The following is a 45,602-nucleotide window of genomic DNA, read 5'->3' as shown; positions in this document are numbered from 1 at the left end:
GTCCCCGCAACCAAGACAACGAACGAGCCCGCCAGCGAAAGCTAGCGGGCTCGTTCGCGTTCAGGCCGGTGGAAGAGAGGCCTGCCCTTCAGCAAGGCGGAGTCGTTCAGGCTGTGACCCCGTCACGGTCGCGCCGGGGGACAATCGGATGGGGGAGGGGCCTTCACCCCGCAGGGCGATGCCGCCGTGGCTCCCGGATCCCATCCCCTGGCGGCTGACCCAGTCGGGTGGGCGGCGGATCTGAGGCGCCGCCCTCTTGTCGTCAGGCGCTGCGGTCGTTGCGGCGCAGGCTCTCGGGCATCGCGAAGAGCAGGAGCCCTGCCGCGACGAGGCAGAGGACGCCGATGCCGTAGAGCGCCGGGGTGGTCGAGCCGGTGAGGTCCTTGACCCAGCCGACCAGGACCGGGCTGACGATGCCGCCGAACTGGCCGAGCGTGTTGATCAGCGCGATGCCGCCCGCCGCGCCGACGCCGGTGACGAGCTTCGCCGGCAGGGTCCAGAAGGTCGGGATCGACGCGACGATGCCGGAGCCGAGCAGCGCCAGGGCGATCATCAAGGGAACGATCTGCCTGTCGAACAGGCCGGCGAGGAAGAAGCCGATGGCGGCCGCGACCGCGAGGCCGGCGACGAATTTCGGCCGCTCGCCCGAGGCATCCGACAGCCGCCCGATGACGATCATGCTGATGGCGCCGCAGATGTAGGGGATCGCGGTGAGGAAGCCGACCGAGGCCGCACTCCCGCCGGTCGCGGTCTTGATCAGGTCCGGGCCCCAGAAGTTCAGGCCGTAGGAGCCGATCTGCAGCAGGAAGTAGACGAGGGCGATGAGCAGGAAGCCCGGCTGCTTGATCGCGCCCCAGAGCGAGTGGTCGCCGATGTCGCGGTTGTGGTGGGCGATGCGCGAGGACAGGAGATCCTTCTCCCCGGGCGAGAGCCAGCGCGCGTCCGCGATGCGGTCGTCGAGTCGGGTGAGCACCAGGGCGCCGAGGATCAGGCAGGGCAGGCCGCCGGCGAGGAAGAGCCACTGCCAGCCGGCCAGCCCCCCGACGCCGTTGAGCCCGCCGAGGATCAGCCCGGCCACCGGGGCGCCGACGATGCCGGCGAAGGCCGAGGCGACGAACATGAACGAGGTGATGCGGCCGCGGAACGAGGCCGGGAACCACAGGGTGAGATAGTACAGGATGCCCGGGGCGAAGCCGGCCTCCATCGCGCCGATCAGGAAGCGCAGGACGTAGAAGTGCCACTCGGTGCGGATGAAGATCATCAGTGCGGTAGCGATGCCCCACGAGATCATGATGCGGGCGATCCAGCGCCGCGCGCCGACCCGGTAGAGGGCGAGGTTCGACGGCACCTCGAAGATCACGTAGCCGACCACGAACATGCTCGCCCCGAGGCCGTAGGCGACGTTGCTGAAGCCGAGGTCGCTCTGGAGCTGGAACTTGGCGAAGCTGATGTTGATGCGGTCGAAAAACGCGAACAGGTAGCAGATCATGATCAGCGGCATCAGCCGCCACGCGACCTTGCGGACGACGCCCGCCTCGGTGAGGGCGTCGGTGCCGGCGAGCGGGCCGGCGGTGGCGATGGCCATGGGGTTTCCTCCGGGCATGGGGACGCCTTCGCCCGGGATGCCGGGCGTGGCAGGGTTCGTTGCGGTGAGGCGAGGGCGGGGCCGCCTTCCTGGCGGGCGGCGTCCCGCCGGTGTCAGGCCGCCTTGAGCGGCGGGGCCGGGCGCAGGTCGAGCGGTCGTCCGGCCTTGGCGACCTGGCCCGGCACGTCGTGGCCGACGAGGCGGGGCAGGTCGCGGGACAGGGCGATGAGCGCGTCGAGGTCGAGGCCGGTCGTCAGCCCCATCTCCTCGGCCATGCTGACCAGGTCCTCGGTGCAGATGTTGCCGGTGGCCCCCGGCGCGAAGGGGCAGCCGCCGAGACCCCCGAGCGCGGCGTCGAACCGGCGCGTACCGGCATCATAGGCGGCGAGCACGTTGGCGAGGCCGCAGCCGCGGGTGTTGTGGACGTGCAGCGTCAGGCGCTCAGGCCCGACCAGCGGCAGCACCCGGGCGACGAGGCGGGCGACCTGGCGCGGATTGGCCATGCCGGTCGTGTCGGCGAGCGTGACACCGTCGACGCCCAAGGCCAGGTAGCGCTCGACCTGGGCCACCACCTTGTCCTCGGGCTCGACGCCCTCGAACGGGCAGCCGAAGGCGGTCGCCACGGTGGCGTTGACGCTGACCTTGCCCCGCACCGTCTCCATGATGGCGGCGAATCCCCGGATCGAGGCCTCCGGCGTCATGCCCATATTGGCACGGTTGTGGGTCTCGCTCACCGAGGCGACGAGGTTGATCTCGTCGGCGCCGGCCGCGAGCGCCCGCTCGGCGCCTTTCGGGTTCGGAACGAGGGCGACGTAGGTGGTGCCCGGCCGGCGTGCGATCCCCGAAAACACCTCGGCCGCGTCGGCGAGCGCCGGCACCGCCTTCGGCGAGACGAAGGACGAGACCTCGATGCGGGCGAAGCCGGCGGCCGAGAGCGCATCGATCAGCCGGACCTTCTCCGCCGTCGGCACGAAGGCCGGCTCGATCTGGAAGCCGTCGCGGGTCGCGACCTCCTGAATGACGATCCGGCTCACGCGACGGCTCCCTTCTGACGCAGCGACGAGATGGCAGCCTCGTCGAAACCGAGCTCGGACAGCACCGAGTCGGTATGGGCGCCGAGCGCCGGGCCCTGCCAGCGCACGGCGCCGGGAGTCTCGGAGAGCTTCGGCACGATGCCGGGCATCTTCACATGGGTGTCGTCCGGAAGCGCCGCCTGCAGGATCATGTCGCGGGCGAGGTAGTGCGGATCGGTCACGATGTCGGCCACCGAATAGATCCGGCCGGCCGGCACCTCGGCACGGTCGAGCACCTCGAGCGCCTCCGTGACGGTCAGGCTCTTCGTCCAGTCGGTGATGACGGCGTCGAGCATCGCGGCCTGGCGTGAGCGGCCCTCGTTGTTGCGCAACGCCGGGTCCTCGGCGAGGTCGGGCCGGCCGATCGCCGTCATGAAGCGGCGGAAGATCGGGTCGCTGTTGCCGGCGATGACGACGAAGCCGCCATCCTTGCTCGGATAGGTGTTCGACGGCGTGATGCCGGGCAAAGCCCCGCCGGTGCGGGTGCGGACCTCGCCGAGGAGGTCGTATTCCGGCACGAGGCTCTCCATGACGTTGAACACGCTCTCGACGAGCGAGACGTCGATCACCTGGCCGCCGCCCTGGCCGGTCTTGACCCGCAGAAGCGCCATCAGGGCGCCGATGACGCCGTGGAGCGAGGCGAGGGTATCGCCGATGCTGACGCCGACGCGGGCCGGCGGGGTGCTCGGATCGCCGGTGGTGAAGCGGATGCCGCCCATCGACTCGCCGATCGCGCCGAAGCCCGGCCGGTCGCGGTACGGGCCGGTCTGGCCGTAGCCGGAGATGCGGACCATCACGAGGTTCGGGTTCAGGCCTGAGAGCACGTCCCATCCGAGCCCCAGCTTCTCCAGCCCGCCGGGGCGGAAATTCTCCACCAGCACGTCGGCGCTCTGAGCGAGCTGCTTGACGATCGCGAGGCCGTCCGGCGCCTTGAGGTTGACGGCGATCGACTTCTTGTTGCGCGACTGCAGGTACCACCAGAGCGAGGTGCCGTCGTGCATCTTGCGCCACTTGCGCAGGGGATCGCCCTCGCCGGGGGGCTCGACCTTGATCACCTCGGCGCCGAACTCCGCCATCAGGCGGGTGGCGAAGGGCGCGGCGATCAGCTGGCCGAGCTCCAGAACGCGAATGCCCGCGAGCGGTCCGCTCATGGCATGTCCTCCCATTCCGTGTGTTTGCGCCTCCTATAGGTGACGAACGCAGGACCGATCCAACCGTATCTCGCGAGCGACCGTTCGCGAACCGAGAATGCAGGCTTCAGGACGCGGCGTGCGGCGACAGATGCGCGACGAGGAGGCCGGCGGCGGGCGAGAGCGTCCCGGGCCGCGTCACGATGATCAGCGCGCGGGCGGCCCAGGGGTCGGTGAGCGGCACCGCCGCGAGCTGCATCGCCCCGCCGATCAGGCCGAAGACCTGCTCCGGCACCACGCCGAGGCCCATATCGGCCTGGACCATGCGGCAGACGGCATCGAAACCCGGCACGTGCACCCGCAGGCGCAACGGGCGGCCGATCCGCTGCGCCTCGGCGCGGACGCTGTCGTAGATCGAGCTCTGGGCGTGCAGGCCGATGAAGTCGTAGCCGAGCGCGTCCGCGAAGGCGATGGTCGCACACCCGGCGAGCGGGTGCTCCCGCCGCATCACCAGGACGAGCCGGTCGCGCCGGTAGGGCGTGGCGCGCAGGTCGAGCGCCGCGACGGACCCGGAGCAGATGCCGATCTCGGCCGCGCCCTCGGCGACGCCCCGGATCACGCCGCCGCTCGGCCGCTCTTCCAGGTCGATCTTGATCGCGCCGTGCCGGGCCTGGAAGGCCCGCAGGTCCTCGGGCAGGAACTGCACGATGGCCGAGAGGTTGGCGAGCATCCGGACGATGCCGCGCACCCCCTTGGCGTGCTCGGCGAGTTCGAGCGCGATCTGCTCGGCGCTCGCCAGCATGCGGCGGGTGTGGTGGAGCAGCGTCTCCCCCGCCGGGGTCGGGCGCATGCCCCGCGGCTCGCGGGTCAGCAGCAGGCAGCCCAAGGCCTGCTCCATCTCGGCCAGGCGTTTGCTCACGGCAGACGGCGCGATCGCAGCGGCCCGGGCCGCGCCGTTGAGCGTGCCTTCCTCGCAGATCGCCGCGAACAGCCGCAGCGTCTTGAGGTCGAGGCGGTTCAGGAGGCCTGAAGCGGACAGCTCGTCGGAAATGGCCGCCTCTCGTCTCAGGGTATGGCCGTGGCGGACTTGCCTTGGAATTCCCGCCGTGGCGGGCCTGGATCGTAAGCGGATTTGGGCCGGTGCGCCAACACGTCGTCGATTGGCTCCTGGTTGATTGGCTCTCGGTTGATTGGCTCCTGCACGATTGCTCGCGGCGTCGCGCTTCGACGAACGGATGTGAGCCCTGCTCCCCTGCGAGGGCTCACGCGTCTTCACCCACGAGCGTGCCGATCATCGACGATTGTCCGGCACTTCACTGAGGAAGAGGAAAAGATGACCGCTCGTCGGCACCGATACATCGATCGATCTTGACCCCGATCCCTATGATCAGCCGCCGACTGTCGGAAAGGGGGGGCCGTGCAGGATGCCGCATGACAACCTGGGAGATGGGCGGATTCACGAGACCGCGCCGGTTTCGCGCACTGGTGGGATCCGTCGCCTTCCCTTAAGGTGCCTGGGTAGAAACCGGTTCGGATGCGAACGGCGCGAGGGGTAAGTGCGGCCATGCGGTCTGTGCAACCGGCGGAACTCACGGCCTGCGACAGGGAGCCGATCCACATCCTCGGCACGTTGCAGCCGCACGGCTTCCTGCTGGCGCTCGACGGGCCGGAGCTGCGCATCGTCCAGGCCAGCGCGAACCTGCCCGACCTGCCGGGGCGCCCCGCCGCGCGGGCCCATGGCTGCGCCTTGCGCGAGGCCTTGCCGGAGGTCGGAGCGCCGGTCGTCGAGGCCCTGACGACGCATCTCGGCCGCGACGGCGCGGCCTATCTGGGCACGCTCAGCCTCGAGACCGGGGCGGGTCCGCGCGCCTACGACCTCGCGGCGCACCGTTCCGGCCCGCTCACGGTGCTCGAATTCGAGGAGAGCGCCGGCGAGGCCTCGGCGGGCAGCCTCGACATGCTCTATCCGCGGCTGCGCGCCTTCATCGAGGCGCTGCACGGGGCCGGCACGGTGGAGGACCTGTGCGGGCTGCTGGCCGCCGACATCCGCCAGCTCACCGGGTTCGACCGCGCCCTGGTCTACCGCTTCGACCGCGACTGGAACGGCACCGTCGTGGCCGAGGACGGCAACGGCGTGCTGCCGTCCTATCTCGACCTGCGCTTTCCCGCCACCGACATCCCGGCCCAGGCGCGGGAGCTCTATCGCCGCAACCGCCTGCGCATCATTCCGGACGCCGCCTACGCGCCGGTGCCGATCGTGCCGGCCCGGACCCCCTCGACCGGGGCTCCCCTCGATCTCAGCCAGTCCGTCCTGCGCAGCGTCTCGCCGGTCCATGTCGAGTACATGCGCAACATGGGCACCATGGCGTCGATGTCGATCTCGATCCTGGTCGAGGGCGTGCTGTGGGGCCTGATCTCCTGCCACAACAAGACGGCGCGGCGAGTGCCGCTGCAAACCCGCAACGCCTGCGACATCCTCACCCAGACCTTCGCCCTCCAGCTCGCCGCCAAGGAGCGCGGGGCACTGGCCGAGCAGCGCCTCGCCCTCGGGGCGATCCAGGCCCGTCTGCTCGGCTTCATGGCCGAGGAGGAGACCTTCGTCGAAGGCTTCCTCAACCATCCGGAGGACGTGCTGGCGCTGACAAATGCCGGCGGGGCCGCGATCGTCACCGGCCAGCGCTGCCACCTGATGGGCCGGACGCCGACCGAGCGGCAGGTCAGGGGCGTCTACGAGTGGCTCTCGTCCGAGCATGGCGGCGAGGCGGTCCACGTGACCGAGTCCCTGGGCGAGGACTATCCGCCGGCGCGCACCATCGCCGACACCGCGAGCGGGCTCCTCGCGATCTCGATCTCGGAGAAATACGCCAGCTACGTGCTGTGGTTCCGGCCCGAGGTGGTCCAGACCGTGCGCTGGGGCGGCGACCCGACCAAGGCCGCCACCCAGGACCCGGCCGGGGGGCCCGCCCGGCTGCATCCGCGCAAGTCCTTCGAGACCTGGAAGGAGACCGTGCAGGGCCGCTCCCTGCCCTGGTCGGTGCCGGAGGTCGACACCGCCAAGGACCTGCGCGCCGCGGTGCTCGGCATCGTGCTGCGCCGGGCCGAGGAGCTGGCGGCGCTGACCGAGGAATTGCAGCGCTCGAACAAGGAGCTCGAGGCGTTCTCGTACTCGGTCAGCCACGACCTGCGGGCGCCGTTCCGCCACATCGTCGGCTATGCCGAGCTCCTGCGCTCGCGCGAGGGCGAGAAGTTCTCGGAGCGCGGGCGGCGCTACGTCGACACCATCATCGAGGCGGCGTTCTCCGCCGGCACCCTCGTCGACAACCTCCTGACCTTCTCGCAGATGGGCCGCAACGCCCTCAACCGCATTCCCTGCGACATGAACCAGCTCGTCGAGGACGTGCGCCGGACGATGATCCGCGACATTCCCCTGGAACGGGCGATCCGCTGGAAGGTCGGCCCCCTCGGCCGGGCCGAGGCCGACCCGGTGATGATGCGGCTCGTGATCGAGAACCTGCTCTCCAACGCGGTCAAGTACACGCGCGGCCGGCCCGAGGCGGTGATCGAGGTCGCGCGCGAGGCCGACCGCGACGGCGAGGCGGTGTTCTGCGTGCGCGACAACGGCGTCGGCTTCGACATGGCCTACGTCAACAAGCTGTTCGGCGTGTTCCAGCGCCTGCACCGCGTCGAGGAATTCGAGGGAACCGGCATCGGGCTGGCGAATGTCCGCCGAATCGTCGAGCGTCACGGTGGGCAGGTCTGGGCCGAGGGCGTCCTGGGCCAAGGTGCGACCTTCCACTTCACGCTCCCCATCCGCTAGAGACGCGCCATGGCCGACCTGAAGCCGATCCTCCTCGTCGAGGACAACCCCAACGACATCGAGCTCACCCTCGCGGCGCTCGAGAAGAGCCAGCTGGCGAACAAGATCGTCATCTGCCGCGACGGCGCGGAGGCGCTGGAATTCCTGCGCCGCCAGGGCCCGCACGCCGAGCGGCCGGTGCAGGACCCCGCCGTCGTGCTGCTCGACCTCAAGCTGCCGAAGGTCGACGGGCTCGAGGTGCTGGCGGCGGTGAAGGGCGACCCGAAGATGCGGGCGATCCCGATCGTGATGCTGACCTCGTCGCGGGAGGAGAGCGACCTCGTGCGCTCCTACCAGCTCGGCGTGAACGCCTTCGTGGTCAAGCCGGTCGGGTTCAAGGAGTTCTTCGAGGCGATCCAGGATCTCGGCGTGTTCTGGGCCGTGCTCAACGAGCCGCCCCCGCACCGGGCGGATTGGGCCTCCGGTGACTGACGCCACGGCGCCGGAGGACGGCGGAGCCCCCTTGCGCATCCTGCTCCTCGAGGACAGCGACCTCGACACCGAGCTGCTCTGCGCCATCCTGGAAGACGCGCAGCTCTCGATCGCCATCGACCGGGTGATCACCCGCGACGCCTTCACGACCGCGACGGCGCAAGGCCGCCACGACATCATCCTGGCCGATTACGTGCTGCCCGCCTTCGACGGGATGAGCGCGCTCGCCACCGCCCGCCAGAACTGCCCCGAGATCCCGTTCGTCTTCGTCTCCGGCACCCTCGGCGAGGACGTGGCCGTGGAGGCCCTGAAGCACGGCGCCACCGACTACGTGACCAAGCAGCGCCTCGACCGGCTGCCGCGGGTCATCCTGCGCGCCCTCTCGGAGGCCCGCGCCCATCTGCGCCGCCGCGCCGCCGAGCAGGCCCTGCGCGACCTCAACGAATCCCTCGAGCAGCGCGTCGCGGAGCGGACGCGGGAGCTGGCGCAAGCCAATGCGGCGTTGCAGCACCAGATCGCCGAGCGCGAGCGGATCGAGGACGCCCTGCGCCAGGCCCAGCGGCTCGAGGCGGTGGGCCAGCTCACCAGCGGCGTCGCCCACGACTTCAACAACCTCCTGACGGTGATCGCCGGCAACATCGAGTTCCTGGAGCGCGCGGTCTCGGACGAGCGCTCGAAGCGCCGGCTCGACATGATGCGCGGGGCGGCCGAGCGCGGCGCCCGGCTGACGGCGCAGCTCCTCGCCTTCTCGCGCCGGCAGAAGCTCGCGCCGGTGCCGGTGCGGCTCAACGAGACCGTCGCGTCGATGCGCGACCTGCTGCAGAGCTCGATGGGCGGCTCGATCCGCATCGAGATGACGCTGCAGCCCGATCTCTGGCCGGCCCTCGTCGACGCGACCCAGATCGAGCTCATCATCCTCAACCTCGCGATCAACGCCCGCGACGCGATGGCGGTCGGCGGCTGCCTGACCATCGAGACCGCCAACGTTCAGCTCGATGCCGAGCCGAGCCGGCCCGAGGAGCCGAGCCCAGGCGACTACGCCATGGTGGCGGTGAGCGACACCGGCACCGGCATCCCGCCCGAGGTGCTCGCCCGGGTGTTCGAGCCGTTCTTCACCACCAAGGAGGTCGGCAAGGGCTCCGGCCTCGGCCTCGCCCAGGTCTACGGCTTCGCCAAGCAATCGGGCGGCGGCGTGCGCATCGACACCACGCCCGGCGAGGGGACCTCGGTACGGGTCTACCTGCCGCGGGTGGCGGCGGAGGCGGCCGCGCACGAGGTGCGCCCGGCCGAGATCGACTGCGCCGAGTCGCGCGATCCGGGCGACAAGCGGGTGGTGCTGGTCGTGGACGACGACAGCGCCGTGCGCGACATCACCACGACGCGCCTCGGCGAGGCGGGCTACGCGATCCGCGAGGCGGGCTCGGGCCTCGCGGCGATCCAGGCGCTGGAGAGCGACGCTTGCGTCGACCTCGCGGTGCTCGACTTCGCGATGCCGGGCATGAACGGCGTCGAGGTCGCGACCGTGATCCGGAGCCGCTGGCCGCAGATCCAGATCCTGTTCGTCACGGGCTATGCCGACCACACCGCCCTGTCGCGGATCGAGGGAGGCGGCGAGGACCGGGTGGTGCAGAAGCCGTTCCGCGGCGAGGACCTGGAGCGCAAGGTCGCGTCGATCCTGGAGCCGCGCCCGCGGCTGACCCTGGTGAGCGGCGGGGCTGAGGCGCCCGCGCGAGCCGCCGGCACGGGCCGGGGGTGAGCGCCAGGGCGGTCCGACGCGCCTTCGAGAAAGAGTGGCGCAGATTCTCTCCTCTCCCCGCCTGCGGGGAGAGGAGAGAATCTGCGCCACTTCTTTTTGCCGAACGGCTCTCGGCCAACGGCAAGCCGCGTCAGAAGCGCCGCAGACGCCTACGATCCGACGTGCTACGGTTCTCGCCGATAAGGACCTGAGTCGCACGTTCGGCCGGTCCATCGGAGGATGAACGCTGCATGGCAGGATCCATGGTGACACCCATGGCCGGAGCGCGACCGCTCCAGATCGGTCCATCTCGCCGCAAACCCGCGCAGGCGGGACCGGCCCCCATCCGCCATCGCATCTCCTCGTTCACGCGACACCGCGCGCCCCGGGCCAGGCCCGCCTTCCGCGCCGCGCACCCCGCTCCGCATCGCATCGCGAGGTTTCCATGACAGTGACCAAGTTCGGTCTCGGCCAGCCGCTGCGCCGGGTCGAGGATCGTCGGCTGATCACCGGCGAGGGCCATTACGGCGACGACCACGCCCCCGAGGGCTGCCTGCACGCGGCCCTGCTGCGCAGCCCGCACGCCCATGCGACGTTCACCATCACCGACCTCGACGCCGCCCGGGCGATGCCCGGCGTGCACCTCGTGCTCACCGCCGAGGACGTGGCCGGCCTCACCGACATCAAATGCCAGGCCCCGCTGCCGAACAGCGACGGCAGCCAGAACCACGTCGCCAACATCCCGCTGCTGGCGAAGGGCGTCGTCAAGCATATCGGCGACGCCGTCGCCTTCGTGGTCGCCGATACGGCGTCCCAGGCCCGCGACGCCGTCGAGGCGATCGGCATCGAGTACGAGGTGCGGCCGGCCGTGGTCGGCATCCGCGGCGCCATCGCGGGCGGCGGCACCGCCGTGTGGGACGAGCAGCCCGACAACGTCTCGTTCGACGCGACCATGGGTGACAAGGCGCCGGTCGACGCCGCCTTCGCCAAGGCTGCCAAGGTGGTGAAGGTCGAGGTCGAGAACCAGCGCCTCGTCACCAACTACATGGAGACCCGCAGCGTCGTCGCCGAGTACGATGCCGGCACGGAGCGCTTCACCCTCACCATCCCGAGCCAGGGCGTGCATGGCCTGCGCAAGACCCTCGCGGGCGTGCTCGGAGTCGAGAAGGACAAGTTGCGGGTCGTCACCGGCGATGTCGGCGGCGGCTTCGGCACCAAGACCTTCACCTACCGCGAGTACCCGCTGGCGGCCGAGGCCGCGCGCCGGCTGAATAAGCCGGTGAAGTGGGTCTCGGAGCGCGGCGAGCACTTCGTCGCCTGCACGCAAGGGCGCGACAACCTCTCGGTCGGCGAGGTGGCGCTCGACGCCGACGGCACCTTCCTCGCCATGCGCTTCGACGTGATCGGCGATCTCGGCGCCTACCTGTCGCAATACGGGCCCTACATCCCGTATCTCGGCGCCACGATGCTGACCGGCGTGTACAAGACTCCGGCGGTGCACGTGCGGGTGCGCGGGGTCTACACCAACACCGTGCCGGTCGACGCCTATCGGGGCGCCGGGCGGCCGGAGGCGGCCTACCTGATCGAGCGCCTGGTCGACCGGGCGGCGCGGGAGACCGGGCTGTCGCCGGCCGAGATCCGCCGGCGCAACTTCATCCCGCCGAGCGCGATGCCCTACACCACGCCCATCGGCGACCGCACCTACGACACCGGCGACTTCGCCGCCCATATGGGCCGCGCCATCGAGGCGGCCGACTGGAACGGCTTCGAGGCCCGCGCCGAGGAGTCCCGCCGCAACGGCCTTGTCCGCGGCATCGGGCTCGCCACCTACATCGAGTGCACCGCCTGGGGCGATGGTGAGGACGTCAAGATCACCCTCGACACGGATGGCGGCGCGACCGTCTATGTCGGCACCCAGTCGAACGGCCAGGGCCACGCCACGGCCTACGCGCAGTTCGCGGCCGAGCATCTCGACCTGCCGCTCGAGCGGATCCGGGTGGTGCAGGGCGACACCGACCGTGTCGCCACGGGAGCCGGCACCGGCGGCTCGCGCTCGATTCCCGTCGGCGGCATCTCGGTCGGCGCGGCTTCGAAAAACCTCGCCGGCAAGCTCAAGGAGCTCGCTTCCGAGGAGCTGGAGGCCGGCGTCCAGGACCTGGAGATCGCCGAGGGCGCGGTGAGGGTTGCCGGCACCGACCGGTCGATCGACTTCGCGGCGCTCGCCAGCCTGCCGAAGGCCACCGAGGCGATGCTGACGGGCCAGGGCGACTTCGTGCCGCCGAGCGCCACCTACCCCAACGGCACCCACGTGGCCGAGGTCGAGATCGATCCCGAGACCGGCATCACCACGATCGTGCGCTACACCGTCTGCGACGATTTCGGCATCGTGGTGAACCCGCTGCTGCTCGCGGGCCAGGTCCATGGCGGGGTGGCGCAGGGCATCGGCCAGGCGTTGCACGAGCGCACGGTCTACGACGACGACGGCCAGCTCCTGACCGCGAGCTTCATGGACTACGCCATGCCGCGGGCCGGCGACGTGCCGTTCTTCCACTTCGAGACGAAGAACGTGCCCTCGACCACCAACCCGATGGGCATCAAGGGCGCGGGCGAGGCGGGCAGCATCGGCTCCTGCCCGGCGGTCATGAACGCGGTCGTCGACGCCCTCGACCGCAGCGTGGGCCTGCGCGACATGGACATGCCGGCGACCCCGGCCCGGATGTTTGCGGCTCTGGAGCCGCTGCGCAAGGCGGCCGCCGCCTGACGGCGACGGCGCGAACCCTCTGATACCGCCGCGCCTTCGAACGGACCCGTTCGAAGGCGCTGGCTAAGCCCGAACGGGCGTCGGCGCTGATGCGCCGGACGCCTTGGCATCGACGTGTCGATGCCAAGGTGCGAGGGTATGATGCGGCGCCCGGCCTTCCGGCCGGGCGCCGTTTCCGTGTTCGGTGAAAGGCGCCGCTCACGGATGGACGCCCGGCGCCGCGGCGGTCGCGAAGGCGCCGTCGGCCGTCCGCACCGCGCAGCCCTCGCCGGCGCCGCATTGCGGGACATGCTCCAGCGGGTCGATGCCGGCCGCCGCCAGGTCGGGATTGGCCGCCAGATCGCCTTTGGTGTCGAAATAAGCGTTGGGGTTGCGCCCCCCGCGCCAGCCGATCAGGTCAGGTCAATCCTCGTAGAATTTGCCAGATTCAAAAATAGCAAGCGCAGGACGGGCACCTTACAGACTGAAGACATGTGAATCGGAGCGGCGCAGACATATGCGCCGCCGTCATGGCCATGCCGGATCAGGCCGCCTTGCCGGATTTGGGCGAACCGGACTTTGACGGTTGGGACCTGGACGTGCCGGAGGCGGATTCGCCGTCCTCCACGCCCTCGGCGTTGAGGCGCTCGGCGAGGCCGGTCAGCAGCTGGTCGGCCTTCTTCTCTTCCTGCAGCGTCTCGTCGAGCAGCCGGGCGGCGTCCTCGTGACCGAGCTGGAGCGCCCAGGTCTTCAGCGTGCCGTAGCGCGCGATCTCGTAGTGTTCGAGGGCCTGGGCCGAGGCGGCCAGCACCGCATCCGCGGCCGGACCGTCGCCGAAATCCTCCAGGTCCTCCTCCATCTCGCTCGTCAGGCCCTGCATCGCCTCGCAGGTCTTGCCGCGGGCCGGCTTGCCGATGATGTCGAAGACTTGCTGGATCCGCTCGACCTGGGTCGCGCTCTCCTCGGCATGGGTCTCGAAGGCCTGCCGCAATTCCTCGTGTTGCGCCGACTTGGCCGCCTTCTTCAGCGCACGGACCGATTGCCGCTCGGCATAGTACACGTCCTTGAGCGTCTCGTAGAACGCGTCGCGCAATGTCTTCTGTTTCGCTACCATACGCGTACCTGCATTGACTTAAGGTCAACTGACCGGGTCAACGGTTCATCGAACCGTGATTGCAGGAAGAACGCGCGGACTCTGTCGGAGGTCCAGGGAGATTCGTGGAAAAGTCAATTCTGCGGTCACGGGTGGGGGATGCCCTGCGGCGCCGGCGGCGGAGGGAGGCGTCGCGCCGCCGGGGCGATCGTCCCCGGCGGCGTTCGTGGTCCGATCGTTCTCAGCAGGACAGCTTGCGGCCCTCGCGGAAGCCGTGGACCTGGAAGTGCTTGTAGCCCGACTCCATCTTGCCGGCGAGCACGGCGCGGGCCACGTCCGGGTTGCAGCGCAGGTATTCGCGCTCGTTGAAGGCGGCGCCACCACGGTTGCGCTCGCCGTAATCCCGGTCGCGGTCACGAGACCCGTAGTCGCGGTCGCGGCCACGGTAGTCGTCCCGCCGGCCGTAATCGTCGCGGCGGTCCCGATAGTCGCGATCGCGATAGTCGCTGTCGCGGCTGCGGTACTCGCGATCGCGGGAGTCGCGGTCGCGATAGCCGTAATCGGGCCCGCCCCAGGACTGGGCCGAGGCGGTGCCCACCGCGCCGATCAGGCCCAACCCGATGACGGCCATGACTCCGAATGTCTTCATCTCGCGTGTTCCCCCTTGTCCGGGCGTGTCGTCGCCGCTGCGGAAGCTAGTGCATGCAGGGGCGGAAGGGGATAGGCGGCCCCGTCATGCCTCGCCGTAGAGGTGGCAGGCGACGCTGCGGCCCGGCGCCGCCTCGCGCAAGACCGGCGCCTCGGCGCGGCAGCGCTCGAAGGCGTGCGGGCAGCGGGGATGGAAGTGGCAGCCCGACGGAGGCTTGAGCGGCGAGGGCGGCTCGCCCTCCTGGAAGCTCATCGCCACCGGCCGCTCCGGGTCCGGCACCGGGGAGGAGGCCTTGAGGAGCTGGGTGTAGGGATGCAGCGGCTCGCCGAAGAGCGGGCCGACGGGGCCGCTCTCCACCACCCGGCCGAGATACATCACGGTCACCCGCTGGCAGAAATGCCGGACCACGCCGAGATCGTGCGAGATGAACACGAAGGCGAGGTTGCGGGCCTGCCGCAGCGAGTCGAGCAGCCGCAGGATCTGCGCCTGGACCGAGACGTCGAGGGCCGAGACCGGCTCGTCGGCGAAGATCAGGTCGGGCCCGAGCGCGAGCGCCCGGGCGATGCCGATGCGCTGGCGCTGGCCGCCGGAGAATTCGTGCGGGAAGCGGGCGGCGGCAATCGCCGGCAGGCCGACCTCGGCGAGCAGCCCGGCGACCCGCTCCGTCAGCTCCGCCCCGCGGGCGAGGCCGTGGACCCGCAGAGGCTCGGCGAGCGCCTCGCCGACGCGCTGGCGCGGATCGAGGGAGGAGGCGGGGTCCTGAAACACGATCTGCATCCGCCGCCGCAGCCGCCGCATCGCGCCGGCGGAGGCGGCGAGCACGTCCTGCCCGTCGAACCGCACCGCGCCGCCGTCGGCCTCGGTGAGGCGAAGGGCCACCCGGGCGGTGGTGGACTTGCCGCAGCCGGATTCGCCGACGATGCCGAGCGCTTCGCCGCGCGCGACCTGGAACGAGACCCGGTCGAGGGCGCGCACCAGGCTGGTCCTGGCGACCGGGAAGCCGCGGCGGATCGTGAAGGTCTTCGAGAGATCCTGGACCTCGAGGAGCGGCGATGTCGTGCTCATGCGGCCCTCACCCAGCAGCGCACCGCGTGGTCGGGCGCGTCTTTGAGCGGCACCAGCGGCGGCCGCTCGCGGCAGCGCTCCTCGCGCAGCGAGCAGCGGCCCTGGAAGCGGCAGCCCTCCGGCATCTCCGGCAGGGTCGGCACCGTGCCGGGGATCGCCGCCAGCTCCTGCACCCGGTCGACCCGCGGCATCGCCTGGAGCAGGCCCTCGGCGTAGGGGTGGGTGGGCCGGGCGAAGAAGGCGCGCACCGGCGCGCTCTCGACCACGTCGCCGCCATACATCACCATCACGCGGTCGGCGACCGAGGCGACGACGCCGAGATTATGGGTGATGAGCAGCACCGCCAGCCCCTCGCGGCGCTGGATGTCGGCCAGCAAAGCCAGCACCTGCGCCTGGATGGTGACGTCGAGCGCCGTGGTCGGCTCGTCGGCGATCAGCACCCGGGGGCCGCAGGCGAGCGCCATCGCGATCATCACCCGCTGGCGCATGCCGCCGGAGAACTGGTGCGGATAGGCGTCGATCCGCTCGGCGGCGGACGGAACCCGCACCCGCTCGAGGAGGGCGATCGCCTTCGCGCGCGCCGCCGCCTTCGACAGGCCGCGATGGCGGCGCAGGGCCTCGGCGATCTGGAAGCCGATCGTCAGGACCGGGTTGAGCGAGGTCATCGGCTCCTGAAAGATCATCGCCAGGCGGTCGCCGCGCATCGCCTCGCGCTCGGCCTCCGAGGCCGCCCGCATGTCGGTGCCGTCGACCACGATGGAGCCGGCTGCGATGCGGCCGACCTTCGGCGCCAGCAGCCCCATCACCGAGAGGGCGGTGAGGCTCTTGCCGCATCCCGATTCGCCGACGAGGGCCAGGGTCTCCCCGCCGGACACCGCGAACGAGACCTCCCGCACCGCGTCGTACCAGGTGCCGCCGGCCCGGATCTGGGTGGTGAGCCCCTCGACCTTCAGGAGGTCCGGCGTCGCGGCGTTCGTCGCGGTGTTCATGGTGCCCCCCGCGGGTCGGTGGCGTCGCGCAGGCCGTCGCCGATCAGGTTGAGGCCGACCATCACGGCCAGGATCGCCAGGCTCGGGAAGATCGACAGCCAGGGCGCGTCGAGCAGGTTGTCGAAGCCCTCGCGCACGATGCTCCCCCAGGTCGCGGTCGGCGGCGGCACGCCGAGGCCGATGAAGGCGAGGGTCGATTCGGTGCGGATCGCTGTGGCGAGCCAGAGCGAGGCCAGCACCACCACCTCGTCGAGGATGTTCGGCAGGATGTGGCCGAACATGATGCGGAGATCGGAATAGCCGAGCGCCCGGCAGGCATCGACGAAGTCGCGCTGGCGCATGGCGAGCGTCGAGCCCCGGGCGATGCGGATGAAGGCCGGCACCGCCGTGACCGCGATGGCGAGGATCAGGTTGCCGAGGCTCGGCCCCAGCACCGCCACCAGCATCAGCCCCATGATGAGCTGCGGGAAGCTCAGGAGCACGTCGGTGGCGGCGGTGATCAGCCGGTCGGTCCAGCCGCCGAAATAGCCGGCCACCACCCCGATCACCGTGCCGACGACGACGCCGATGGCGGTGGCGAGGAAGCCGACCGAGAGCGAGATCCGCGCACCCCAGATCACCCGCGAGAGCACGTCGCGGCCGAAGAAGTCGGTGCCGAACCAGTGCTCGGCGCTGGGTCCCACCAGGGCGGCGACCGGGTCCTGCTCGTTGGGATCGTAAGGGGCGATCCACGGCGCCAGGATCGCCAGGAGGATGACGGAGAGCACCGTGACGGCGCCGATCATCAGGCCCGGCGAGCGGGTGGCCCGGCGCCAGGCGCTCGGGGCGGCGGAGGCGGCAGCGGCGCTCATTGAGCCGAGACCCGCGGATCGACGAGGCCGTAGGCGATGTCGGTGAGCACGTTGGCGACCACGATGGCGAAGGCGGAGACGACCATCAGCCCCTGGAGCAGGCTGTAGTCGCGCTGGGTGAGCGCCGTGACGATCAGCTTGCCGAGGCCGGGGCGGTTGAACACGATCTCGGTCAGCACCGCGTTGCCGATCAGCACCCCGAGATAGAGCCCCACCACGGTGACGACCGGCACCAGCACGTTGCGCAAGGCGTGACGCCAGACCACGATTCGGGCCGGCATCCCCTTGGCCCGCGCGGTACGGACGTAATCTTCGCCGAGCGCCTTCAGCATGCCGGAGCGGGTGACCCGGGTGACGTAGGCGACCATGAGGAGGCCGAGATTGAGCGCCGGCAGCACCAGCGCGCCGAGCCGGTCGAGGATCCCGCCGGTGCGCGGGGTCGAGATCACCGGGAACCAGCGCAATTGCACGGCGAACGCGATCAGCAGCAGGATGCCGGAGACGAAGGCCGGGAAGGAGACGCCGGCGAGCGACACGATGCGGGCGATCCAGTCGGCGAGCCCGTCGCGCCGCCGCGCCGCCACGACGCCGAGCGGCACGCCCACCCCGACGCCGATGGCGACGGCCGCCAGCGTCAGCTCGATCGTGTAGGGCAGGACGTGGGCGACGTCCTCCAGCACCGGCCGGTTGGTGGTGAGCGAGCGGCCGATATCGCCGGTGGCGATCTGCCCCATGAAGGTGAGGTACTGGACGACGATCGGCTGGTCCAACCCGAGCTTCGCCCGCAGGTCGGCCCGGGCGGACGCGCTCGCCTGGTCGCCCAGGATCACGATGGTCGGATCGCCCGGCACCACCCGCACGAGCACGAACACCACGGTCAGCACCGCCACCAGCGTCGGGATCGCCAAGAGGAAGCGCTTGAGGATGAACTGGAGCATGGGCGGACCAGGGGTTGGAGGGAGGTATCGCGACATCACCGAATGACGCGCGGGTCTCTCCTTTCCCCGCGGGCACACGGCTGTCTGGGGAAAGGACTGGCGCGGGTTTTACCCTCCCCCTCTGCGGGGGAGGGTGCCCGGCTGCGGAGTGCGGAGCACTCGTGCGCCGGGCGGGAGAGGGGCAGCGCGACGCTGTTCCAGTAGAGCCCTTCACGACGGCTCCGCCATATCCGGAAGCGGCGTCCCCTCTCCCGGCTCGCTCTGCTCGCCACCCTCCCCCGCAGAGGGGCGAGGGGGAAACCCGCGCCATTTTTTCCCGGACAGCTCTGCGCCCGTAGCGAGAGAGGATGCGCACGACCCGCCGTGAGGAGCGGGCCGGTCGCGCGCCGAGAAAGGCTTACTTCTTGTCCGTCGCCTCGGTGATGACCGGCCCCAGATGGATCGCGCCCTTGAAGTCGTAGCCGTAATCGACCGTCTTCTTGTGCGCCCAGACCTGCAACCCTTCCGAGAGCGGCACGGCGCAGACCTGCTCGATGATCTTCTCCTGCGCCGCCTTCCACAACGCCTTCTGCGTCTCGGGGTCTGGCTCGGTGCGGGCCTTGCGGATCTCGGCATCGGCGGCATTGCAGTGGGAGAAGTTCGTCACCGCATTCGGCGTGCCGACCGTCGAGGCCGAATCGAAGAACTGGGTCAGGTAGGTGTCGGCGACGGGGAAGCGCGCCGCCGCGTAGTAGACCGCGTCCGACAGGTCCTTGCGGATCTGGGCGTGGAATGTCTGGTGGTCGACCACGTCGAGCTTCAGCTCGATCCCGGCCTTCTTGAGCTGGCCCTGCACGATCTGCATCGCGGTCAGCATGGTCGGGAGGCTGGTCTGGATCGCCGTGATGGTGAGGCCGTTCGGGTGCCCGGCCTCGGCCAGGAGCGCCTTGGCCTTGGCGAGGTCGTAAGCAGGCAGCGGCGCCTTGTCGTCGGTCCCGAGATAGCCCTTCGGGATGATCGACACCGCCGGCTCGGTGACGCTGGCGCCCTTGAACTGGACGATCTGCGCCTGGCTGATCGCATGGGCGATGGCCCGGCGCACCCGCACGTCGTCGAGGGGCTTGTGGCTGATGTTGAGATGCAGGAGGGCGAGCTCGGCCGGCCGCACGATGTCGACCGAGACGTCCGGCTCGCGGCCGAACCGCTCGGCCCAGCGCTGGTCCTGGCGGCCGTAGACGATATCGAGCTCGCCCGAGGTGAAGGCGAGGTCGCGGGCGGCATCGGCGGGGATCAGCCGGTAGAGGATGCCGCCGAGCTTCGGCGTGCCGCGGAAATAGTCCGGGTTGGCGGCGAGCCGCACGCTCTCGTTCGGCTTGTACTCGGCGAAGGCGAAGGGCCCGGTGCCGATGGGCTTGAGGCGGAAGTCGTTGCCGAGCGCCTCGACGGCCTTGCGGCTGAGCACGTTGCCGCCGTGGTAGTTCGCCACGAGCCCGAGCAGCGACGGCACCGGGTGCTTGAGGGTGATCCGCACCGTGTACGGGTCCACCGCCTCGATCGCCTCGAAGGCGGCGTAGTCGGTCGAGAAGGACGAGGTTTTCGGATCGGCGGCGCGCTTCAACGAGAACACCACGTCGTCGGCGGTCATCTCGCCGTAGCCGCCGTGGAACTTGACGCCCTTGCGCAGGGCGAAGGTCCAGGTGCGGCCGTCCTCCGAGCGGGTCCAGGATTCGGCGAGGTCCGGCTCCAGGGTCTCGAGGCTGGTCGAGCCGGGCTTGAACCGCACCAGCCCGTTGAAGATCCAGGACACGACCGGCTTGTCCTGGGTGCTGGTGGCCCGGAATGGATCGAGCTGGCTGACATCCGCCGCCGCCATGCCGATCGTCAGGGTCTTGGTGCCTTGCGCCAAAGTCCCTTGCGTCATGGCCGGCCCGGCGGCGAGCAGGGCGGCCGCGGCGAAGAGGAAGCGTCTCATCGTGGTGATCCCCCTGTGGTTCGTCCGTTGTTCAGTGTTCGATCTCGCCCTCCGACCGGTACGGCCCGCGCCACGCGGCGAAGCGCTCGATCCGGAACGGCTGGAGGGGGGAGGCGGAGCGGCCTTGCGTCACGAGCTCCGCCAGGATCTCGCCGACGGCCGGGCCAAGCTGGAAACCGTGGCCGGAGAAGCCGAAAGCATGAACCAGGCCGGGCGTGGTGCTGGAGGGCCCGATGACCGGGATATGGTCCGGCATCTCGCCGTCGAGGCCGCTCCAGCTACGGATGACCTGGGCATGGGCGAGGTCCGGGATCAGCGTCAGGGTCTTCCCCATCGCGCCGAGCGAGGTCGCCGAGACCGGCCGGGCGAGGCCGTCGGCGACGTCCGCCGTGCCGCGCCCGCCGCCCAGGACCACGTTGCCGCGCCGGGTCTGGCGCACGTAGACGTCGCCGCCGACGACCCCGATGGAGCGGGTGACGAGCGGGCTCAAAGGCTCGGTCACCACCATGTTGGGGCTGAGCGGCGCCACCGGGGCGGTCTCGCCGAACCACCCCGCCACCACCCCCCCATAGGCGCCGGCGGCGTTGACGAGGCTGCGGCTCTTGACCGTCACCCCCTCCGCCTCGACCGTGAAGCTGGCCCCGTCATGGGCCGCGTGGCGCACGGGCGCGTGCTCGCGCACCTCGGCGCCGAGGCGGCGGGCGAGACGGGCGAAGGCAGGCCCCACCACCCGCGGGTTGGCCTGCCCGTCGGTGGGCGAGAGCGAGGCGCCGACGACCGCCGGGCCGAGCCACGGCATCTCGGCGCGCAACGCGTTCGGTCCGAGGAGCTGGAGGTCGAGGCCGTGCCCGGCCGCGTCGCGGGCGTACGCTTCCAGCACCGCCATGTCGGCTTCGGAGCGCGCGAGCTTGATGTGGCCGGTCGCCTCGAACCCGACGTCTTCGCCGAGCTTGGCGTTCAGCCCGTCCCACAGCACCCGCGCGCGCTGCGACAGCGGCAGCTCCGAAAAATCCCGGCCCTGCTGGCGCACGCCGCCGAAATTCACTCCGCTGGCGCCGGCGCCGCACAGGCGCTTTTCCAGGAGGGCCACGGTGAGGCCCGCCTCGCGCAGGGCCACGGCGGCGGCGCAGGCCGCGGTGCCGCCGCCGATGATCGCGACGTCGACGGTGAGATGCTCCATCACGCCGGCTCCCGCAGCGGGATCGGCTTGATCGGCGCCTGCCCGCGCAGGCGGCCGACCGTCTCGACCGGCACCCGCAGGTGGCGGGCCAGGATCTCGGCGGCGGCGTGGCCGCAGACCCGGCCCTGGCAGCGGCCCATCCCGGCCCGGGTCAGCGCCTTGAGGCGGTTCATCTCGCTGGCGTCCCGCTCGGTCGCGGCCCGCCGCAGGGCGCCCGCGGTGATGCCCTCGCAGCGGCAGACGATCTCGTCGTCGGCGATGTTTTCGACCAGGTGGTGCGGGTAGGGGTAGGCGGCCTCGAGCGCGGCGCGGAAACCCGCCTGCCGGGCGAGAATCCGGTCGAGCCGGGCCTCGCGGGCGGCGTCGCGCGGCCGGCCGAGATCGGCGAGCAGGGTCAGCGCCGTTCGCTCGCCCTGCCATTCCGCCACATCGGCGCCGCCGATGCCGCTGCCGTCGCCGGCCAGGTACACATGCGGGTGCGAGGCGCGGCCTTGAGCAGAGCGCTCCGGCTGCCATTGCCGCGTCACCGGCTCGAACACGAAGCGGCAGCCGGCGAGGTCGGCCGCTTGCGCCTCGCTGCGCAACCCGAACGAGGCCCCGACCGCGTCGCAGGCGACCCGGTGCCGGCGGCCGCGGGCATCCTCCCAGGCCAAAGCCTCGACGCAGGCCGCGCCCTCGACCGCGACCGCCCGCACGCCGGAGCGCACCGGCACGCCGCGCAAGGCGCACGCGAAGGTATACCAGACCCCCTTGGCCAGGGTCGCCGGCACCGCCGCGAGGCGAGGGGCCGCCATCACCTTGGGCTTCAGCGGCGTGACGTCGAGCACAGCCGCGATCTCCGCCCCCGCCTTGGCGTATTGATGGGCGACGAGCGGCAGGAGCGGCCCGGCCCCGACGAGCGCGACGCGCCGGCCGATCGCCATGCCCTGGGCCTTGAGGGCGATCTGCGCCGCCCCGAGGGTGAACACGCCGGGCAGGGTCCAGCCCGGGAAGGGCAGGGTGCGGTCCATGGCGCCGGTGGCGAGGATCAGCCGGTCGGCCGCGGCCCGGTCGTGGCCCTCGGGGCCCAGGCAGTCGAGGTCGAAGCCGGCCGGGTCCCGGGCCGCGATTCCCCACACCATCGTGCCGGGGCGATACGCGATCCGCGGCGCCAGCGCGTCGGCGAGGGCGTGCAGGGACCGCGCCCGGCCGGCCTCGAAGCCGTAGAGGTCGGCCGCCGGCCGCTCGGCGCCGGGGGGCGGCCGGCGGTAGATCTGGCCGCCGGCGCGGTGGCCCTCGTCGATGAGGAGCGGGCGCAATCCCGCCTCTGCGAGGACCTGTGCCGCGCGCAGGCCTGCCGGCCCCGCGCCGACGATCGCGACCACCGGATCAGTCACCGACGCCTCCCGTGACCACCGCCCCCGTGACCACCGCCCCCGTGACCACCGCCATGCCGGGCTCGACCAGGGTGGTGCAGGCGCGCACCCGCCTGCCGTCCGCCAGGGTCACCCAGCAATCCTGGCAAGCGCCCATCAGGCAGTAGCCCGCCCGCTCGCCGGGCCCGAACTCGAAAAGGCGCAACGCGCGGCGATGCAGCAGGATCGCCCCGATGAGCAGGTCGCCGGCCTGCGCCTGCACCGGCACGCCGTCGATGGTGAAGGGCACGGCCGGGCCCGGCCGCTGCGCGAGGCGCCGAAACAGCCCGGTCACAGCATGTCCTCGTGCCGGCAGTTGAGCAGCAATTCGGCGACGCTCGCGGTGTTCGGCAGCCGCACCAGCGTCTCGATCACGGCCGCGACGTCCTCCGGCCGGGACATCAGCTCCCGCGGCTGCTTGGTGACGTGGGCCGTCATGTCGGTCTCGACGAAGCCTGGGCAGAAGGCGGTCGCCCGGATGCCGTGGTCCCAGCCCTCGCGCCGCACGGCCTGGGTGAGGCTGACCAGCGCCGCCTTCGCCATGGCGTAGCCGGCATTGTCGTTGCGCACCCGCTTGCCGGAGAGCGAGGCGAGGGTGACGATCCGCCCGGACCCCGAGGCGACGAGGTGCGGCCAGGCCGCCCGGATCACCCGCATCGGCGCCTTGACGTTGACGGCGATCAGCGCGTCGAAGGCGGTCTCGTCCGGATCGAGGAAACGCGCCATCGGGTTGATGCCGGCGGCGTTGACCAGCACGTCGATCTGGCCGAACTCCTTGAGCGTCGCGGCCGCCCAGGCCTCGGCGGCGCCGGGCTCCCCGGCGTCGTAGCGGCAGGGGTGCCAGGGGGCGTCGGCGGAGCGCGGATCGCGCAAGCCCGCGCTGATCCGGTAGCCGGCCCGGCACAGCCGCTCCGCCACCGCCCGGCCGATGCCGCGCGAGGCGCCGGAGACCATGGCGACCCGTCCCGCCGGCTCAAGCATCGCTGCCCCGCTCCCCCGGTGACCGCCGCATCGCAGACATCTCCCCGATCCCCACGCAGGGAGGATTGATCGTTGTCGTGGCTTGGGCAACAGCTATTTCGACAGGCGGATGATTTTGCCGATATTATTTCGCTGGATGAAAATCATGAGTGCAAGCGACGTGGAAGGACCGTCGGAACCGAAATCGCCCGAGCGATCCGGGCCGGCGCGCATTGCCGGGCTGCTGCGCCATCTCGGCGAGGCGGGACCCGGCGGCGCACGCCTGAGCGCGCTCGCCGCGGCGGCCGGCCTGCCGGCGCCGACGGCCCTGCGCCTGCTGCGCGCCCTCGTCGCCGAGGAGCTGGTCGACCTCGATCCGGCGGCGAAGACCTACCGGCTCGGCCTCGGGCTGTTTCGGCTCGCCGCCAAGGCCGGCAACCCGCTGGGCCTGCGCGACCTCGCCCGCCCGGCTTTGCTGCGCCTCACGGGTGCGCTCGGCGAGACGGTCTTCCTCCTGGTGCGCAGCGGCTACGACGCGGTCTGCATCGACCGCACGGCGGGCCCGCTGCCGATCCGCTCCTTCACCGGCGATATCGGCGGCCGGGTGATGCTCGGCCTCGGCCAGGGGGCGATGGCGATCCTGGCGCATCTGCCGGCGGACGAGCAGGAGGCGGTGATCCGCTACAACCTGCCGCGGATCCGCGAGGTGACGAGCCTGGACGAAGCCTTCCTGCACACCGAGATCGCCCGCACCCGCGCCCTCGGCTACTGCGCCGCGGCCTCGGGCCTGATCCCCGGCATGGCCGGGCTGGGCGTGCCGATCCTCGATGCCGAGGGCCGCGCGGTGGCGGCGCTCAGCGTCGGCAGCACGGTCGACCGCCTCGCCGGCGAGCGCCGCGACGCCATCGCGGGCATGCTCCGGCGCGAGGCGGCCGGCATCGCTGCCCGCCTCAACCCCTTCGACGAGACTTTGCGCCGGGCCGGTGCCGCGATGGAGCGGCCGTCGCCGTGACGGGGGAAGCGCTCCGGACCTTGCGACCGCTCTCCCGTCCGCGAGCGGTCCGCCGCTTTCCTCGGTGAGGCAGGACCGTCCCTCCGGTCCGGGATCCTGTTTGCGAGACGAGACCGGTTTCGACGATCGCCACGCAGGCAGGGTCGTGGCCAGACTGCTGTCGCCGTCACACGGAATGAATACCGGATTTTCTCCGACTATCCCTCACCCACCGCGCCATTCCGGGTCGCGCAGCGGAGCCCGGAATCCAGACGATCAGGCGGCGCGGAACGAAGCAGAACGCTTTCCGATTCGTCCTGTATCATCCGCGATACTGGATTTCGGGCTCCGCTGCGCAATCTGGAATAACCAGGAGAGCATCGATACTGTCGCGAGAATGAACCGGGCCCCGATCTGCGATGCACCCGCTTCGCCAACAGAGCTTGACGCAAGGCATTCCGATGACACCGGTCGCCATATCCGATGCCAGACATGGAAGAAAGCCGAACTTACTGATTGATCGATTGAATATGAGACGACTATGATTGCGCAAGCAGCGCGGGAGGCGTCCGGTGTCGGCATCGTCGCAGGATGGTCTCTGGGCGAAGCGTGACGCCGCCGGCCGGTGGCATTCGCTGGTCGGGCATTCCGCCGATGTGAGCGCCACGCTGGCGGCCCTGCTCGCCCTGCCGGCGGTCGGCGTGCGCCTGCGACGGCTCGGACGGGTCGACGAGGCGGCCGCGACGGGACTCTGGGCCAAGCTCCCGGCGCTCGCCTTCCTGCACGACATCGGCAAGGCCAATCGCGGCTTCCAGGCCCGGTCGAGTGCCGAGGCGCCGCGCATCGGCCATATCGACGAGCTCGCCTGGGTGTTCTCCGGCCGCCGCGGCGCGGGCGCGGTGTACGACCGCCTGGACAAGAGGCTCGGGCTCGCCCGGGCGAGGCGTGGCTGCCGGATGAAGGCCTGTTCCATGCGGTCTTCGCCCATCATGGCCGGCCCTGGGCGCTGGGACCCGAGGGACACCAGGCCGACATCAGGGACGCCGCGGCGCAGTGGCGGGACGGACCCGGCGATCCCGTGGCCGGGCTCGCGCCGATGCAGGCGGCCTTCGACGCCTGGTTCGGGGAGGCGCTGGCCGACGCGCGCCTTTTGCCCGCCCACCCGGCCTTCGCGCATGCCTTCGCGGGACTCCTGATGCTGGCCGACTGGCTCGGCTCGAACCCCGCGCCGGATTTCTTCCCCTTCGACGACGGCGCCCCCGCGGACAGGATGGCCTTCGCGCGGGCGCGCATGGCCGCCCTCCTGCCGGCGACCGGGATCGACGCGCGACCCGCGCGGGAGGCCGCCCGCCAGGTCGGCGCCGGCTTCGCGGCGGCCTTCGCGCAGGCGGGCCGGCCGCCCTTCGCGCCGCGGCCGATCCAGGCCGAGACGGCGCGGCATCCGGCGCCGCTGCTGGTGCTGGAGGCCGAGACCGGCTCCGGCAAGACCGAGGCCGCCCTGTGGCGCTTCGCCGAACTCTATCGCGCCGGCGCCGTCGACGGCCTCTATTTCGCGCTGCCGACGCGGGTGGCCGCGACCCAGATCTTCGAGCGGGTCAAGCGCTTCCGGGACAACGTCTTCCCGCCGCAGGCGCGGCCCGCGGTGGTCCTCGCCGTGCCCGGGCAGATGCGGGTCGACGAGGCGGAGGGCGCGCGCCTGCCGGACTTCGCCGTCCAGTGGAGCGACGACGGCGACCGGGCCGCCCGCTGGGCCGCCGAGCATCCGAAGCGGTCTCTCGCCGCCCCGATCGCCGTCGGCACGATCGACCAGGCGCTGCTCGGCGCGGTGCGGGTGAAGCACGCGCATCTGCGCGCCGCCTCGCTCCTCACCAAGCTCCTGGTGATCGACGAGGTCCACGCCTCGGACGCCTATATGGAGCGCCTGCTCGCGAACCTCCTGCGCTTCCACCCCGGGGCGGGCGGCCACGCCCTGCTCCTGTCGGCGACCCTCGGCGCCGGCGCCCGCGCCCGCCTGCTCGGGGCCGCGACGGTGCCGGTGCGGGAGGAGGCGGAGGCCGTGCCCTATCCGGCCCTGAGCTGGTGCGTGGACGGAATCGAGCGCCGCCAGCCGCTCGGCCGGGCCGGCGACGACAAGGCCGTCCGAATGGAGGCCCGCCCGATCCTGGCCGATCCCGGCGCGATCGCGGCCGCCGCCCTTGCGGCGGCCCGCGCCGGGGCCAAGGTGCTGGTCGTCCGCAACACGGTCGGGCAGGCGTTGCGGGTCCAGGAGGCGCTGGAGGCGCAAGCGACGGCATCGGACGCGGCTTTGCTGTTCCGGGTGCCGCACGCGGATGGCCGGGGGATCGCGACGCTGCACCATTCCCGCTTCGCCGAGCCGGACCGGCGCATCCTCGACGCAGGTGTCGAGGCCGCCATCGGGCGCGAGCGCCAGGAGGGCGGCCGGGTCGTGATCGGCACCCAGACCCTGGAGCAATCCCTCGACCTCGACGCCGACCTGCTCGTCACCGACCTCTGCCCGGTCGACGTGCTGCTGCAACGGATCGGCCGGCTCCACCGCCATGCCGGCCGGACCCGCCCGGCGGGCGTCGCCACGCCCCGCGCGGTCGTGCTCGTCCCCGAAGCGCGCGAGCTGTTCCGGGCGGACCTGCGCGCCTACGGGCTCGGCGCCGGCGACAAGGGCGGCGTCTACGAGGATTTGCGCCTCCTCGAACTGACCCGGCGGCTCGTCGAGGCCGAGCCGGTCTGGACCATCCCGGCGATGAACCGCCGCCTCGTCGAGGCCGCGACCCATCCCGAGGCGCTCGCCGCAGTCGAGGCGGAGCTGTCGGGTGCCGACCCGGCCTGGCGACCGCATTTTGACCGGCTCGCCGGCCGCTACTTCGCCGACCTCGGCGCGGCGGAGAACGCCCTGCTGCGTTTCGACCGGCCCTTTCCGGAATTCCGGGTCGAGCCCGACGAGGTCATCGCCACCCGCCTCGGCGGCGCCGACCGGCATGTCGACTTCCGGTCGGAGGCGCGGCCGCTGCCGGTCGGCCCCTTCGGCCGGCCGGTGCCGTCGCTGAAGATGCCGCACCATATGGCCGAGAATATTCTCGTTGACGTTCAGCCGGAGATTGTAGAAACTCTAGGTGACGACGACGGCTTCACGTTCCGCCTCGGCCCGATCGTCTTCACGTATGATGGCTTCGGGCTGAGGCGTATCGAGTGATACCGCGTCCGCTGAATTCATTCGAATAAAGATAAGGCACGTCTCTCTCCCGGATGGGAGAGGGGCCGGGGGTGAGGGTGGCGACGGCTCCGTGTAAAGTTGAGAGCGTCGTGTTGGCAGCGGAACGGTTCAGGTTTACTGCGGCACCGTCTCCACCCTCACCCCTAACCCCCTCCCATCCGGGAGAGGGGATCCCGCGCTTGACCGAAAATCAGAACAGATCACCCAGACATCGTATGAGAGCCCCGCGTCGGCGGGGAAAACCGTTGAAGCCGCGCTCATCCCGCGAACGTCATTGGGTCGATCCCCGCGCGGGCGGGACTCCTTACCTGCCGGGTGACACCGCGGGAGACAAGCCCGGATATTTTTGAACAATGAGGTTCGGGGTTTGGGGTCATTTTTGTCTTGACGGTATCGCGGCAGGCCAGCACTCTCGGCCTCGGGGAGGGTGGCCGATGGACTGCAATGCACTCACCGACGCGGCGATCCGCGTCCGTACCCAGGACGGCGCCCTGCGCGCGATGTCGCTGCCCGGCACCCTCACCGCCCTCGCCCGGAACGAGATCGCCTCTTTCCCAGCTCTTCGCCCACACCAGCGCCATGCCTGGCACGCCTTCCTGGTCCAGCTCGCCACCCTCGCGCTGATCCGCGCAGGCCGCGACGCGATGCCGGAGGACGAGGCGCCCTGGCGCGACCTGCTGCGCGCGCTCACTCCCGATCATCCCGACGACGCGCCCTGGTGCCTCGTCGCGCCGCCGGACCGGCCGGCGCTGCTGCAACCGCCGATTCCCGGCGGGCTGAAGGACCTGAAGAGCGTCGTCCCGACCCCGGACGCCCTCGACATGCTGGTCACCTCGAAGAACCACGACCTCAAGAGCGAGGTGATGATGGCGGCAGAGCCGGACGACTGGCTGTTCGCCCTCGTGACCCTGCAGACCACCGAGGGGTTCCTCGGCGCAGGGAATTACGGCATCAGCCGCATGAATGGCGGCTTCGCCAACCGGCCGGCGCTCAGCATCGAGCCGAAGCCCGGGACGGTGTCGCCGGTCCGCCGCGACGTCGAGGCCCTGGTGGCGCGCCGCAGGACCGACGCGGTCTCGTCCGTCTACGCGGCTGAGGGGGGGCTCGGCCTCGTCTGGCTGCGCCCGTGGGACGGGGCGACCTCCCTGCGGCCCGACGAGCTCGATCCGCTCTACATCGAGGTCTGCCGGCGGGTCCGGCTGGTGGAGGAGGGCGGCCGGATCGCCGCGCGGGCCGGGGGCTCGAAGGTGCCGCGGATCGTCCCGATTCCGGGCGGGGTGACCGGCGATCCCTGGGCGCCGACGGTGACCGAGAAGGACGAGGTCAAGGTCCTCACCGTCGATGCCGGGGGCTTTCATTACCGGCGCATGGTGCGGCTCCTCTTCCAGAAGGACGGCCACGCGCTGCCGGTCCTCGCGAGGACGTTGTCCACCGACGCGGAGGAGGGCCTCGTCATCCTGGCGCGGGCGCTGACCCGCGGGCAGGGCAAGACCGAAGGCCTGCACGAGCGCAGGGTGCCGGTCACCAGGACCGTGCACGGGAAGATGCGCACCCGCGTCACCGACGATCTGGCCCTGGCCGCGACCGAGCGGGTCGCGCTCGCCGGCGAGATCCAGAACCGCGTCCTGAAGCCCGCCCTGCTCGCCCTGTTCGAGAACGGGCCGGACCAGGTCGACTACCAGGACAAGGGCGCGAATGCCCGCGCGCGGGACCTCCTCGCCCGGTTCGACCGCGCGGTGGACGCCACGTTCTTCGACGACCTGTGGGCCGAGTTCGAGCCGGATATCGACCCCGGCGCCGTCCGCAAGGAATGGGCGCACCGCCTCGTGACCAAGGTGGCCTGGCCCCTCGTCGCCGAGGCGGATGCCGGCCTGTCGAAGGCGGTCGGGCGGCGCTGGCGCGCGCTGACCCGGGCCGAAACGCTGTTCTGGACCGGCACGCGCAACCCGAAGACCGGCCTGTTCCCCTTCTTCGCGGAGACCAAGCGTGACGACGCAGCCTGATCCCGCCGGCGGCGACGCGCCGCCCCGGCGCCCCGCTGAGATCGCCGCCCGGATCGTGGCCCCGATGAGGCATGTCGACAGCTTCGGCGCCGGCCCGCTCGCCGATCTGCGGCGGCTCGACCCGAACGGGGCGCTCGCCGAGCCGACGCTTCATCGGCTCCTCGCCCGGCACGCCACGGAGCAGGAGGTGGGGCAGACCGGCTTTGCGGCCTGGGCCCTCGTCCTCCACGCGGCGGCGCTCGCCGCGCCCGACCACCTGTCCGTCCCGCGCCGCGAGGACGAGCCGGCGGAGGCCGAGGCGCAGGAGCAATTCTGGGCCGAGCGGTCGCGCCACGCTCGCAAGCGGTTCGGCGAAGCGCTGTTCAAGGCGGGCTTGAGCGAGCGCCGCTTCGCCGCCCTGCTCGACGCCACCGAGGACGAGCTGCGGGTCGCGCTGCCCCGCGCCGTGCGGTTCCTCGTCGCCAAGGGCGAGCGCCTGCCGGTCCTCGCCGTCCTCGATCTCGTCGCCTCGGCCCGGCACCTCGACGACGACCGGGCCCGATCGGCCCGCCACCGCATCGCCCGCGGCTACTACCGGGCCGAATCCGACGCCACCAAACCGAAATCCACTCAATCCCCCGCCTCTCCCGGAGCCGCCGCGTGACCCGCTTCCTGCAGATCCACAGCCTCGCCTCCTACCCGGCCGTGCTGCTGAACCGGGACGATGCCGGCCTCGCCAAAAGGCTGCCCTATGGCGGCACGGTGCGCACCCGCATCTCGTCGCAGAGCCTGAAGCGGCATTGGCGCCTCGCCGAGGATGCCTGGGCGCTGAAGGGGATCGGCGCCCCGATGGGCGTGCGCTCGCGCGAGATCGTCGAGCGGCGCATCCAGCCGACGCTCACGGCGGCGCCCGCCATCGTCGAGGCGGTCGCCGCCGCCCTGGTCAAGCACCTCTACGGCAAGAACAGCGCCAAGATCGCCGACCGGCAGGCCCTGCTCCTCGGCGATCCCGAGATCGACTACCTGACGCGGATCGGGGCGGAGGCCGCCTCCGCCGCCACCGACGCCAAGACGGCCGAGGCCGAGGTCGATGCGCGGCTCGCCAAGGGCACCGGCAAGGCGAACCTCGCCGCTTTGCTCGCCACCGCCGGCACCCTCGCGGCCGGGCTCGAGGCGGCCCTGTTCGGCCGGATGGTCACCTCGGACCCCGACGCCAACACCGATGCGGCGATCCACGTCGCGCACGCCTTCACGGTCCACGCGCAGGAGAGCGAGAGCGACTACTTCACCGTCGTCGACGACCTGCGGGTGGCGGCGGGCGAGGTCGGCTCCGGCGGCATCTTCGACACCGAGCTGACCTCCGGCCTCTATTACGGCTACGTCGTGGTCGACGTGCCGCTCCTCGTCGCGAACCTCGCGGGCGACCGGGACCTCGCGGCCCGCGTCGTCGAGCATCTCGTCCACCTGATCGCCACCGTCTCGCCCGGCGCCAAGAAGGGCTCGACCGCTCCTTACGCCTATGCCGACCTGATGCTGGTCGAGGCCGGATCGCGCCAGCCGCGCACGCTCGCCGGCGCCTTCCGCAAGGCGGTGCCGCTGCGCCGCGACGGCGACCTGGCGGCCGAGGCCGTCACCACCATGGCCGCTTGCCTCGGCCGGCTCGACAACGCCTATGGGAAGGGAGAAGAGCGCGCGCATCTCTCGACCGTCGAGGCGGACGCGCCCGGCTTCGGCGAGCCGACGACCCTCGACGGCCTTGCCGCCTGGGCCGCCGGGACGGTGCGGGCCGGGCAGGGGGCCGCCTGATGCCGCGCTTCCTCCTCCTGCGGCTCGAAGCGCCGCTCGTCGCCTTCGGGGGCGAGGTGGTGGATGCCCGCGGGGTGCTGGCGGAGTTTCCCGGCGCCTCGCTGCTGACGGGCCTGCTCGCCAACGCCCTGGGCACTCGCCGCGGCGAGACGGACCGGCTCCAGGCCCTCCAGGACCGGCTCGTCTACGCGGCGCGGATCGACCGGGCCGGGACGCGCATCACCGACTTCCAGACCGCGCAGCTCGGCAAGGACGACCGCGGCTGGACCACCCGCGGCAGGCCCGAGGGCCGCGCCGGCGGGGCGGGCAGCTATGCCGGGCCGCATCTGCGCCGCCGCGACTACGACGGCGACCTCTCCTGCGCCGTCGCGCTGCGGCTGGCGCCGGCCGAGGCGCCGCCGACCCTCGAGGATCTCCGGGACGCATTGCTCCGGCCCGCCCGGCCGCTCTTCCTCGGCCGCAAGCCCTGCCTGCCGTCGCGGCCGCTTCTCGAGCCGGAGGACACGGGCCACCGGATCGTCGAGGCCGACGACCTCCTGGCGGCGCTCAGCCTCCTGCCGCCGGCGGAGGACAGCGACCGGACCCTGCGGGTGATGCTGCCCGAGTCCGAGCCGGCGGCGCCGCGCGACGAGGTCCGCCCGGTGACCGACGCGCGCAACTGGCGCTCGGGCGTCCATGGCGGCCATCGCCTCGTGCGGGTGCGGACGCTGGCGCGGCCGGAGGAACCGGCCAAGAGGGGGGCGGCCAAGGGATCGGCCAAGGGATCGGCCAAGGGATCGGCCAAGGGATCGGCCAAGGGATTGGCCAAGGGATTGGCGGAGAGGCCGGCATGACGCTGACCCTGATCCAGATGCGCCCGGCTCTCGGGCCGCTCCTGCGCTGGGCCCACCGCCGCCACGTGGTCGCCGCCCAGGGGCCGGACGATCTCGGCTACGCGCTCCACGCGATCCTCGCCGCCGCCTTCGGCGCGCAGGCCCCCAAGCCCTTCGTGCTGCTCGACCCCCCGCGCCGGCACGCGCGGCCGGGGGCCGACCCGGCGCCGCAGCTCCTCGGCTACACGACCGGGGACGTGGCGGGCCTGCGGGATCACGCCGCCGCCTTCGCCGACCCCGAGGTCGCCGAAGCGCTCGACCTCGACGGGCTCGCCGCCAAGGCGATGCCGGCGCGCTTCTCCGCGGGCACGCGGCTCGGCTTCCGCACCCGCATCCGCCCGACGGTCCGCCGCGACCGCGACGGCGACCGGGCGCGCACCCGCGAGCAGGACGCCTACCTGGCGGCCCTCGATCCCTATGAGGGGCAGCCGGCCCCGTTCAGCCGCGGCGAGGTCTACCGCGATTGGCTCGCCCGGCACCTCGCGGCCGGCGGGGCCGAACTGGAGATGGCGAGCCTCGACGCCTTCCGCCTCGGCCGGGGCTTGCGCCGGGGCCGCGACCGGGAGCTTCGCCAGATCCCGTCCTCGAGCCCGACGATGAAGGGCGCCGCCGGCCACCCGGACGCGACCGTGACCGGGGTGCTGGCGGTGCGGGACCCGGAGGCCTTCGCGGCGCTCCTCGCCCGGGGCGTCGGCCGCCACCGCGCCTTCGGGTTCGGCATGCTGCTGCTCAGGCCGCCGGGATAGGGCCATGCTGAAGGGACGCCTCGGGCTCGAGACCGCGCGCCAGCCCCATTCCGACCGCCACGGCCTCGTCTGGCTCGACCGCGGCGCCCTGACGGTGGAGGATGGCTGCCTGCGCTTCGTCGCGGCGGGCAGCGAGACGGTGGAAGCCGGCGACTACCGCATCCCGCACCAGGCGCTGTCGATGGTGCTGCTCGGGCCGGGCTCGACCGTGAGCCACGATGCGCTCCGCATCCTGGCGCGCCACAATACCGGCCTCGCCGCGATCGGGGAGGGGGGCGTGCGCTTCTACACCGCCCAGCCGCTCCTGCCCGACACCTCCGCCCTGGCGCGCCGGCAGGCGACGGCCTGGGCGGACCCGAAGGGCGGCCGCATGAAGGTGGCGCGCCGGATGTACGCCCTGCGCCTCGGCGAGGTGCTGCCGCATCGCGACATCGCGGTCCTGCGCGGCATCGAGGGTGCGCGGGTCAAGGAGATCTACCGGCAGGCGGCGGAGCGCCACGGCATCCGCTGGCAGGGCCGCCGCTACGACCGCCAGAACCCGAACGCCGCCGACATCCCCAACCAGGCGCTCAACCACGCCGCCTCGGCGGTGGAGGGCGCCGCCGCGATCGCCGTCGCGGCGACCGCGACCATCCCCCAGCTCGGCTTCATCCACGAGGATTCGGGCCAGAGCTTCGTGCTCGACGTCGCCGACCTCTTCCGCGACACGATCACCGTCCCCTGCGCCTTCAAGGCCGCGAAGGCGCAGGAGAAGCGCCCCACCGACCCGATCGAGCGCCTGGCGCGCCGGACCGTCGCCGAGCGGCTGCGGCGCGACGGCGTCATCCCGGCGATGATCGACCGCATCAAGACCCTGTTCGAGGAGGAGACCACGTGACGGGCCGGTCCGCCTCATGCCTCCCGAGGGTCTTCGTGCCATGCCGATGACCGTGGTGGTGACCCGGGACGTCGCCGACCGCTTCCGCGGCTTCCTGTCCTCGGTGATGCCGGAGGCCGCCCCCGGCGTCTTCGTCGGCGCCGAGCTGTCCCGGGGCGTGCGCGAGCGGGTCTGGACCGTGCTGTCGGAGTGGTGGACCGAGATGCCCGGCGGCTCGATCGTTCTCCTGTGGAAGGACGACGCCGCGCCGGGCCGCCTCGGCCTGCGCACCCTCGGTCTCCCGCCCCGCACCCTCGCGGACCTCGACGGCGCCTTGCTCGTCCGCCGGTGAGGGGCGTTCTTCGACATCGTGAATGATACCAGCGACTTGAGCGGCAGGGGCTCCCCCGCCCACGCGGGGATCGACCCCACGTTCCGGCTGTCGACCCATGCGAAGTTCAGGCTCCCCCGCCCACGCGGGGATCGACCCCTGCCGCTCGGCATGGGCGGCAAGCTGAGCGCGGCTCCCCCGCCCACGCGGGGATCGACCCGCGCCGTGCGCTACGGCGATCTTCGACCCGTTGGCTCCCCCGCCCACGCGGGGATCGACCCCAAGGCTTGCGGGGGCCAGCCGCCTTACTTTGGGCTCCCCCGCCCACGCGGGGATCGACCTTTGACGTCATCCGGGACGAAGTCGAGGTAGTTGGCTCCCCCGCCCAAGCGGGTTTCGACGCCGATGCGCTGGACCTGGCCGAGAGCGATACCGAACCGAACAGCGCTGTCGCATCGTCAGCGGCACGACCACACCCGGCCTTCGCAGGCAGGCCGTCCGCCGATGTTTCGCCTCGGGGCGATCACCACCCGATCATCGCGCGGGGATCGCGCATGCGCGCATCGCCCGAGGCGGCGACGGCCTGCGAGGAGCCATCGACCGTCGGCGGCCGCTCCACGGGCGAATGGCGGGCTCGTCGGCTCTGCGAGGTGTTGGGACGACGGCAGGCGGCCGAGCGAGCAGGCGAGAACCGGGATAACCTGACGCGTGCCCAGCACACCCTCGCCGATCCGCCGGGCTTGTCACACGCACATATCGACCGAACATTCCAAGCTCTGCGGCATCAGAGACTCATTGAATTGCGACACGGGCACATGACAATCATTGGTTTTACGATCTTTGAAAAGATAGCAAAATTTCGATCAAAATATCATAATTCTTATTTCTAGCTGCGGGAAAAATATTTTTAGTTATTAGTCAAAAAATTATGCAATATTGTTTCGTAACCGAGCAGCTGTCGTCGACAAGACCAGCTTATGACAGCGTCAGGCCGATAATTTTTGTCTACGAAATCCGTGAGAGGCGTTTCGACGGGCGAGCGATCGACACGATGGCAGGGTGGTCCGCGCACCCTGTGAACCTTTCGGGCGTTGGCCCTGCGATGCATCGGAGGGTTCGGGCATGCGCAATCGTGACATCGTCGTGATCGGCGGCTCGTCGGGGGCGACCGTCCCGCTGCGGACCATCCTCGGCGCCCTGCCGGCGGATCTTCCGGCGGCCCTGTTCATCGTGCTGCACATCCCCGCCCGCAGCCTCGGCCTGCTCGCGACCGTGACCGCCGCGGCGAGCCGATTGCCGGTCCGGGCAGCGGCCGACGGCATGGCGATCCGGCCCGGCACCATCACGCTCGGCGTGCCGGACCACCACCTGATCCTGACGGAGACCGGGATCCGGCTCGGGCGCGGCCCGCGCGAGAACATGGCCCGGCCCTCCATCGATCCGCTGTTCCGCTCGGCGGCCGCGGCCTTCGGCCCCCGGGTCATCGGGATCCTGCTGAGCGGGCTCCTGAACGACGGCGCCTCGGGCCTTGAGGCGATCAAGAGCTGCGGCGGGCTCACGCTGGTGCAGGACCCCGCCGACGCCCTGGCCGACGAGATGCCGCGCAGCGCCCTGGAGGCCCTGGAGGTCGACCTCACCCTGTCGGCGGCGCGGATCGGCGACGTCCTGTCGGATCTGGTGCGCGGTCCCGCCGGGCCGCGCCTGCCGGTCTCCCCCGAACTGCGCCTCGAGATCGACGTCGCGGCAGGCGAGCGCATCGACAGCGACGTGCTGCGCCGCATCGCCGATCCCGCGGCCTTGACCTGCCCGCATTGCAGCGGCGTCCTCTCGCAGGTGCGGGACGCCAAGCCTCTGCGGTTCCGCTGCCAGGTCGGCCACGCCTTCTCCGCCGAGGCCGTGGCCAAGGAGCAGGAGGGCGCCGTCGACGAGGCGATGCGGGTGGCCCTGCGCATCATCGAGGAGCGGGCGGAACTCGTCCGGCGCATGGCGCGGGACGGGCTCGAGGCCGGGCGCATGACGGTCGCCGCGATCTACGAGGAGCGCGCCGCCGAGTATCGCCGCTATGCCGAGACGATCCGCAAGGCCGTCCTCCTCAAGAGGCCCTCGCCCGAGCCCTCGGGCGACGAGGGCGCGCAGGAGACCTGACGGCGCTCGCCCGGTCGTCCCGCGGGCGGGACGGCACCGGTTGCGGAGACGGGGGACGGGATGCGCCGGCCGGATTTTCCGGCGGCACGGCGCAATCGGGCAGGACCATGGCAGCTTCCGCTGACAGCGCAGCACCGTCCCATGACGGCGGACCCGTCGTCGGTGCCCTGTGCGCCTCGGCCGCCGACACGGCCTCGCTCATGCGCCTTCTGCGGCAGCTCCCGCCGCAGCCCGGCGCGGCGTTCGTCGTCGTGCTGCCTCACCGCGAGGTCCTCGACGGGGAGGCCCTCGGCCGCATCCTGCGCGAGGCCGGCCACGGGCCGAGCCCGGTCGGGCACGGCGCGCCGGACCTACCTCCCGGAGGCCGGCCGGATCCTGACGATCGCGGAGGGCCGTTTCCGGGTCCGGTCCGCCGAGGAGCGGCTCGGCGCGCGCAACCATCGACAGCCGTCGAGCCTTTCGCCGGGGGCCGGAGCCAGCCAAGATGCTCCACCGCCTGCTGGGCGACGTAGGCGAGCACCGCATAGGCCCCGCCGAACGTCACCATGGCCATTTTGGAGAAGAACACCGTGATGTGGCTGAACACGTCGTTCGGGCCGGGGTCGGCCGCGAAATCCTCGTCAGTGCGCACGTCGAGCAGCACCGGGCAGCCGGGTGTGCCGATCAGGCGGACAAGCTTTTCGACAGGAATGGAATTTGGCGCAGACATGACGCGTCCTTGCAGAGATTGCAGATTGGACGCGATGCTTCAGCCGGAGCCTCGTCGGGAGATCGCTTCCCGATGATGCGGAAAATGCCGCCGCGGCGCGCAATGTCGAGCGGTTGATCGTTCGATGTGCGGTATCCCTCAAGGGGAGTGCAGCTGTGCCGCATGCTGCCGTCCACGTCAGCATGACGGGTCCTCACCGCAGGAGCCGCGCGGAAGTCTCCACCCGTATCGAAATGCCGGAGAACCACGAAAATGGGGGATCATCCCGATAAGCGACATGCGCTTTCCCGCCGGCGAACGGTCGCCCGTCACGGCTTCTGGTCGTTGACGACGTACATCGCGGACGACTTCTTCGCCGAGCCTCGCTCATCCGCTAAACCGAAGCGGGCGGCGATGCTCAAGTCGACGGCCAAGCTCCGGCCGTCCGACTCAAGCCAAGCAGCCTCCGAACAACCCGGGGCGGTTCAGGGTCGGCTTCCAATCAGCCTTCATCGTCCTCGTCGTCGAAGAGCTCTTGGCGGCGATTGTCGATGGCATCCCGTAATCCGCCAATGACCCTGGCGACGACAAAGCGCATCCGCGTCTTCTGATCCGGACTGAGGGTCTGGTAGAGCGGTTGCCATGCATCCGCGAGCCGCCTGAGCTCGGCGGAGCGCTGGCCCAGGGTCTCGGCGCGCGTGCGGATCAGCGCGAGAGGGTCGGCGTCGCCCTGCTGCTTGACCCGTTCGGCCAAGCCGGACAGCCGGCGGTAGCGCCCGTCGGCACGGGCGCGGATCGCGTCCTCGATGGCCGGCCAGTATTGCTGCTGCTCGGGCGTCAGCTGGAGGGCGGCCTTCACCACTCCGATCCGGGCATCGGTCAGGATCTTGAAGTTGGTCTGGCTCAGCGTCCCATGCTCACCGATGGCCCCGGTCGTGGACACCTCCCTGGCCGAGGCCATCGGGACTCCGGCGAGGACGAGGGCAACGGCCATGCCGATCATGCTCTCTTTCATGGTGACCTCCTGTACGAAACGAGATCCCTGGCAAATGAAGGCGACCGCGGCGTACGAGATGCGGCCCGATCGGGACGGCCGACGCCGGTCGTGATGTTTGCCGTACCGGTCCTGCTTCGCTCGAGCGCCGGACGACGCACAGGCTCCGCCCAGACGTGAGCCGTGCTCAATCAGTGCACGATGACGCGCACGACCCTGCGAGAATCAAGATCCACAACGACTGCACGATCATCGGGGGAGATATAGTAGCCGTAGTAGCCGACCGGGTTCAGACCTGGGACCGAGACATTCTGGAACGAGCCGAGTTCGAGCCAAGGAGGAATCAGGCTGCCGCGCCCGATGCGAACGCCACTGGGTTCGTTGTAGCGGGGACCGGCATTGAACAAGGTCTCGATCGTGCCGGGCTCGTTGCCGGACATGAGGACGCCCCGCTGGTCAAGCTGGGGGTTGACCCGTACCGTGAGCGGCTGGGCCACAGCGACGGAGCAGGCAAGGCCGCTCACCGCCAACAGGCCGATCCTGGCGAAGAGTCGCGCCTTGCGCTGTGCACGAGAGAACATCATGTTCACCCCTCAACCATTGTCGTACTGAGCGGAAGGTCACGATCCTTCTGAGGCAATTCTCATGATCGGGCTTGATCGCGGGAGACAGATTTCGCAAGAAAGCCGCGGACCTGACGCGAAACCATGATGGATGCGATCCGCCGCGAGGTTGCGGCAAGGCTTGAGGGTGTGGACGGCCCCTCCCGCGGCAGCGCAGCGCCAGAACGAGGACGTCGCGTCCCGGATCGCTGCTGCCAACCCCCATCTCGGCGTCGCGACAGGGGCTCAACGACAAGCCGCTGCGAACGACGACTCGCGAGGGTTCACAGAGGCCGATGATCCTTCCGCCATGCGCTGGGCGTGGTGCCTGTCCAGCGCCGGAAAGCGTGCGTGAACGCGGCCTGCTCCGAGAACTCCAACGCGCCTGAGATCTCCGTCAAGCTCAGGCTCGTGTCGGTCAGCAACTGCCTGGCACGAGCGAACCGCGCTTCGTTGACGATCAGCGTGAAGCTCGTGCCTTCGGACTTCAACCGGCGGCTCAGGGTGCGCCCGTGGATCACCATCCTGCGCGCGACATCGTCCTTGTTGTGCTGCCTGGGGACCGCTGCCGTGCGCAGGCGGCGCCGCACCTCGTCGGTGGCGTCGGGTGGTGCGACCGCTTCGAGCCGCTGGATGCGCTCCTGCGCGAGTTTGCGGACCGCCGGGCTCGCACCGTCGATGGGGTGACTCAGGAGGCGTGACGGAAAAGCGAGCGCCGCGATCTCCTGCCCAAACCGGACGGGCGCTCGGAAGAACTCGGTGTAGGGCGCGGGATCCGGCGGCTGGAGCTGCGGCAGCAGCACTTCATCCGGGCTCCAGTCGGAGCCGCACAAGGAGCGCATGACGGTGGTCAGCGCCGCGAGAGATCTCTCGCAGTGCAGCGCGATACCCTCCAGATCGGGCTCGTAGGGAGAGTAGATCGCGAGAACGACAGGGCCGTCGATCGTCATCTCGATCACCGCGCCACGGTTCAGGAGACCGTAATGGGCTTCCAAGGCGTGCAAGGCACCGCCGACCATCTCCGAATGTCGCATCAGCATCCCCAGATAACCGAGCGAGGCGAGAGTGGTGCGCTGACCGACAAGCAGGCCGAGATGGGAGCATGGCATCTGATCGGCGGCAAGGACTGTCAGACGGCCAAGCAGCTTCAATGGAATAGGCTCATTGACAATTAGAGATTGCTTGCTGATTTCTACTTTCTCGAACAGAGATTGATGATCGATCCCGGCTTCGATCAAAATGTCGCGAATTGCCCCGACCGCCTTGACGTTAACTTGCCCGTTATCCAGCGGATACATGCTTGGAGACGATGCTCGGGCAAACAGTTCGGCGGACGGCCGCGCTTCGTGCTCTGACGAGAAAAAGGGCGGCATGGATTGACCTCAAATCTTGCCAGAGCAGCGGGTGCAGGCAGATCACGGGAGCTGCATCGGCGCAATCGCAAATGCGCCTTCGTTTGTGCGATTTCAAACAAAAAATCTAGTATTCGGCCATACATGGCTTGCTGGACGGCAGTTAAATTGGGCCATGATAGCATCTGAATCATTTTGAGCCTGCCGATAATCGCCTTAGTAAGATCGTGTCTCAAAAATTTACTGATTTGTCGATCGCCCGCCGGAGAGAGTTCGTCGGTTTCACGGCTGCCCACAATTGCGGACGGCTGAGTACGCGCAAAAAAAATACAGGCCTGAACGGTCGATCGACATGCCGATTGGTTTCAGTGCTGGCCTGGCGATGGGGCCGTCGACAGTCGGATGCGCCGGAACTGAAACTATCCTCTAATACACAGCTATCGGCAACGTCGTGAACCTAACCTCGCGCTTGTGCTCACCGGCGGGAAACGGGCAGGACCTGATGGATTCAGCGATCGCCGACGCGGCGCGCGTCGGCGTGTCCCTGGCTCTCCGGTTAGGGAACATCCGCTCCGCGCCACAAGCCACATTGGCGCTGGGCCGACGCGGACGGCACATACGAGTTGCCGAGCGAGTGGGCCCGGCGACAGCGTTTCACGGTCCTGCTCACGCGCCGCGACACGCTGATGGAGCAGATCGCCGGAGACCCCGACCTCTGGCGGTGGCACGACCAGGATCGCGAGCGCCGCGGGTGCCAGGGGCTCGCAGCGGCGGCCGATCCGCTCTGGGCGGCATCCGGCCGGCGGCGCATCCGGTCCTGGAACCGCTGGGGGGTCGGGTTCCGCGACTACGGGGCGGACGTGGCGATCCTCGTCGATACGGTTTCACGCGCCAGTCCGATTGCAAACGAGTGCCTGTCGAGCAGCCCTGATGCCGCGCGACCGTATTATCGACAGTATCGCGGACGCCGCAGACGGCTCAGTAAGATCGCGGCGTGAAAATAGCTGTTTCCTGCCGGGACACAAACACGACGGCGATTTCGTCCGTTCCACGCCAGATAATGCTACAGAGAATATAATCTTTTACGTCATTCACGCTGATAATAATATTATTAAATGGGCAAGCCGCTGGATTTACGACCAAAATAGCTCCAGAATATGCAAGATTTCGCACTTTACAGCGTATAGATCCCACATGCCCTTCGACCCAAACGGCGCCACTCCGTATTGCTGATCGCGAGCGACGATGTTTCATCTGAGATCAGTGGCGGCTGCAACGAGTTCCATGATTCGACTGTATCTTGCATTGATATAGGTTTTATTTTACATATCAGCTTTGCACACAATTGAGCGGTCGCAATGCTGGCGAAACGGCCTAAGCCGCCTGTCCCACATTGAGGTAGCGCCGCCGACCTCTGCCCCAAGCGGAGTGAATGCCATGACTGAGGCTGTATTCGCGATGGGGCGGCACAGCATCTATACCCTTGCATCAGTTTACCGTTAAAGACGATATTTTATATTTATGCCTCATTTTTTTCAGTATGATCGCGATGTAATCAGCAATCATCGTGTTTTCGAAGTCGGACGCGCCGTCGGTTTCAATGACAAAGCTTGCGATGCCATTCTCGTCGTCGAAATCTTTGAATTCAATCCAGATCAAGCGCTCCCCGCAGGGGAAGCTCTTGATCTGATCCAGGACCATAGTTGCGATCTGCGGCCAAGTTTTCCACTCGCGGTGCATGTTTGTCTCTCACATCGGAAAAACACCGCTGCGCCACATTTTCTTGCGCCGCAACCACAAAAAGCAAGTGTGATAAAGTCGTCAATTGAGATGCCCGCAATTGAAAGGCTTCGTTTTTTCCAGCGACATACTCCATCTGCCGTTCAAAGGGGCACACCATGATATCCAAGACCATTCCCTGCGCCACCTGCTCCGGCACCGGCTGGACCTCTCGCGAGGACCGGCACACTGAGACGAACCGGGATGTCTGCACCACCTGCGGCGGCACCGGCCAAGTGCCGACTCACCCGGGCGAGAGGCGCGAGCCGTCATGGCCCGATGCGGTGCCGGGAGCAGCCGCCGCAGCTGATCCACCGTTCCGATGCCATAAAGGAGATGTCGAGGTGCTGGCAGCGCGGTCCGCAGCTGCGTCCTACATCCCACAAGCCTCAGTCTAACCGACGCAGCACAGCAAGGGGCGAAGTCGTAATCACCTCCATGTAAGTGCTCAGTCCGGTAGGCTGATCAATACCCTCCACCCCTTGCCAGTATCGATCGGCCGCAATCTCGGCTACGCGGCCGGCCTGCAGCACCATCTCGGCAACGTTCCAGTCCCCACGATGCGTGAGCGGATCACTCTGTGTGGTCTCCACCTCGTAGATCGGCTCCCGCACGCGCCCAGGGTGCCGCGCCATCTGAGTGTCGACGTACTCTCGAATGTCCATCTCCGTTGCGCAGGCAAATATGCACTTCAAGCGAGACGGCTTGAGGGGAAACCTCGCCATTCTGGCTTTTTCCAGCACTTCCTCTCTCATGAAATGATAATGCGAATGCCTCGACAATCCAATCATTCGGCCGTAGTGGCCAGGAGAGATGATTTCTCCATTATGACGATAATGTCGAGAAGCATAGAATAATTTTGCCATGAGGCGGAGTGTGACAGCTATTTCCTCAGGGGTCTAGTTTCGAGATTTTGTGACGGCAGCGACCTCGATTCTGCCTGCAGCCCCCCACCGACGTTCAGGCCGCCGAGAAGGCGAGAGGCGCCTCCACCGGCACCGCCGTTCGCCTGGAGGCCCTGCATGCCCCGTGACACCTGAGGCTACCGGGTTGCACGGCCCGGCCGGCTTCTCAGCGTGCGAGCGGTACCGCTTCCGTTTGGACCGCTGGTGGTCTGACGAGCCTCGCGCGGTCGTCCACATGCGCAACCCGAGCACAGCCGGCGCGGATCGACCCGACCATCTGCCGGCTGCGGGCGCTCCTGCAGGGCCGGCCCGGCATCGGCGGGTTCACGATTGTCAACGCGGACGACAAGATCGCCACTGATCCGAGCGACCGCGAGGTGTGGCGTGCAGCGCAGGATGCGGCCTCGCTCAAGACCGCGCGTCAGGCGAAACTCGCCCTGACCCTAAGCGGACCCTCGCGGCGGATGTCGGGAGTGTCCGGTTGCGAGCGTTCTCCGAACGACGAAGCACGGGCCGACAGTCCCGATAGCTTCCTCCTGCTGACGTACGATGCCGCGGCGCGGGCAGCAGCAGCGCGAGCACAGTCCATGCGGCGTCGATCAGGCAGATGCATACGCCAGGGTTTCACGCGCAAGCTCGACGCGGCCGGCGGGCGGCGGGCGGCGGACATCGACATCCGTGATCCGGGGTAGCACCGAATACTCTCTAACGCCCACGACGCTCCTCCCTCGTCCAACGCCCAAGCTCGCAGCCGCGTTCTGAAACGAAGGCTGAAACTGGATACGTGATCTATCGAGAGTCATCGTAAAAACCGCGCGACAGGAATGGTGAAAAGTGGTATTTATCCATCAGCCACGCTCGAAAGCTCGACGGTTAAGCCTGAGATCGGAGCGAAATCAGGCGAGATCGCGTGTCGAGTCTTCCATTTCGGAGGATGCGCGATGGCAATACCCCATGCTGCGTCCGCACGCTCGGTGGTGACGCGACCGAACCTACGACGGATCGAGGTCTCCGACCTCAAGATCGCCTTGCTGAAGGGGGTCGAGGACTTCATGGTCCTGCCGACGCACGTGCTGTTCTTGATCGCGATCTACCCGGTCGCCGGCGTCATCATCGCGGCGGCAACCTTCGAGAGCGACCTCCTCCCGATCCTCTTCCCGCTGGCCTCCGGTTTCGCGCTGATCGGCCCGTTCGCGGCGATCGGCCTCTACGAGTTGAGCCGGCGGCGGGAACTAGGCCTTCCCCTGGCCGAAACCCGACCCTTCGCCCCGCTGACCGGCCGTAACGCCGGGTCGATCCTCGCGGTCGGATTCGTCCTGATGCTGATCCTCGTCGCCTGGATCATCACCGCCATGGAACTGTATCGGGCGCTGTTCGGGTCGGAGACCTACGTCTCCATATTTGCCTTTGCCGAGGCGGTGCTGACCACGCCGCGCGGATGGATGCTGATCGTGATCGGCAACCTCGTGGGCGCGGCCTTCTCGCTGATCGCGCTCGCGGTGAGCGCTGTGTCCTTCCCGCTGATCATCGACCGCGGCGTCGATGCCGGGACGGCGATCGAAACTTCGACGGCGCTGCTCCGCGAGAACCCGCGCACGATGGTGACCTGGGGGCTCGTCGTCGCGGGTCTCCTGGTGCTCGGAATGGCGCCGCTCTTCGTCGGCCTCGCGCTCGTGCTGCCGATCCTCGGCCACGCGACCTGGCATCTCTATCGGCGGGCGGTCGCGCCCTGACGCCGATTGCGTCTTACCCCTGCGCGCAGGAGACGACAGATGGCGCTCGTCCTCGTGCTGATCGCTCTCGGCTCGATCGCCTTCCATGTCCTGAGCCCGTGGTGGTGGACCCCGATCGCGTCGAACTGGGGCTACATCGACACGACGCTGATCATCACGTTCTGGATCACCGGCGCAGTCTTCACGATCCTGGTGCTGTTCGTCGCCTACTGCGTCGCTCGCTTCCGGCACCGGCCTGGGCAGAAGGCCTCCTACGAGCCGGAGAGCCGGCGGCTGGAGGGCTGGCTTACGGCGATCACCGCAATCGGCGTCGCCGCGATGCTGGCCCCGGGCCTCGCCGTCTGGGCGCAGTTCGTACGGGTTCCGGCCGATGCCGCGGAGGTCGAAATCGTCGCCCAGCAATGGCGCTGGAGCTACCGCCTGCCGGGCGCCGACGGGCGCCTCGGGGCCGCCGCAACCGAATTCGTCAGCGACGAGAACCCGCTCGGTCTCGATCCGCACGACCCGGCCGGCAAGGACGACGTCATCGTCGACGGCGACGACCTGCACCTGCCCCTCGCGCGGCCCGTGAAGGTCCTGCTGCGCTCGTTCGACGTGGTGCACGACTTCTACGTTCCCGAGTTCCGGGCCAAGATGGACATCATCCCCGGGATGGTGACCTACTTCTGGTTCACGCCGACCCGGACCGGCACCTTCGAGGCGATCTGCAACGAGGTGTGCGGCACCAACCACTACGCGATGCGGGGCCGCGTCGTCGTCGAGCCGGAGCCCCAGTATCGATCCTGGCTCGACCAGCAGAAGACGTTCTCGAACTTCGCCGCCCGCCCTGAGCGGGCGCCCCGCGACGCTGCCCTTCGTCGCGTCGCCGATGACCGCTGAGAGGACGGTGCCATGGTCGATACGCCGATCGGGGCCGCCGGCCCCTTCCCCGGTTCGGAGCCGGACGAGGCCGAGCTCTACCATCCGCATA

39 protein-coding genes, 1 tRNA gene, 2 pseudogenes and 1 CRISPR repeat array (2 of these 43 running past the window's edge) are annotated in these 45,602 nt (G+C 69.9%); of the genes and pseudogenes, 21 read left to right on the top strand and 21 right to left on the bottom strand.

Annotated elements, in window-relative coordinates; genetic code table 11:
• Positions 1-13: transfer RNA gene (locus tag DA075_RS08185), tRNA-Met, on the top strand; it begins 64 nt to the left of the window's first position.
• Positions 14-262: 249 nt separating this feature from the next.
• Here the strand turns inward: DA075_RS08185 and DA075_RS08180 are convergent.
• From DA075_RS08180 to DA075_RS08165, 4 genes are all read right to left on the bottom strand, one after another.
• Positions 263-1,585 (bottom strand): MFS transporter, encoded by a 1,323-nt coding sequence (locus DA075_RS08180; RefSeq protein WP_099952783.1) that lies wholly within the window; start codon positions 1,583-1,585, stop codon positions 263-265.
• A gap of 113 nt (positions 1,586-1,698) precedes the next feature.
• Complete coding sequence (locus DA075_RS08175) at positions 1,699-2,619, bottom strand: hydroxymethylglutaryl-CoA lyase (protein WP_099952782.1); 921 nt, start codon at positions 2,617-2,619, stop codon at positions 1,699-1,701.
• Positions 2,616-3,809: a CaiB/BaiF CoA transferase family protein gene (locus DA075_RS08170; protein WP_099952781.1), complete on the bottom strand. Its 1,194-nt coding sequence runs from the start codon at positions 3,807-3,809 to the stop codon at positions 2,616-2,618. The genes DA075_RS08175 and DA075_RS08170 overlap by 4 nt, the downstream gene beginning before the upstream one ends.
• A 106-nt stretch (positions 3,810-3,915) precedes the next feature.
• Positions 3,916-4,839 carry a LysR family transcriptional regulator gene (locus DA075_RS08165; RefSeq protein ID WP_099956486.1) on the bottom strand — a complete coding sequence of 308 codons (924 nt, stop codon included), beginning with the start codon at positions 4,837-4,839 and terminating at the stop codon, positions 3,916-3,918.
• Between the two features lie 513 nt (positions 4,840-5,352).
• Here DA075_RS08165 and DA075_RS08160 point away from each other — a divergent pair.
• The 4 genes from DA075_RS08160 (at position 5,353) to DA075_RS08145 (ending at position 12,572) form a co-directional block, all read left to right on the top strand.
• Positions 5,353-7,605 (top strand): ATP-binding protein, encoded by a 2,253-nt coding sequence (locus DA075_RS08160; RefSeq protein ID WP_099952780.1) that lies wholly within the window; start codon positions 5,353-5,355, stop codon positions 7,603-7,605.
• A 9-nt stretch (positions 7,606-7,614) separates the two neighbouring features.
• Positions 7,615-8,076: a response regulator gene (locus DA075_RS08155; protein WP_099952779.1), complete on the top strand. Its 462-nt coding sequence runs from the start codon at positions 7,615-7,617 to the stop codon at positions 8,074-8,076.
• On the top strand, positions 8,069-9,832 hold the full coding sequence (locus DA075_RS08150; RefSeq protein WP_099952778.1) for a response regulator: 1,764 nt from the start codon (positions 8,069-8,071) through the stop codon (positions 9,830-9,832). The genes DA075_RS08155 and DA075_RS08150 overlap by 8 nt, the downstream gene beginning before the upstream one ends.
• Before the next feature lie 424 nt (positions 9,833-10,256).
• A complete protein-coding gene (locus tag DA075_RS08145; RefSeq protein ID WP_099952777.1) occupies positions 10,257-12,572 on the top strand; it encodes a xanthine dehydrogenase family protein molybdopterin-binding subunit in 2,316 nt (771 codons plus the stop codon).
• A gap of 523 nt (positions 12,573-13,095) precedes the next feature.
• Here DA075_RS08145 and DA075_RS08140 read toward each other — a convergent pair.
• The 11 genes from DA075_RS08140 to DA075_RS08090 form a co-directional block, all read right to left on the bottom strand.
• Entirely contained in the window at positions 13,096-13,665 is a 570-nt protein-coding gene (locus tag DA075_RS08140; RefSeq protein WP_099952776.1) for a YciE/YciF ferroxidase family protein, read from the bottom strand.
• A 220-nt stretch (positions 13,666-13,885) separates the two neighbouring features.
• Positions 13,886-14,293, bottom strand: a complete 408-nt coding sequence (locus DA075_RS08135) for a hypothetical protein (protein ID WP_099952775.1) — start codon at positions 14,291-14,293, stop codon at positions 13,886-13,888.
• A gap of 84 nt (positions 14,294-14,377) precedes the next feature.
• Entirely contained in the window at positions 14,378-15,358 is a 981-nt protein-coding gene (locus DA075_RS08130) for an ABC transporter ATP-binding protein (protein ID WP_099952774.1), read from the bottom strand.
• Positions 15,355-16,347 carry an ABC transporter ATP-binding protein gene (locus DA075_RS08125; RefSeq protein ID WP_099952773.1) on the bottom strand — a complete coding sequence of 331 codons (993 nt, stop codon included), beginning with the start codon at positions 16,345-16,347 and terminating at the stop codon, positions 15,355-15,357. The genes DA075_RS08130 and DA075_RS08125 overlap by 4 nt, the downstream gene beginning before the upstream one ends.
• Complete coding sequence (locus DA075_RS08120) at positions 16,344-17,198, bottom strand: ABC transporter permease (protein WP_099952772.1); 855 nt, start codon at positions 17,196-17,198, stop codon at positions 16,344-16,346. Before DA075_RS08120 ends, DA075_RS08125 begins: the two co-directional genes overlap by 4 nt.
• On the bottom strand, positions 17,195-18,136 hold the full coding sequence (locus tag DA075_RS08115) for an ABC transporter permease (RefSeq protein ID WP_099952771.1): 942 nt from the start codon (positions 18,134-18,136) through the stop codon (positions 17,195-17,197). The genes DA075_RS08120 and DA075_RS08115 overlap by 4 nt, the downstream gene beginning before the upstream one ends.
• A 397-nt stretch (positions 18,137-18,533) precedes the next feature.
• Positions 18,534-20,087, bottom strand: a complete 1,554-nt coding sequence (locus DA075_RS08110) for an ABC transporter substrate-binding protein (protein ID WP_099952770.1) — start codon at positions 20,085-20,087, stop codon at positions 18,534-18,536.
• A 31-nt stretch (positions 20,088-20,118) separates the two neighbouring features.
• Positions 20,119-21,267: an NAD(P)/FAD-dependent oxidoreductase gene (locus DA075_RS08105; RefSeq protein WP_099952769.1), complete on the bottom strand. Its 1,149-nt coding sequence runs from the start codon at positions 21,265-21,267 to the stop codon at positions 20,119-20,121.
• Positions 21,267-22,643 (bottom strand): FAD/NAD(P)-dependent oxidoreductase, encoded by a 1,377-nt coding sequence (locus DA075_RS08100; protein WP_099952768.1) that lies wholly within the window; start codon positions 22,641-22,643, stop codon positions 21,267-21,269. The genes DA075_RS08105 and DA075_RS08100 overlap by 1 nt, the downstream gene beginning before the upstream one ends.
• Complete coding sequence (locus tag DA075_RS08095; protein ID WP_099952767.1) at positions 22,636-22,956, bottom strand: (2Fe-2S)-binding protein; 321 nt, start codon at positions 22,954-22,956, stop codon at positions 22,636-22,638. Before DA075_RS08095 ends, DA075_RS08100 begins: the two co-directional genes overlap by 8 nt.
• Entirely contained in the window at positions 22,953-23,642 is a 690-nt protein-coding gene (locus DA075_RS08090) for an SDR family NAD(P)-dependent oxidoreductase (protein ID WP_099952766.1), read from the bottom strand. Before DA075_RS08090 ends, DA075_RS08095 begins: the two co-directional genes overlap by 4 nt.
• A 145-nt stretch (positions 23,643-23,787) precedes the next feature.
• Between DA075_RS08090 and DA075_RS08085 the strand changes: the two genes are divergently transcribed.
• The 12 genes and pseudogenes from DA075_RS08085 (at position 23,788) to DA075_RS08040 (ending at position 36,579) form a co-directional block, all read left to right on the top strand.
• Positions 23,788-24,633, top strand: a complete 846-nt coding sequence (locus DA075_RS08085; protein ID WP_099952765.1) for an IclR family transcriptional regulator — start codon at positions 23,788-23,790, stop codon at positions 24,631-24,633.
• Positions 24,634-25,184: 551 nt separating this feature from the next.
• A pseudogene (locus DA075_RS38100) lies at positions 25,185-25,445 on the top strand (HD domain-containing protein); the annotation flags it as partial.
• Positions 25,364-27,820 (top strand): CRISPR-associated helicase Cas3', encoded by a 2,457-nt coding sequence (gene cas3, locus DA075_RS08080; RefSeq protein ID WP_276330934.1) that lies wholly within the window; start codon positions 25,364-25,366, stop codon positions 27,818-27,820. The pseudogene DA075_RS38100 and the gene cas3, both read left to right, overlap by 82 nt.
• Before the next feature lie 455 nt (positions 27,821-28,275).
• Positions 28,276-29,844 carry a type I-E CRISPR-associated protein Cse1/CasA gene (gene casA, locus DA075_RS08075; RefSeq protein ID WP_164712258.1) on the top strand — a complete coding sequence of 523 codons (1,569 nt, stop codon included), beginning with the start codon at positions 28,276-28,278 and terminating at the stop codon, positions 29,842-29,844.
• Positions 29,828-30,487 carry a type I-E CRISPR-associated protein Cse2/CasB gene (locus DA075_RS08070; protein ID WP_099952762.1) on the top strand — a complete coding sequence of 220 codons (660 nt, stop codon included), beginning with the start codon at positions 29,828-29,830 and terminating at the stop codon, positions 30,485-30,487. Before casA ends, DA075_RS08070 begins: the two co-directional genes overlap by 17 nt.
• Positions 30,484-31,629: a type I-E CRISPR-associated protein Cas7/Cse4/CasC gene (gene cas7e, locus DA075_RS08065; protein ID WP_099952761.1), complete on the top strand. Its 1,146-nt coding sequence runs from the start codon at positions 30,484-30,486 to the stop codon at positions 31,627-31,629. The genes DA075_RS08070 and cas7e overlap by 4 nt, the downstream gene beginning before the upstream one ends.
• Positions 31,629-32,462, top strand: a complete 834-nt coding sequence (cas5e, locus tag DA075_RS08060; RefSeq protein ID WP_099952760.1) for a type I-E CRISPR-associated protein Cas5/CasD — start codon at positions 31,629-31,631, stop codon at positions 32,460-32,462. Before cas7e ends, cas5e begins: the two co-directional genes overlap by 1 nt.
• Complete coding sequence (locus DA075_RS08055; protein WP_099952759.1) at positions 32,459-33,247, top strand: type I-E CRISPR-associated protein Cas6/Cse3/CasE; 789 nt, start codon at positions 32,459-32,461, stop codon at positions 33,245-33,247. Before cas5e ends, DA075_RS08055 begins: the two co-directional genes overlap by 4 nt.
• Before the next feature lie 4 nt (positions 33,248-33,251).
• Complete coding sequence (gene cas1e, locus DA075_RS08050; protein WP_099952758.1) at positions 33,252-34,124, top strand: type I-E CRISPR-associated endonuclease Cas1e; 873 nt, start codon at positions 33,252-33,254, stop codon at positions 34,122-34,124.
• Between the two features lie 40 nt (positions 34,125-34,164).
• Positions 34,165-34,455: a type I-E CRISPR-associated endoribonuclease Cas2e gene (cas2e, locus tag DA075_RS08045; protein ID WP_099952757.1), complete on the top strand. Its 291-nt coding sequence runs from the start codon at positions 34,165-34,167 to the stop codon at positions 34,453-34,455.
• A 48-nt stretch (positions 34,456-34,503) separates the two neighbouring features.
• Positions 34,504-34,837: a CRISPR direct-repeat array (repeat unit 29 nt; unit sequence GGCTCCCCCGCCCACGCGGGGATCGACCC).
• A gap of 151 nt (positions 34,838-34,988) precedes the next feature.
• Positions 34,989-35,324, top strand: a complete 336-nt coding sequence (locus tag DA075_RS35840; RefSeq protein WP_123834206.1) for a cyclic nucleotide-binding domain-containing protein — start codon at positions 34,989-34,991, stop codon at positions 35,322-35,324.
• Between the two features lie 232 nt (positions 35,325-35,556).
• Positions 35,557-36,579: a chemotaxis protein CheB gene (locus DA075_RS08040; protein WP_099952756.1), complete on the top strand. Its 1,023-nt coding sequence runs from the start codon at positions 35,557-35,559 to the stop codon at positions 36,577-36,579.
• Between the two features lie 446 nt (positions 36,580-37,025).
• On the opposite strand, the pseudogene DA075_RS38500 reads toward DA075_RS08040, so the two are convergent.
• From DA075_RS38500 to DA075_RS08015, 4 genes and pseudogenes are all read right to left on the bottom strand, one after another.
• A pseudogene (locus DA075_RS38500) lies at positions 37,026-37,177 on the bottom strand (chromate transporter); the annotation flags it as partial.
• A 592-nt stretch (positions 37,178-37,769) separates the two neighbouring features.
• Positions 37,770-38,282: a Spy/CpxP family protein refolding chaperone gene (locus tag DA075_RS08025; protein ID WP_099952755.1), complete on the bottom strand. Its 513-nt coding sequence runs from the start codon at positions 38,280-38,282 to the stop codon at positions 37,770-37,772.
• A gap of 170 nt (positions 38,283-38,452) precedes the next feature.
• Positions 38,453-38,851 carry a hypothetical protein gene (locus DA075_RS08020; RefSeq protein WP_123834204.1) on the bottom strand — a complete coding sequence of 133 codons (399 nt, stop codon included), beginning with the start codon at positions 38,849-38,851 and terminating at the stop codon, positions 38,453-38,455.
• A gap of 296 nt (positions 38,852-39,147) precedes the next feature.
• Positions 39,148-40,236: an AraC family transcriptional regulator gene (locus DA075_RS08015; RefSeq protein WP_244936536.1), complete on the bottom strand. Its 1,089-nt coding sequence runs from the start codon at positions 40,234-40,236 to the stop codon at positions 39,148-39,150.
• A 665-nt stretch (positions 40,237-40,901) separates the two neighbouring features.
• Here DA075_RS08015 and DA075_RS35835 point away from each other — a divergent pair.
• A complete protein-coding gene (locus tag DA075_RS35835) occupies positions 40,902-41,213 on the top strand; it encodes a hypothetical protein (protein WP_123834202.1) in 312 nt (103 codons plus the stop codon).
• A gap of 647 nt (positions 41,214-41,860) precedes the next feature.
• Here the strand turns inward: DA075_RS35835 and DA075_RS35830 are convergent.
• Complete coding sequence (locus tag DA075_RS35830; protein ID WP_123834200.1) at positions 41,861-42,154, bottom strand: hypothetical protein; 294 nt, start codon at positions 42,152-42,154, stop codon at positions 41,861-41,863.
• 229 nt (positions 42,155-42,383) lie between these two features.
• Positions 42,384-42,749, bottom strand: coding sequence for a DUF2441 domain-containing protein (locus DA075_RS08005; protein ID WP_244936535.1), 366 nt, complete (start codon positions 42,747-42,749; stop codon positions 42,384-42,386).
• Positions 42,750-43,840: 1,091 nt separating this feature from the next.
• Here DA075_RS08005 and DA075_RS08000 point away from each other — a divergent pair.
• The 3 genes in view from DA075_RS08000 to DA075_RS07990 are tightly spaced (at most 39 nt apart) and all read left to right on the top strand, a layout consistent with a single transcriptional unit that may run on beyond the window.
• Positions 43,841-44,632 (top strand): DUF2189 domain-containing protein, encoded by a 792-nt coding sequence (locus DA075_RS08000; protein ID WP_099952750.1) that lies wholly within the window; start codon positions 43,841-43,843, stop codon positions 44,630-44,632.
• Between the two features lie 39 nt (positions 44,633-44,671).
• Entirely contained in the window at positions 44,672-45,511 is an 840-nt protein-coding gene (locus tag DA075_RS07995) for a cytochrome c oxidase subunit II (protein ID WP_099952749.1), read from the top strand.
• 12 nt (positions 45,512-45,523) lie between these two features.
• Positions 45,524-45,602 carry the beginning of a cytochrome c oxidase subunit I gene (locus DA075_RS07990; protein ID WP_099952748.1) on the top strand. Its footprint extends 1,688 nt past the window's final position, so only the first 79 of its 1,767 coding nucleotides appear in the window; the start codon lies at positions 45,524-45,526; the stop codon falls past the right edge of the window.

The sequence above is a fragment of the Methylobacterium currus genome (assembly GCF_003058325.1).
Taxonomy (GTDB): Bacteria; Pseudomonadota; Alphaproteobacteria; order Rhizobiales; family Beijerinckiaceae; genus Methylobacterium; species Methylobacterium currus.
The sequence above is the reverse complement of the archived record's forward strand: the minus strand, read 5'-3'. Positions and strand labels throughout refer to the sequence as shown.

Bases quoted from the DNA above. Each gene is read 5' to 3' on its own strand.
- DA075_RS08090 (WP_099952766.1), bottom strand. From the start codon at position 23,642: ATGCTTGAGCCGGCGGGACGGGTCGCCATGGTCTCCGGCGCCTCGCGC.
- DA075_RS35835 (WP_123834202.1), top strand. From the start codon at position 40,902: ATGGAGCAGATCGCCGGAGACCCCGACCTCTGGCGGTGGCACGACCAG.
- DA075_RS08135 (WP_099952775.1), bottom strand. From the start codon at position 14,293: ATGAAGACATTCGGAGTCATGGCCGTCATCGGGTTGGGCCTGATCGGC.
- DA075_RS08180 (WP_099952783.1), bottom strand. From the start codon at position 1,585: ATGGCCATCGCCACCGCCGGCCCGCTCGCCGGCACCGACGCCCTCACC.
- DA075_RS08105 (WP_099952769.1), bottom strand. From the start codon at position 21,267: ATGGAGCATCTCACCGTCGACGTCGCGATCATCGGCGGCGGCACCGCG.
- DA075_RS08140 (WP_099952776.1), bottom strand. From the start codon at position 13,665: ATGGTAGCGAAACAGAAGACATTGCGCGACGCGTTCTACGAGACGCTC.
- DA075_RS08130 (WP_099952774.1), bottom strand. From the start codon at position 15,358: ATGAGCACGACATCGCCGCTCCTCGAGGTCCAGGATCTCTCGAAGACC.
- DA075_RS08125 (WP_099952773.1), bottom strand. From the start codon at position 16,347: ATGAACACCGCGACGAACGCCGCGACGCCGGACCTCCTGAAGGTCGAG.
- DA075_RS08155 (WP_099952779.1), top strand. From the start codon at position 7,615: ATGGCCGACCTGAAGCCGATCCTCCTCGTCGAGGACAACCCCAACGAC.
- DA075_RS08055 (WP_099952759.1), top strand. From the start codon at position 32,459: ATGACGCTGACCCTGATCCAGATGCGCCCGGCTCTCGGGCCGCTCCTG.
- DA075_RS08120 (WP_099952772.1), bottom strand. From the start codon at position 17,198: ATGAGCGCCGCTGCCGCCTCCGCCGCCCCGAGCGCCTGGCGCCGGGCC.
- DA075_RS08015 (WP_244936536.1), bottom strand. From the start codon at position 40,236: ATGCCGCCCTTTTTCTCGTCAGAGCACGAAGCGCGGCCGTCCGCCGAA.
- cas2e (WP_099952757.1), top strand. From the start codon at position 34,165: ATGCCGATGACCGTGGTGGTGACCCGGGACGTCGCCGACCGCTTCCGC.
- DA075_RS08170 (WP_099952781.1), bottom strand. From the start codon at position 3,809: ATGAGCGGACCGCTCGCGGGCATTCGCGTTCTGGAGCTCGGCCAGCTG.
- cas1e (WP_099952758.1), top strand. From the start codon at position 33,252: ATGCTGAAGGGACGCCTCGGGCTCGAGACCGCGCGCCAGCCCCATTCC.
- DA075_RS08025 (WP_099952755.1), bottom strand. From the start codon at position 38,282: ATGAAAGAGAGCATGATCGGCATGGCCGTTGCCCTCGTCCTCGCCGGA.
- DA075_RS08000 (WP_099952750.1), top strand. From the start codon at position 43,841: ATGGCAATACCCCATGCTGCGTCCGCACGCTCGGTGGTGACGCGACCG.
- DA075_RS08115 (WP_099952771.1), bottom strand. From the start codon at position 18,136: ATGCTCCAGTTCATCCTCAAGCGCTTCCTCTTGGCGATCCCGACGCTG.
- cas5e (WP_099952760.1), top strand. From the start codon at position 31,629: ATGCCGCGCTTCCTCCTCCTGCGGCTCGAAGCGCCGCTCGTCGCCTTC.
- DA075_RS08005 (WP_244936535.1), bottom strand. From the start codon at position 42,749: ATGAGAGAGGAAGTGCTGGAAAAAGCCAGAATGGCGAGGTTTCCCCTC.
- DA075_RS08040 (WP_099952756.1), top strand. From the start codon at position 35,557: ATGCGCAATCGTGACATCGTCGTGATCGGCGGCTCGTCGGGGGCGACC.
- DA075_RS08160 (WP_099952780.1), top strand. From the start codon at position 5,353: ATGCGGTCTGTGCAACCGGCGGAACTCACGGCCTGCGACAGGGAGCCG.
- DA075_RS08110 (WP_099952770.1), bottom strand. From the start codon at position 20,087: ATGAGACGCTTCCTCTTCGCCGCGGCCGCCCTGCTCGCCGCCGGGCCG.
- DA075_RS35840 (WP_123834206.1), top strand. From the start codon at position 34,989: ATGCGCGCATCGCCCGAGGCGGCGACGGCCTGCGAGGAGCCATCGACC.
- casA (WP_164712258.1), top strand. From the start codon at position 28,276: ATGGACTGCAATGCACTCACCGACGCGGCGATCCGCGTCCGTACCCAG.
- DA075_RS08085 (WP_099952765.1), top strand. From the start codon at position 23,788: ATGAGTGCAAGCGACGTGGAAGGACCGTCGGAACCGAAATCGCCCGAG.
- DA075_RS08145 (WP_099952777.1), top strand. From the start codon at position 10,257: ATGACAGTGACCAAGTTCGGTCTCGGCCAGCCGCTGCGCCGGGTCGAG.
- DA075_RS07995 (WP_099952749.1), top strand. From the start codon at position 44,672: ATGGCGCTCGTCCTCGTGCTGATCGCTCTCGGCTCGATCGCCTTCCAT.